Origin of the sequence: Sanguibacter gelidistatuariae, assembly GCF_900096585.1 — a bacterium.
Taxonomy (GTDB): Bacteria; Actinomycetota; Actinomycetes; order Actinomycetales; family Cellulomonadaceae; genus Sanguibacter; species Sanguibacter gelidistatuariae.
On the sequence record NZ_FMYH01000012.1, the window covers coordinates 1 to 47,276 of the forward strand.

Here is a 47,276-nt window from a genome sequence, read left to right on the forward strand (position 1 = left end):
CGAGCACGCGAACTCACTGCCAGCGATGATGCGCACCTCGTTGACCTGGGACCAAGGCTCAGAGATGGCCCAGCACGCGGCGTTGACGCTGGCCACGACCATGCCGGTCTACTTCGCCCACCCCAGGTCACCCTGGGAGCGCGGCAGCAACGAGAACACGAACGGGCTCATCCGGGAGTACCTGCCCAAGGGCACCATCATCACGAGCCACCAGCCCTACCTCGACGCCATCGCCAACGAGCTCAACGACCGGCCCCGAGCCGCCCTCGGTTTCTACACACCGCGAGAGATGTTCGACAAGCTCCTCAACGACAACGTTGTCTCCACGCCTTGACACCAAGCACGTCGACTCATGAGAAGACGGTCGGTACTGCTGATCCCTCCGATCACGCAATACGGCTCGTCAGGGTTGCGGTGGGAGGAGGAGGAGGCCGCCGGCGACCAGGAGCATGCGCAATCGGTAGTGGGTGCGGTTGCGGTAGTTGACCACCCAAACGGATGACGGCAACCACATGGACCCCGTCCAGGTCGACGATCGTATCCGAACGCGAACAGTACGAACCGGGCGTGGTGCAACAGGTCACAGTAGGCTTGGTTATCGTCGAGGTCCTCGTGGAGCAGTGGCTTAGATGCTCCTATGTCCCGTCAAGTCCTCGCCCGCACTCGGTTGCCTCGTGGCCGGTCTCAGGTGATTGCTGGTCGTAGGGCGTGGAAGGCCTCGCGGGCGACTGCGCGTTTGAGGCAGCGGATGATGTCCTTCTTGCCCAGGCCCTGCTGAGTGCGGCGCTGCACGTAAGTTCGGGTGCGTTCGTCGCAGTGCATCCGGACCAGCACGACGATGTGGAGCGCCCGGTTTGCCTGCCGGTTCCCGCTGCGGCTGAGCTGGTGGCGGTCGGTGCGTCCTGAGGATGCCGGGATGGGCGCGACGCCGGCCAGCCACGCGAAGGCGGCTTCCGAGCGAAGGCGTTCGGGGTTGTCGCCGACGGTGATCAGGAGCTGGGCGACGGTGTCGATGCCGAAGCCCGGACGCTCCAGAAGCGCGGGAGCGGCCTGCCTGGTCAGGTCGGTCAGGTGCCCCTCGAGCGTTGCGATTTCGGTGTTGAGGTCGTGGCATTGGCGGGCCAGCGACCTCACAGTGATCCTCACCGCGACCTCTGGGTCACTGGCACCTGATCCTGGCCTCAGGTGAGCCATCGTGGCAATCAGGGACTTACGGCTCAGTCCGCGACTTTGCTCGCGCAGACGGACCGGTCCAGAGACCAGGAGACCCCTGATCTGGTTGATCGCCTGGGTCCGCGCCTTGATCGCCGACCGGCGCGCCACGTGCAGGCAACAAATGGACTCGACAAGACCGTCCTTGCCCTTGGGCACCCCGGTGGCGCGACCAGCAGCCACGGCCCTGGCCGCGGAGTAGGCGTCGAGTGGATCGGACTTGCCTTGCAGGCGGCGGCTCTTACGGTCGGGGCGGTCGACCTCCACGACGGTCATTCCGACGCCGCGAAGATGACAGGTCAGCGCAGCCCCGTAGGACGATGTCCCCTCCACACCCGCCACCGCCACCACCCCGAACTGCTGGCACCAGGCCGACAGGGTCCGATACCCCGTCGGGGTCGTGGGAAAGCCGTGGTCCCCCAAGCCGCGGCCCAACTCGTCGACGACGGCGACATGGTGAACATCCGCATGGGTGTCGACCCCAACATAGACTCTGGTTCCTTCGACAATGACGGTCATGGCGTGTTCCGTTCTGACGCTTGGACGAGTGAAGCCGCCAAGGCCGGTGCCGGACAAGACGCCGGTGCCGGACAAGACAGTGACGAGTCGTGAAGCTAGCTGAAGCGCCCCAGGTTTGATGCCGCTCCTGTTTGAGTCCAGGAGAATGAGTTCATGCCCAAGAAGATCGATTCGGAGCTGAAGGCTCGTGCCGTGAGGTTGGTCAACGACCACCTCGGGGAGTATCAGAACGTGACTGCGGCCTCGGTCGCGGTGGCCAAGCAGTTGGGGGTGAGCCGGGAGTCGGTGCGCCGCTGGGTCGCCCAAGCCGAGGTTGATGCCGGTGGCCGTCCCGGGGTGACCAGTGAGGACCTGGCGGAGATCAAGACGCTCAAGGCCAGGGTCCGCCGCCTGGAAGAGGACAACGCGATCTTGAAGGCGGCGACGGTTTTCTTCGTCGGGGAACTCGACCCCCGCAACCGATGATCATGGGATTCATCGACTCCCTCCGAGCCCAGGGCCATGCGGTCGAGTCGGTCTGCAGGGTCCTGCGCGAGCAGGGCTGCCAGATCGCCGCACGAACCTACCGGGCCTGGCGCAGCGCCCGTCCTGCCGCTCGCACGATCAGCGATGCCCTGGTGGTCGAGGCGATCCGTCAGGTCGCTTGGATGACCACGACCGACGCCCAGGGTCACCGGCGCCGGGTGATGACCCCGGAGGGTCTCTACGGGCGCCGCAAGATGACCGCGCACCTGCGCCGCCAGAGCCTGGTCCCGGCGACGCCTGGGGCCGTGGATCGGGGCATGCGCCTGCTGGGGCTCTCGGGGGTGCGCCGGGACAAAGGCGTGCGCACGACCATCCCGGCCAAGGACGGGATCCGGGCCGGGGACCTGCTGAACAGGGACTTCACCGCCACGGCACCCAACTGCGTCTGGGTCACGGACTTCACGTATGTCAGGACCTGGGCGGGGTGGACGTATGTCGCGTTCATCATCGACGTGTTCTCACAACGGATCGTGGCCTGGCACGCCGCGACCTCGAAGGAGACCGACCTGGTCATGATCCCGCTGCGCATGGCCTTGTGGCAACGCGACCGCGAGGGCCATCCGCCCGCGCCCGGGCAGCTCATCCATCACTCCGATGCCGGTTCCCAATACACCTCGATCAAGCTCACCGAGCACCTGGCACTGGAGGACATCCGCCCCTCGATCGGGTCCGTGGGCGATGCCTATGACAATGCCTTGGCGGAGACGATCAACGGGCTCTACAAGGCCGAGTGCATCCGCACCACGATCTTCCATACCGGCCCCTAAAAGACCATCGCTGACGTCGAGTACGCCACAGCCGGGTGGGTCGACTGGTACAACAACCGGCGCCTGCACGGCACCTTGGGCAACGTCCCGCCCGTCGAGTACGAGCACGCCCACTACGCTTCACTCACAGAGCAGTTTCAACCCGCATAGAAGCGGCAGGAAACCTGGGGCGCTTCAAGCTCCTATGAGGTCACGCCGCCAGCTACCGGCGAGGACGACATATCTAAGCCCAGGCAGCCTCCGCAGGGACGCCAGTCACCAACTTGGGTCAGGCCCCGTCGGAAGCGCTGCCCCCATTCTCACTGTCACTACTGATCCTCCAGGGTCTCGACCTATGTCACCACGGACCCTGTGCGCACCGGCGCACCACGTTCCTCCCACCCAACTCTGAAGAGCCCGTTGGGTGGTGCCGCAGGTTAGGCTGTACTGGCTCAGCCGGCCCCTAGGCTGGAGTGCGCCGTAGATCTCTGGAGCCAACCAAATGACCTTGTACGACACCACCGTAGACACCGCAGTAGCCAACTCGAGCCATACGCAGGTGGTGAGGCTGGTCGGGGCGGGAAAGAAGGTGCTAGACGTCGGCTGTTCGACCGGATACGTGGCCCGCGCGCTGGTCGACAATGGATGCACAGTCAGCGGAATCGAGTACAACGAGGCCGCTGGTGAGGTAGCCAGGCCCTCGCTCGAACGCCTGGTGATCGCGGACCTCAACGAAGTCAAGCTCGAAGATGCGTTCGCCGGTGAGAGGTTTGACTCGATCGTGTTCGCGGACGTCCTGGAACACCTTGCCTCTCCAGCCGACGTCCTTCGTAGTTCAGGTTCGCTCCTCGCTGCGGAGGGGTCGATCGTCATCTCCATCCCCCACGTCGGCCATGGCTCGCTGCGCCTCGCCCTGCTGCAGGGCCGTTGGCGCTACCGGGATACGGGGCTGCTGGACCGGACCCACATTCACTTCTACACACTTGATGGGCTTCACGAGCTCCTCAGTGAGGCCGGACTGGTCGCGACGGATATCCGCGCGGTCGTTCTCGACCCGCTGGGGGTCGAGGTCGAGGTAGCGACCGAAGACCTCCCCGACGGTGTCGTCGACTGGGTCCGCGCCCAGCCTGACGCCTACACCTATCAATACGTCGTGTCGGCGAAGCTGGGACTCAAGTCGGACGATGATCCGTCACCGGTTCCGGTTCCGGCCGAGCCGATCCCAGGTGTGGAGAAGTATGCCGCGGTTGTCGAGCGCCGGGCCCGTGTGGAAGCACGGGACCGGGAGCTCGCTGACGAGTCTCAAGACTTGCGGCACAAGGTGCTCGTGGCCCGGGACAATGCTATTGGCCTTGAGGGCGCCGCTGCTCGGGCCCGACTCGAGGCCGAGCGGCTGCGTGCCGAGGTGAAGGGCCTCCATCTGCAGCTCGGCGATGCCCGGGCAGAGATCATCGAAACCCATGAGCGGCTTCGCGCCCTAACGGAGTCAATCGGCGAACTCAAAGCCACGACGACGTGGCGGTTGGGGAGCCTTGTGCTTTCGCCGACACGGATCTTGCGTGGTGGTCGGAAGTGACTGACGCCCCAGTCTTCTCCGTCGTTACTCCTGTCTATGAACCTCCTCTCGACGCTCTTCGAGACATGATTGACTCCGTCCGCGCCCAGTCGTTCGGTGATTGGGAACTCATTCTTGTCGACGACTTCTCACCGAGCGAGGACGTCCGACGCGAGCTTCACAGACAGGCCGCGATGGACCCTCGCATCCACGTGATCGAGCGTTCCAAAAACGGGCGGATCGTCGCTGCCTCCAATGACGGCCTGCGGGCGGCCCGGGGCGAGTTCGTCGTCCTCGTCGACCACGACGACCTTGTGACACCCGATGCCCTCGCAAATATGCACGAAGTGCTCGCCGCCGACCCGGAGATTGACTACGCCTACTCAGATGAGGACAAGGTCGATCCGGATGGGATGCACTACGACCTCTTCGAGAAGCCGGACTGGTCGCCCGAGCGACTTCGGGCGCAGATGTACACCTCGCATCTGAGTGTCCTCCGCACGTCGATCGTCCGTGAGGTCGGGGGATTCCACGAGGGATATGACGGGTCTCAGGACCACGATCTCGTACTTCGGGTGACTGAGAAAGGAAGAAAAGTCGCTCACGTACCGGAGGTGCTCTATCACTGGCGTGTCGTGCCGGGGTCGGCCGCCGGCGATGTTGACGCGAAACCCTACGCTTGGACCGCTGGACGACGTGCGGTCCAGGCGCACATGGATCGGCTGGGCCTGCGCTCAGAGGTAACTTTCGGGGTGACCCAGGGGACTTTTGCGATCCGGAGATTCTTGGATCCCGGGGTCTTCGTCAGTGTCGTGGTCCCGACCCGTGGTTCATGCGGGTACATCTGGGGGGAGCGGCGCTGCTTCGTTGTCGAGCTTGTCCGCTCGCTTCTAGAGCACACGAACCACGAGCTCCTGGAGGTCGTCGTCGTCTATGACACCGCGACCCCCCCAGAGGTTCTGGTCGAGCTGCGCGAGGTTGCGGGGGACAAACTCGTCCTGACCGAGTACGCCGCAGAGTTCAACTTCTCGGACAAGTGCAACACGGGCTACCTGGCCTCCCGCGGCGACGTCGTGGTGATGCTTAACGACGACATGCATATCGCGTCTGACGAGTTCATCGAGCAACTCGTGGCGCCGCTCGAAGAGCCTGACGTCGGCATGACGGGCGCACGCCTGCTCTTCCCCGATAGCACGATCCAGCACGCCGGTCACGCGTACTACGACTCGCACCTTCGGCATGCCTTCCTGGGCACACCGACCGAGGACGTTGGATACCTCGGTGTCCTGGGGGTCAACCGCGAGGTGAGCGGGCTGACCGCCGCTTGTGTGGCCCTGCGGCGAGAGGTTTTCGAGGAGGTCGGGGGGTTCTGCGAAATGCTTCCTGTCAACTTCAACGACGTCGACCTCTCGCTGAAGGTTCGAGCAGCGGGATACCGGAACGTGTGGCTTGCTGCCGTCACGGCTTTTCACTTCGAGTCGCGCACTCGGATTCCCGTCGTCCATGCCTGGGAGGCGGAGAGGATCTACGACCGATGGGACGTCGCCGGACAGGATCCCTTCTTGCCCGAGTTTGCCGAGTGAGCCGGACGTCCCAGACCTTGATGACCCCCTCGCCTCCCGAACCCTCACTCGGGCGTGGTGGCCGACTGGTGGCGAACGTCCATAGCTGGGTCGTACGCGCTCTGTCGAGCAAGGTGTTCCTCGCCCTCGTACTGCTGGGGTGCGGGTTGCAGTATGCGTGGGTCGCAGTCTCGGCGAGGCTCTCGATCTACGACGAGCCCTACCATGTCGCGGCGATCGATGCGTTCAGTCACCGGTGGCTCCCGTTCATCGATCAGACGGTAGCTGACGGCCCACTCGGGGATGCGGAGAGGTACGGATCCTACCTCTACCACTACCTTTTGAGCTTTCCTTGGCGCGCTGCTCGGGGGCTCGGAATGGCAGTTGACGACCGGATCGTCCTGCTGCGCCTGCTCACAGTCGGAATCGTGGTGCTGGCGCTGCTGGTCTATCGCCAGGTTTTCGTGGAGATGGGCGCGAGCCGCGCGGTGGCACACGTGACCGTCGGACTCGTCGGATCGCTCCCGCTATTGGTCTTCCTTGCGGGGACGGTAAACTACGACAACCTCATGTTCTTGGCCACGGCACTCCTCTTCCTCTACGGCCTTCGGGTCTACCGCGCCACGGAGTTCTTGTGGGCGAACTGGCTCGTCCTTCTATCCGTCGCTTGCCTGGGGGCGGTCACCAAGTACACGTTCCTGGTGCTATTGCCGGTCGTGGTGATTGCTGTCCTCGTGCGGCAGTGGTCGAACGTCGTTTCGGGCCTGCGTACGGGGACTGTCCGATTCTTCAGGCCAGGGAATCTCCGAGCGCTCACTGCGAACTACGCGCTGCTGCTCATCACAGTCGTGGCGGTGTCGCTCTTCGCCGAACGGTACGTAGGCAACCTGCTCCAGTATGGGTCTCTCATGCCGTCGTGCCTGTCTGTCCACGAGCTTGCCGTCTGCGAGATGCATGCACCGTGGGCTCGCAACGCAGCACTTGATGCGGCCTACCCCGACCAGCCGATGACGCTCCCGAACGCGGTCGCGTACTTGAGCAATGAGTGGCTCCCCTTGATGTTCAGATACTCGGGGTACATGGGCGTGACGACCACCGAGGGGACGGGCGTGACCACAGTCGGCCCAGCCGTGGGCGGGTGGCTGTGGCTGCTCCTCGCCCCTGCAGGGCTCGCCGTGCTGGTACTGAGTGCAGGAGTGCTCCGCAGAATCCGCGGTGTCGCCATGATGCTCGGGGCCTCTGCCCTCTATCTGGCGGTGCTGTTCGTTCAGAACCTCTCGGACTACCTCACGCTTGGCGAACCCGTCGGTATTGCCGGGCGATATGCGCTCGTCGTGCTTCCCGTGCTCATCGGGCTTACCGTCATTGGCGCTTGCAGGGTCCTGACGGTCACGAACGCGGACGCGGGCCGAGGCGCAAAGTTGGCTCTTCTGGTGGGAGCCGCACTTGTGCTGACCCAAGGCGGTGGGATCACGAGCTACCTATGGTCACTGGATGGGAGCTGGCTCAGGTCGGACGACAACCTCGTCGCCCGCTCGACACTTCGCGCGGGGGACCTCGTCCAGCACATCATTTTATCGGATGAGATCGTCTCCGACCCGAGGCTCTAGCGAGCGGCCAGGCCCCGGTACTTGGGCGGCGGGACCACGCCGGGGCTGTTCGGATGTAGGCATGCCTACGGCCGGCCAGGCATAGGGTGAGAGCCGGGCGGGCAGAGCCCACCCGGCAGGCGGATCAGACGGCGTTCGCGTCGAGCACAGAGAAGCGCGGGTCCAGGCGGATGAATCCGCGTGCCCGGCCGTCCCCGTCGACCGAGAACTGCCCGGCCTCGGGTACACGGTGCAACTCGGTTCCGTCGGCGAGGGTGAGCCCGACCTGCACGGAGTAGTCCCCCTCGCCCAGGTGCTGCTTCGGGACGAACACGTTGTACTTGTTGACCGAACCCAGCGGTGGGACCTGCGCCTCGAGCATCTTGGTGTTGGTCGCGTAGACCACGACGCCGAGCGGGTTGGCGATGCCGATCTCGATGATGCAGTCCGGCAGTGTCCGTTCGGACTCGATCTGCATGGCGATGAACAGTCCCTCACCCCCGGTCAGGACCGGGTGCCCAGTCTGCCCGGACTCCGAGGCGAGTGCGATACCGGTGAACTGGGCCCGGGGGAGTGCGCGCCCGGGGTCGATGACCTCGAGGGCACGCTCGCGCTCCTCTTGGCGGGCTTCTTCGAAGTCGGCCCGCAGCAAGCGCAGGGCGGTACGTGGGCTGCCGTCCGTGACGATGTGGCCCTTCTCGAGGACCACGGCCCGGTCGCAGAACTCGGCCACCTGATCGAGCCCGTGGGTGACGAGGACGATCGTGCGGCCTTCGGACTGGAACTGACGGATGCGCTCGAGGCACTTTCGCTGGAACGGTTCGTCTCCGACGGCGAGGACCTCGTCGACGAGGAGGATGTCTGGGTCGACGTGCACCGCGACCGAGAAGGCCAGCCGGACGTACATGCCCGAGGAATAGAACTTCACCTGGGTGTCGATGAACTTCTCGATCCCGGAGAAGTCGACGATCGCGTCGAAGTACTTGTCGATCTGGACGCGGCTGAGGCCGAGGATCGAGGCGTTGAGATAGACGTTCTCCCGGCCGGTGAGGTCGGGGTGGAAACCCGCGCCGAGCTCGAGGAGCGCGGCGAGCCTGCCCCGGATCTTCACACTTCCGGTGTCCGGCTGGAGGATCCCACCGATCATCTTGAGCAGCGTCGACTTGCCGGAACCGTTGGGGCCGATCAGGCCGACGGTCGTGCCGGACGAGATCTCTAGGTTGATGTCCCGAAGCGCCCAGAACTCCTCTTTGTGGAGTTTGGAGCGGCTGAAGTTGACGACGCGTTCCTTGAGCGACTTCTCCTTGCGGATGACGAAGTGCTTCGAGAGGTCCTCGATCTGTACGACGGTGGTCATCACAGCTCCTGAGCGAAGTTGGCTTGCAGGCGGGCGAAGACACGCTGGCACAGCCAGAGCAGGACGATACCGATGAGGATCGCGATCCCCATGCGGAAGTACAGGTGATCAGGGACCGGCTTGGCGTCGCCCGCGGTCCAGAAGGTCCTCTGGAACCCGAGCACCGCGAGCGTGATCGGGTTCGCGAGGTAGACCTCCTGGATGAGCGTGCTCTTCACATTGTCGATGAACATCGCCCAGGGGTACACGATCGGGGAGACCCAGAAGAAGATCATGACGAAGATCTCGACAAGGTACTGGATGTCGCGCAGGTAGACGTTCCAAGCACTCAGCAGCAGTGCCATCGCCGTCCCGTAGAGCACGAGGATGAGCGTTGCACCGATGAAGTATCCCCAGCGGGATCCCGTGGGGAAAGAGCCCATGGCCACCGTCGCCAGGACGAGGATCACCAGCTGGATGGCAAAGTTGAACAGCGCCGAGCCGATCGCACTCAGGGGGAAGATCTCGCGAGGGAGATAGACCTTCTTGACAAGCCCGGAGTTCGCGACGACGGACCCGGTTCCGGCACTGAGCGCCTCCGAGTAGAAGCCCCAAGCCGTCAGACCGGCATAGATGAAGATGGCAAACTCGGGAGTTTGCCGGGCCGCGCCCATGAACTTGCCGAGCGCGACGTAGTAGATGAGCAGCATCGCGAGCGGGCGGATGAGTGTCCAGACGAAGCCGAGCGCGCTGTCCTTGTACCGCGCCTTGAGCTCGCGCCTGATGAGCATGTCCAGCAGCTCACGCTGGTCGAAAATGTCCTTGATCGAGGACCACGTCCCGGACGCGAACCCGAGTCGGGGACCGGCGGTCCGCAACGGCTGTTCTGCGAGCGCTACCGCGCGGTCCTGCTGAGTGCTTGTCATGGTGTCCTTCGCTCTCGGTGCTGCGCTCGAACGTGCAGAGACAGCGAGAGTCACAATACAGAATGGGGCGGACCCAGGTGGGCCCCAGTTAGGATCAATAGTCTGCCTGCAGACTACGCCGACCAGATCGGTCCCCCTAACCTCGTGGAGGAAGTGTGTCTTCGAACCCGATGGCCATCGCTGTACCCAAGGCGGGAGTCCAACCGGGAGTCGTCTCCGTCGTTCTCGTCAACTACAAGGGCGCCGAGGACACGATCACGTGCCTGAGGTACTTCGACGAGATCGATTGGCCGCGTGAGCGGTTCGAGTTGATCGTCATAGACAACGACTCCCAGGACGGCAGCGTGGACAAGATCCGCGCTGCTGTGCCGGGCGCGATCGTCGTCGACGCAGGGTCGAACACGGGGTTCGCCGGAGGCTGCAACCTCGGTGTCGCTCACGCCAAGGGCGAGTACGTCGCGTTCATCAACAACGATGCGCGGCCCGACGCGGGCTGGATCCGCGCGGCCGTCGATGCCTTCGAGTCCGACGCGACGATCGGCGCGGTCGCGAGCAAGGTCCTCGACTGGTCGGGCAACCTCATCGACTACGCCGACGGGTCGCTCACCTGGTACGGCATGGGCTACAAGCGTGAGGCCGAGAAGCCCGACTCCGAGGAGTTCAACACTCCCAAGGACGTGCTCTTCGGAACCGGGGCGGCGATGTTCGTGCGCGCGGATCTCTATCGCGAGGTCGGCGGATTCGACGAGCGCTTCTTCATGTTCTACGAGGACGTCGACCTCGGCTGGCGCCTGAACATCCTCGGCTGGCGGATGCGCTACGTCCCGACGTCGCTCGCCTTCCACAAGCACCACGTCACGATGAAGAAGTTCGGCAACTTCCGCGAGACCTACCTGCTCGAGCGCAACGCGCTCATGTCGATGTACAAGAACCTCGACGACGAGTCGCTCGCCAAGGCGCTGCCCGCCGCGATGGCGCTCGCCGTGCGGCGCTCCTTGGCGCGCACCGAGACCGACGCGACCGCCCTCGACCTGCAGCGCTCTCCCGGCGGCGACGATGTCGGCACCCTCGAGATCCAGAAGATGGCCCTCACCGGTCCCTACGCGATCGACTACTTCACCGACAACCTCGACACCCTCATCGAGTCGCGGGCGTACCTGCAGAAGATCCGCCGCCGCGCCGACCGTGAGGTCTTCCCGCTGTTCCGGCACGCGATCGAGGCTGCCTACGCGATCGAGGGCTACAACAGTGCCCACGACGTCCTCATCAAGGCATTTGGCATCGCCGAGCACTTCACGTCCAAGAGCCGCGTACTCGTCGTCACCGGCGAGCCGCTCCTCGAGCGGATGGCTGGCCCCGCGATCCGCGCCTGGGAGATCGCCACGGCGCTCTCCGCGGAGCACGACGTCAAGCTGCTCTCGACCGCTGGTGTCAAGGTGACGAGCAAGGACTTCGAGGTCCTCTATCAGGTCGGGCCGAAGCTCGAGGCCGAGACGGACTGGGCGGACGTCATCATCTTCCAGGGCTTCCTCCTCGAGGGAGCTCCCTGGCTCAAGGAGTCCAGCAAGATCCTCGTCGCCGACGTCTACGACCCCATGCACCTCGAGCAGCTCGAGCAGGCCCGCGACCTCGGCGAGGAAGGGCGTGCCCGCTCCATCCGCGAGACCAGCCGGATCCTCAACGAGCAGCTCAAGCGCGCGGACTTCGTGCTGTGCGCCTCGGAGAAGCAGCGAGACTTCTGGCTCGGTCAGATGGCCGGACAGGGGCGGGTCAACGCCCTCGTGTACGACGAGGACAACTCCCTGGACTCCCTCATCTCGGTTGTGCCCTTCGGCATAGCCGACGAGGACCCGGTCCAGGTCAAGCACGCGATCAAGGGGACCGTCCCGGGGATTGGCGTCGACGACAAGGTCATCATCTGGGGCGGCGGCGTCTACAACTGGTTCGACCCGTTGACCCTCATCAAGGCCGTCGACCGGCTCGCGGTGCGCCACCCCGAGATCAAGCTCTACTTCATGGGGCTCAAGCACCCCAACCCCGGGGTGCCGGACATGAAGATCGCGTGGGAGACCCAGCAGCTCTCCGAGAAGCTCGGGCTCACAGGCAAGCACGTGTTCTTCAACACCGGCTGGGTTCCCTACAACGAGCGCGCCGACTACCTCCTAGACGCCGACCTGGGCGTGTCGACGCACTTCCACCACATCGAGACGGCGTTCAGCTTCCGGACCCGGATCCTCGACTACCTGTGGTCCGGGCTGCCGATCGTGGCCACCGGTGGTGACACCTTCGGCACGCTGATCGCCGCGAACAACCTGGGCCGGGTGGTCCAGCCGGAGGACGTCGACGGACTGGAGGCCGCGCTCGAGGAGATGCTCTTCGACGACGCAGCCATCGCCGACGTCAAGGTCGCGGTCAAGGAGTTCGCCCAGGGCTACCGATGGAACAGCGTGCTCCAGCCGCTCATCGAGTTCTGCCGGTTCCCGCGCCGTGCACCCGACCTGGCCGTCCGGCTCGGTCGGTCCGACCAGGTCGCGCACCCGCACAGCAAGCCGCCGTGGAGCATCCGCCAGGACCTCTCCCTGCTCAAGGGTTACCTGGCTGCGGGTGGACCCAAGGAGCTCGTGCGACGCGTCACCGGACGTCTCAAGCGTCTTGTTCGGGGCACCCCGGGCTGATCCGGGTCAGACCACTCCGGCGCGATACACGCTGCGCCGCTGCGCCGCACGACCTGCCCAGGTCGTGCGGCGTAGTCGTCGGGTCTGGGGGGCGCGCCGCAGGACCGCCAGCAGCGCGGAGCGCCGCGCACGGAGGAGGTCGCGGGGCTCGCCGCGGGTGACCGAATAGCGCACGAGCGCAGCCACCTGCCGCAGGAAGGAGCGCGCGACGACCGAGGCGGGTGCGTGCCTGCCGAAGACGAGCAGCGAGTTCCGGGTGTTGTAGAACCGGAACAGCGGGCTCGTCGCATCCGAGCTCGCTGCGTGCTGGTGATGGGCGACCGCGCCGGCGACGTAGTGGATGTCCCAGCCAGCGGCGCGCATCCGCCAGGACAGGTCGGTGTCCTCGTAGTACAGGAACAGTGAGCCGTCGAAGAGACCGATCTCGTTCAGGGTGGTCGCCCGCAGCGCCGCCGCTCCGCCGCAGAACCCGAACACCTCGGTCGAGGTCTGTTCCGTCCCGGCGATCGCCAGCCAGTCGCGGTCGTTCGCGGCTCCCGCAGCGGTCAAGACGTTTCCAGTCGAGTTGACGAGCGTCCGCCCGTCCGCGTCCGGCTCAGTGAGCAGGATCTGCGCCGTCGCCGCCCCGACACGCTCGTTCTCGGGGGACTCGAGGCGCTCGACGAGCAGCCGGACTGCCTCGGGCTCGAAGGTCGCGTCGTTGTTGAGCAGGACGGCATAGGTCGCAGCGAGATCGGTCAGGCCGACGTTCACGCCTCCCGCGAACCCGAGGTTGGTCTCTGTGACGCGGATGTCAACCATCGGATACGCCTCGGCGAGAAAGGCCGCGGTTCCATCGGTCGAGGCGTTGTCGACGACGACGATCTCAAGCGAACCTGGCGGTAGGTCCTGGGCCAGGAGAGAGTCGAGGCACGGGCGGAGCAGGTGTGCTCCGTTCCAGCTGACGACGACGGCACGCACCGTGGCCGCCTGCACGGCGGTCACAGCTGGTTCCGGGAGATCGGCCAGGCCGCTGCCGCTTCGTGGTAGGCAGTGACATGTTTCTCGGCGCTCGCCTCCCAGGTGTACCGCGCGGCGTTCGGCCGCGCGGCAGCGCTCAGCCGGTCGTGCGCGGGTCCGGCAGCCTCGACGAGGGCCTGTGCCATCGAGTCGACATCGAGCGGGTCGACAAGGATCGCGGCGTCCCCACTCACTTCCTCCATCGAGGTACCGCGCGACGTGACGACCGGGATGCCATGGTTCATGGCCTCAAGGATGGGCATGCCGAATCCCTCCCACAACGACGGGAAACAGAACACTCGAGCCCCCGCGTAGGCGAGCTGCAGGTCGTCGTCGTCGAGTCTGCCGAGGGTGTGGACGCGGTCCGCCGGCAGTGCCTGGACGAGGCGTCGCACGTCGTCGGAGGTGCCACCCCATCCGGAGGGACCGACAAGAACGAGGTCGAGGTCTGCCCCGGAGGTGAGGGCCGCGTCGAAGGAAGCGAGGAGCGTCGGGAGGTTCTTGCGTGGCTCGAGCGTGCCGCACCACAGCACGTACTCCCGCTCGAGCCTGTGCCGTCGTCGGAACTGGGCGACATCGTCGCTCGACACAGCCACACCGGTGGTCCCATGGTGGATCACCTGCAGTCGGTCTTCGCGGATGCCCGCCTCGAGGCAGTCGAGCCGTGTGGTCTCAGAGGGCACGATCACGATGTCGGCCTCGGTGCGGGCGATGTCGAGTGCCCGCTGGAAGAACGAGACCCCGCGAGGGGTGAAGTGCTCCGGTGAGCGCAGGAAGGCGACGTCGTGGATGGTGACAACAAGTGGTGCGCTCCGTGGTGGGATAGCCCATGTCGTCGCATGGACGACGTCGTAGCCGCGACCGGCGTGGCGGAGCGCCGGGGTGCGGGGGACCGAGGGGCGCCGCAACTTGTTCCATGCCTCATAGAGCGCACGCCGAGGGAGGTGGGACGCGACGACGTCGACCTGCAGGGGTGACGGATCATCGTCGCCGCGTCGCGAGGGGCGTGCTCGCACTCCGGTGACCGCCAGTTCGTCGCGCACGGAGAGGGCGGCCGTGAGAGCGCGTATGTAGGTCCCGGAGCCACCCGGGACGGGCTGCCAGAGCTGCTCGACAGTGAGGGCGACGGAAATGGTCCCAGGGTGTGCGGTCACCGGGTCAGCCTACCGACACGGGTCGGGGTCGACGGCGGTACCCGACCGAGCACCGGATAGCATGGGAGCACTTCCCCTGACATGAGAGTCCCATGAAACTGTTCGTTCAAGTGCCCTGCCTCAATGAAGAAGACACGTTGTTGTCGGTCCTCGAGACGATTCCGACCCAGATTGATGGGATCGACAAGATCGAGATCCTCATCATCGATGACGGTTCGACGGACCGCACGGTCGAGGTCGCTCGGGCGTTCGGTGTGACGCACTTCGTGTTCCACACCCGGAACATGGGGCTCGCGCGGTCCTTCCGCGACGGCGTCGACTATGCGATCCGCAACGGTGCGGACATCGTCGTCAACACCGACGGAGACAACCAGTACCCCCAGCAGAGCATCGCCGAGCTGGTCCAACCTCTGCTCCGGGGCGAGGCGGACATCGCTATCGGCGATCGGCAGACCGCGACGATCGCGCACTTCTCCCCGTTCAAGAAGCTTATGCAGCGGGTCGGCAGCGGAGTGGTGAACAAGGCCGCGGAGACCAAGCTCCCAGACGCGGCAAGCGGGTTCCGTGCCTACTCCCGAGCCTCGTTGTTGCGCCTCAACGTTGTCACGCAGTTCAGCTACTGCATGGAGACGATCATCCAGGCGGGCAACAAGCGCCTGCGCATCGCGAGCGTCCCGATCACGACGAACCCCAAGACGCGCGAGTCCCGCCTGTTCAAGAACATCGGCCACCACATGATGAAGTCGGCCTCGGCGATCAGCCGCAGCTACATCATGTTCAAGCCGCACATGGTCTTCATCACGCTCGGCGTCGTGTTTGGTGTCCTTGCAGTCATCCCGTTCGCACGCTTCCTCATCTACTGGTTCCAGGGCGACACGAACGGTCACGTCCAGTCGCTCATCTTCGGCACGGGGATGCTCGTCGGATCGTTGCTGTCCTTCGCGCTGCTCATCATCGCAGACCTACAACGGACCAACCGGGTGTTGATCGAGGACACCCTTGAGCGCATCAAGGAGATCCAGTACGGGCGCGCTGAGACCGCAGTCAGGCTGCAGGTTTCCGAACCGGCCGATGGCGCAGCTGCGGGGTCGGTTCCCTCTGCTGAACCAACGTGGTTGTACGAGGACATCAAATCGGTATCTGACCGCCCGGCAACGTGATCCGAGGCATAGGGGCAGGATCGCACGGGACCGGTGATTCTTAGCCCATGCTGGGCATTCTGAAGCGAGCACCGACATCGGCATTGGTCGCGGCGACACCGACGGCGAGAGGAGTCGTCGCTCGGCGATCGAGTTCCGGGAGGACCACGGAGCGCAACCTGAGATCGCGGGCCTGCTGCTGGGAGTGCGGCGATGCTGCGAGGACCACGGGGACCTGACGCCTGACGATCCGGTTCATCTCGCCTAGGAGTGCTGCTACTGACACGGACCGTCCGGACGCGAGGATCTTGGTGACAGTTCCTGTGTCGACCGGGCGGGACGCCACAGAGTCGAAGAAATCGATCACCAGGCGTGCCGCATCCTCGGCGTAGAGGTAGTCGCGGAGGGTGTCCAGCGATACGTAGACGTTGATCGGCGCACCGGTGTGGTGCGCTCTGCTGAGCTGAGAGATCAGACCTTGTTGCTTGGACAGGTTCTGTCCTGGCCCGTAAAGGTTCGCCAGCCGTCCCACGGCAACGCGGACTCCAGCCTCGGAGAGGTGGCCGAAGGAACGCTCGCCGATCAGCTTGGCGTGGCCGTAAGCGGCGAGGGGGCGCGGCTCGGTAAGTTCGGAAAACGGGGGCTCGACCGATCCGGCATAGACGCCTCCGGCCGAGGATGCGTAGAATACCGCACCTTGAGCGCGGGCATTCGCTGATAGCGACGTAATCGTCGTGATGAGCACGTTCTGTGCGCGTGACTCGGCCGCAAGGTCTGCTTGAGCCGTCGAAGTGACACCCGCTCCTGCTGCCCAGACGATGCGCCACGGCTCGTCTCCAGACGCGCTCAGTAGCTCGGCGACAGCGGTTCTGAGATCCTCCGCGACTCGGTCGAGGTGGCTCCACTCGATCTTTGCTGCCCTGACCGTCGTTCCGCGTCTGGTGTATTCACGGAACAGCGACCTGCCGAGGAGGCCGTTCGCTCCGATGACGAGCACGCGGGGGGTGGCATTCGGGATCGCCATGCTCTCAGCGACTGTCCGCGCCGCGGTCGGTTGTGCCATCATGCAACTTTCGGGTTCTGCCCAGAGGACCGTACTGAGGGTCACTGACGATGAGGTACGGGGGTTTCCCGATTGCCGCGTTGACGGCGACCCCGATATATTCGGCCACCACGCCCATCGAGAAGAGGATGAGACCGGAGGTCAGGAGGATCACTACCATCGTCGATGTCCATCCTGTGGGTACAGTCCCGCCTGTGAGCCGACTGGCAGCGAGGATGATCGCGAACGCAATGCCAGTGACGGCTGTCAGCGCGCCGAGTATCGAGACCAGTCGTAGGCCCCGAGTGCCCGAGGACAGGACCATCCGCCAGAAGTGCGAGAGAAGCCTGCGGGGGGAGTACCCAGACGTGCGCTCACCCTCCGAACGGAGCGTGACAGGTGCCGTCGTGACGTCGCCAGCGACCCAGCCCAGCGCGACGTCGAGATAGACGCCGGCTCCGGCGTATGCGGCGGCCGACCGGCCGACCTCTCCGAGCATGAGGCGAAAGCTCTGGTAGCGAGTCGCGCTCGCGTCTCCCATCATCGCCTTGACGATCCACTTCGCGACTTTGGACGTTGCGTTGCGGAAGAGCCCGTGGGGTGCGGCGTTCGTAGCCTCCGCGTATACGAGGCTTGCTTGATCGACGAGGGCGGCGTCAAGGAGAGAACCAATGTCGGACGGATTGTGCTGGCCATCCTCGTCCATCGTGACGATCCAGTCCCCCCCTGAGGACGCCATGCCAGCGATCGTCGCTGCATGCTGTCCGAAGTTTCGACTCAGCCACACGGGACGCACGTAGTCGAGTTCCTCGGCGAGACCACGGATCGTGTCACCGGAGCCGTCTGGCCCATGGTCATCGACGAGCAGCACCTCAGACACGACGGCCTGATGCCCCAGCGCGGTCTGGAACGGTTGGGTGAATGCGTCGATCTCGGCGAGCAGCGGGCGGAGCGTTTGGGCGCCCTGATACACGGGAATAATGATGGAGAGCTTGTGCACTGGGGCAATGCTGTCGTCGGGGGTCACGCCTGTAGTCTAGGCACTGTGGGCGCTTGTCCCTTGTGCGCGCAAGTGAGGATGGAGCATTCGGTGGCCGAGGCTGGACCTGTAGAGCGTGGGCCGCTGTTCCGTATTGTCCGCGACCAACGTGTGGCTTTTGTCATCGTCGGCGGTTTCAACACGATGCTCGGTACGGCGCTGTTCGTCCTATTTCAGCTGGTGTTCGAGCGGCTCGAAGTCGGCCGGTTCGACTACGTCCTCAGCCTCGTCTGTGCCCACGCGGGCTCGGTGATGTGCTCCTTCGGTATGCAGCGCACGCTCGTCTTCCGCGTACGCGGGCACTTCTGGCGGGATTTCGTCAGGTTCACCGGCGTGAGCATGGGAGCACTAGGGCTGAATCTAGTGCTGCTCACCATCTTGGTCGAGGGTGCACATTTACCCAAAATTCCTGCACAACTGATTGTCACGCTCGTGATTGCTGTCGGGACGTACTTCCTCCACAGGGACTTCTCGTTCCGACGAGGTGATCGACGCTCTCGCAAGCCTGACACGACCGACCCGGAGAAGCCCGAACGAGCTGGCGCAACCGTCCTGAATGTCGAGGCACGGATCGACGGCCCAACCCAGAGGAGGGTCCAGTGACTCCGCGAGTGTCCGTCGTCGTGCCTAGCTACAACAACGTCGATTTCATAGCCGAGACGATGCGGTCGATCCTCGCTCAGACGTTCACCGAGTTCGAACTCGTAGTTGCCGACCACTCCTCCACCGACGGCACGTGGGAGGCACTCGAGGAGTTTCGGGGTGACTCAAGGGTGCGGTTGGTCCGCACTCCTGCTGGGGGTGGCGCACCAGCAAACTGGAATCGCGTGAGCCGTCTCGCCACCGGCGACTTCGTCAAACTTGTCTGCGGTGACGATCTTATCCACCCCACGATGCTCGAGCGTCAGCTCGCCGCAGTGGAAGCGTTGGGGGAACGGGGCGCGGACATCGTCCTCGTGGCCTCGCAGCGCGACCTCGTCGATGCGAGGGGCAAAGTCTTCGTCCGTGGTCGTGGCCTGGGCCGACTGTCTGGTGTCGTCGACGGGCAGAAGGCTCTGCGCGCCACTGTGCGGTCGGGTGGGAACCTGTTCGGTGAGCCTGCCTGCGTGCTCATCCGCCGGTCAGCGCTCGAGGCTGTGGGGTGGTGGCAGGATCTCGGCTACTACCTCGACGTCGGCAGCTACGCCCGAGTCATCGTCCACGGTGACATCATCGCGCTGCGAGAGCCCCTGGCGTCGTTCCGGGTGAGTGCGCAGCAGTGGTCGGTGAGGCTCTTGCGCCAGCAGGCCCGCGAGGCTGCGGACTTTCATGCCTCGGCTCGCGATCTGGCACCATCAGCGATCTCGGGTGCAGACGTCCGGCTTGGTAACGTCAGGGCAAAGATTCTCGCGCTGCAACGCCGAGTCGCGTACGCACTACTGGGCGACCGGATGCGGCCAGCCTCGTCCACCTGAGGTCGTGAGTAGGCAGCCCTTGATACAGGCTGTCAGCGGTCCGGCGGGACCGAGTGGATCTCGATGCTCGGCCCGACGAGCCCACCACCAGCCAGGGACAGCAGATAGCTCAATGAGCGAGCAGTGTTGACCGCCTCGATCGCCGACCCATCACCTCGGGGGGTCGGGTCCCAGGTCTGCACCGTCGGGAACTGCTCGTCGAGGAGTTCGTAGATTCTCTGCTGCTCCACGTACTTGGGTTCGGCCATGAACCGTGCAGACATACCCGTGCTGGTCACGACGAACTTCGCATCGCTGGGAGTGGACATCGCGGACAGGCGGAGCCTGCCGTCGATGACAGCGAAGGCATCGAAGAATACCTTCGCAGCACCGGGGGACAACGGCGTGTAGCCCTCGTAGATCGAGTTGTCCGCCGTGATCGAGTGCTCATGCGTATAGCCGAGCGAGGCCGTCCGTGTGTCAGTCGCCAGGAACGACGCCGTCGTGGCGGCGGAACCTGCCAGCAGGTTGACCCCTATGACGGCGGCCGCAACGGCGAGGACCGCGGTCGGCCACCGCGAATCGGGCCGGTTCTCGCGAACCCACACGACGGTGTAGTAGAGACCGATGGGCGCCACCAGGAGCGGCGTCACGTACATCGGCAGTCCCCACCGGTCCCAATGCAGCTCGAGGCGGCTCAAGCCGACCCACATCACCAGCCCGAGCATGAGGGGCACAGCCTGCACGAGGCGCAAGCGGACGGCCCAGAAGATTCCAAGAGCGACGCACAGGACGAGGAGCGCTCCAGCCGAGACAGCGAAATCACGTGCGTAGAACGCCATGTTGCCGGACCAGTCCAGTCCGTCCGCACCCAGGTGACCAGTCGAGTTCTGGCCGGTCACCTGTTCGCGCACAGCCGCCAGATTGGTGAAGAGCACCGGGGAGAGCAAGAACAGGAAAGCAAAGACTGCGCCAATGGCCCCGGCGCCGTGGGAGAAGAAACGAAGCCATGCCCTGTCGCGGACCACCCCGATGATGACGACGACTGCGATGACCACGGCGGCGAGGGCGCCTGGGTACTTGATGGTCACGGCGAGCGAGACTCCCAAGCAGGCCAGAAGCAGGTCACGCCATGTCGCGGACTCGAGATAGCGCATGCTGGCGAGGACGACCAGCATGCAGGCGCAGGCGAGCGGGACGTCTGGCGTCGCAAAGTGGGAGTTCTCGATGAACGGGGGAAAGAAGGCTACTGCCATCGCGCTGAGCAGACCCACGGGACGGGCGAAACGCTTGCCGATGAGGTAGGCCAAGACGATCATCGCGATGCCGAAGACGGCCGTGATGAGTCGCGAGATGAGGTAGAAGGATGCCTGGTCCTGGGCGAACCAGACCTCTGGGCTCATTCCGTGTAGAAGATGGGAGTAGGCCTGGTAAGCGAGATAGCTCAACTGCATCTCAAGGTGGTCCGGCCGGAAGAAGTACCCGGGCTCGAATGAGTTTCGCGCCGACATGTCGATGGCACCGTTGACTACGACCCACTCGTCTGCGTGGAGTGTGAGAGGTAGTCCCCAGGCCAGTCCGCCGAGGCGAAATACTGACCCGAGTGCGAGGGTCGTGACGAACAGCCAGCGTGTCACGTCCCACCCGCTCCTGAAGGAACGTGGGGGAGCGGTTGTGTCGTGCGCAGCGCGGTGTCTTGCGGACGAGGGATGGGCCGTGGTGGCTTCGGTCGACACGCAGGAACTCCTAGGGTGCAGTGCAGGGCGGGACCGCGTGTGCGCGGGGCCGTGACAAGTCTATGGGTCTGTGGAGGTGCTAGCCGAGCGTGGTCGGCCGGTCCGTCAGCTCGACGCGACCCCGCTTATGGTGTCGTTCGAGGGCGATCCCGACGCCGGCGAGGGTGAGGTCGACAACGGTCAACAGAGCCCGGCTCGCCAGGACGACCATGAGGACTGCCCCTGACCCGAGAGATCCGCCGAGGACGAGGAGAAGCACGGCCTCGCGAGCGCCGGCCCCTGCGGGGACGAAGACGACCAGGAATCCGACCACCCAGGCCAAGGCATAACCGCCGACCGCCAGAGCGAGCGTCTGACCGGACATCGGCAAACCTAGCCCGGTCGCCAGCAGCCAGACCTGGAGGCCGGCCACGAGCCACGACGCGACCGCCCAGCCGACCGACGCGGTCAGGCCGCGAGCGGTGAGGGGATGCTCGAGTGGCTCGCGCCGCGTGAGACGGAAAATCCACGCGATGACACGGTTCATCACAGCCGGGACTAGGAGCACCATGAGCAACGGAGCGCCCCAAAGGGCCCACCGCCACACTCCCAACACCTCGGCAGGGGCCAGGGCGAAGGCCACGCAGCCAACTGCTGCGCCCGAGGCGATCGACACCAATACGGCGACGGTCATCGCCGTGACAGATCGGCGCCGGGGGATCTGGCGGTCGGCACCGAGCTCGGCTGCGGCGACGATGTTCCAGACGCCTCCCGGTATGTACTTCCCGATCTGGCTGACACCGAAGAGCGAAGTTGCAGCCCCCAACGGAAGGTGAGACCCGAGATCGGTGAGGATCCGTCGCCACGACAGGAGTGTGAGCCAGACGTAGACGAAGGACGCGACAGTCGCCCCGGCGATCGTCAGTGGTGACAGTTCCTCCGCAGCCAGAACCAGGTCGGCCCAGTTCGCCCAGACGGCGTAGACCGCGATGGCCAGTGCGACACCCAGAAATACCCAGCGGGTGACAGGCGAGCGGAGCGCCCCCACTATCCGCTTCATGCTTGGCGTCGGGGTTCGAGGCGGAGCACGGTGAGCAGTGGCAGGACAACTTGTGTCGCTGAGAACTGCTCGGCGGCCGCACGGGACCGGGCGCGCAGCTCGTTGACCGCCGCGGGATGCTCCGCGAGCCGTGTGATCTCGCGGGCTAGTGCCTGCGGGTCTGCCGCCGGTACCAGGGCGACGATGTCGCCCACGGTCCGGCGTTGGGGTGCGGTGTCACTCGTGATGACCGCGCACCCTGCAGCGATGCCCTCGTAGACCTTGTTGGGGACGACACGCATAGCCTTCGGGGTGTCAGCGAAGATCCCAAGGCACAGATCGTGTGCAGCGACGATCGACGGCAGCTCGTGGGGATCGACCCACGAGTGCCAGGTGACCGCAGCGAACCTGTCGAGCCTGCGGTGGACCTCGGCAGAGTCTTGGCCTGAACCGATCATCGTCACGTGGAGCTGGGCGGCGGACTGGAGGACGACCTCGAGCGCTTCCGCGATGATCGCGGCACCCTGCAACGGGGTGAACATTCCGAAGAACACGATGCTCAGGCCGTCGTCCGTGCTGGCCTCTGTTGCGGCGTCGAACCACTCGGCGCGTGCGCCAACGGGGACGACGACCCCCCGAGTGCCCTGGGGAAGCATCTGCAGGTGCTCTTCAGTGTCGACCAGCGCGATGCTCGCGCAACGCAGCGCGGTCCGATCGAGGGCGGAGAGCACGAAGGCTTTGAGTCCGCCGGTACCGCGGTCGCGTGCGGTGTCGCCGGCGAACAGCAGGTGGTCCAGCACGATCGGTACGCCGCGGAACAGGACCCGTGCGAGAAGAACGTCGAAGTGCCCCATGTAGCCCACGACCACGGCGGACGGCCGCAGCCCGCGTCGCTTCAAGGCCCGCACGTCACGACCGAGAAGAGACCACGACTTGAGCAGGCGCCAGGCAAGCACGGGGAGCCGCCATGGCTCCTTGAGCATCCGGACGCGCTCGGCAGTCGAGATACCGAGAGGGTGGTTCAGCTCGGCGACGTCGTACCCATGCACGCGAAGTCCGTCGATGAGGATCCCGATGCGCGGATGACGAGCAGCCTCATAGGTGCCGAAGGCAAAAATCATCGTTGCAGCAACCCTTCGAGCCTGCGATCCGCTGCGAGATCCCGCAAGGTCGCGGCGGCCGCGAGCAGTGAGATTCGACAGCGCTGGTGCATGACTTGTTCGCTCCGCTCGATGTGGGGACAGGATTGGTCGACGCGGGAATGGAACCTCTCGCTGTCGGCCCTCAGTCTAGTCGGGCGCAATTTGCCTTCAGTTGACAGTGACCGTCCGAGATTCGATGATCGGGTTCCCAGAACCGGCTGGCCATCCGATCGCGTAGACGCGCACCGTGTGGGTGCCGGGCTGCGCCGGGATCGACGTGGCGAATCCGTGCTGTCGACCGGTCCCGAAGGTGTTGTCGATGTCCGGGCGGTCTCCGTTCGCCAGGAGACTGGCCACATGCGCCCCGTCGAGGTAGACATGGACCGCGACGGGAGACGTCGTGTCGAGATCGTGCGCCCAGCCTCGGACGTTGATCGTGCCGCTGGACGCCGATGCTTCGTCGATCACGCCGTTCGCCGCCGTATTGGGGACGACGACCGTCTTGCAGCCCAGGTTGACCCGTTCCTTTGTGGTGGGGTCGGTGGCGCGGATGCACACTTCGTGGCTACCGGGTACGGCTGGAGCCGTCAACGAGAACCCCACGTCTGTGCGAGATATGCCGCCTACGTCGGTGCGTCGTACCGATGCAGTGCCCGACGCGATGACGGCCTGGTCGAGGAGGAGTTCGACGAAGACAGGCGCGTCGGAGTCGAGGTCCCAGGCCCACCCTGTTGCGGTGACGGAGGCGCTGGTGGATGGTTTTCCACCGCCGCCAGCCGTCGCTAGGTTCCCGGACACCTGGTCGACGGAACCGCTCGTGACGGAGTTCTCGACTGTGACCGTCCGGCAGCCGAGGTTCGGATTGGAGCCGCCTGAGGAGTCGATCGCGTAGACGCACACCGTATGGGCTCCGGCGATCGTGGCCAGCGAGGTGTCGAATCCGTGTGTCTCGCTGACCGCGTGAACGCGGGCGACGTCGGGTCGGGATGTGTTCGCGGTGACGCCTTTGGCGACCTTTCCGTCGACGTAGACGTGGACGCTGATGGGGTCCGTCGTGTCCCGGTCGAAGGCCCATCCTCGGACCTGCATGGTTCCTGGTCCGGTAGACACGAGCGAGTCGAACGAACCGGTCGGCGCGACGTTGATGACCGTCACGACCCGGCAACCCACCAGCGGGTTCGATCCGCCGCTGGCATCGATCGCGTAGACGCAGACGGTGTGGCTGCCGTTGCTCACGGGGACGAGGGTGTCGAAGCCATGGTTGTCACCCAGCCCGAAGGCACGGCCGATGTCGGCCCGCGGCGAGTCAGAGACGGTCGCTCGCGACATCTTGCCATCGACATAGATGTGGACCGAGATGGGTGCGGTGGTGTCGGGGTCGAGAGCCCAGCCTCGAACCTGGACGGCCCCAGGCGTGGGTGTGGCGTTGTCGAAGGTCCCCCGCGGCGCCTGGTTGGTCACCGTGACCGTCGAGCACCCCAGATAGGTGTTGGCGCCCTTCGACGAGTCGATCGCATAGACACAGACAGAATGCGTCCCTCCCGAAGACGGGATGTTTACGTCGAAGCCGTGCGCTGCCCCGTTGCCATAGACGCTCGCTACATCGGGTCGGCTGCCATCAGCGAGGGACGCCGTGGCGACCTTCCCGTCGACGTAGACATGGACGTTGATCGATGCGCTGGTGTCAGGATCCAATGCCCAACCGCGGACTCTGATGCTCCCCACTCCCGACGCGGAGGACACCGAGTCGACCACGCCGAATGGCGTGCGCTGGACGGATGATCCGAACCACTCGGTGAAGTAGAGGTGGAAGTTCCGGTTGCCATACGAGGAGCATGAGTCGCCGGTGCCGTATCCCGCTGCCAGAGCCGCCGCGTTGGGCCGGTAGGGGGTGTAGTTGTAGAGGCTCGCGGTCGCCTGGTTCTGGATGTACACCTGCGACGAGCCACAGGTCGTGTTGGGGTGCCACAGGACGGTGTTCGTCCGGCCCGCGCGGTAGGAGTAGCTCGTCGGGTTGGCTGCATAGCGCTTGAGCTGCTTGGCCGCCGAGTAGACCTGGTTTGCGAAGCCGGCGTAGCTGGGGTCGCACGCGCCGCCAGCGTTGTCCGGGCATCCGAAGCCGAGCGCACGCGAGTAGGTCGCCGCGGTCTTGCCAGCGGTTGCGGTGACCAGTCCCTGCTCCTTCTGGAGCGTCACGAGGAGCACCTGGGGATTGATCCCACACGCGCCGGATACCTTCGCGATGATCGCGGCGGCACTCTCGTTGGCGGTTCCCACGTAGGCGCCGGTGCACAGAGCGTCCGCGGCTCTGGTCGGTGTGGTCTCCACGTAGTGCTTGATACACGTGTATCCGGCGCCTGCCGAGCAGCTGGCGCCTTTGGTGTTGAGAAAGGACTGGATGTCCCCGGCAGACATGGTCGACGATTCATTCATGACCGCGTCGCTGATAATGAGCCCGGGGTCGAAGCCCGTGACTGGTGCGGCAACCGCCGTGCTTGCGGTTGTGACGACCTGGAATCCGACGAGGACCGACAGCAGCATTGCGACGATGAGGGGAACGGCGATATGTGTTCGCGTGATCACGGGACGGTCACCTCGATGGGGTCGGACTGGCCAGAGGATCGCTCCGACACATAGGTCACGATGGCGCTCCAGGTACCTGTTGACAGATCGGAGCCGGGAATGAGGAATCCGCCGCAGCTCATCGTGGAGACGTCCGAGAGTGCATCGAGGGTCTGCGACCTCACGGTCGTTCCCTTGGTCAGCGTCAGCGTGCACTGACCGGTGTTCTCGACGACGGCTGCGTAGGCTCCGACTTCCACGGACGAGGTCTCCGTGGCCCACGAGGCGTAGGTGATGACGACCGTCGCGACGGCGCGGCTCGGCGCGGGATCTGCTATGGCGGGCGGCGACGTGACGGTCGGCTCCGGTGAGGGGGTCGAGGACGCACCGGGCGTCGCCTCAGCAGGTGTCGTACTCGGCGCAGAGTCGCCCGGGACGGGTGCTGCTGACGGCGTCGGTGCGGCCGTGGTCGTCACGGTCGGCTCCGGCGAGTCGCGGTCAGAAGCGAACGGGCCCCAGAAGAAGGCCCAGGCTGCAGCCGCAGCGACCAGCGGGAGCGTGATGGCGATGACACGTCGTGTAGGGGAGTGCATGATCCTCGAGAATCTGGTTACGGCGTTTGCCTGGCGATACTAGTTCTGGCTGTCGCGGTGGCGGTGGTGCGACGCGCTCTCCGTGCTGATCTCTTTCCGGCCGACTACCCATTCCATCGGCACCTCTGGGGGTGTTTGAAGGAGACTCGACGTGTTCATGCGGACATCCCGGAACCGGCGCCGCCTGCGGGATCGACGGCTCCCGATTCGATAGTCTGTCGAAATGTCCACGAAGATCCTCTCCTCACGGCCGCAGTTCAGAGCCGCTGTCATCGCAGTCGTCGCTCTGACGTTGTGCGCCAGCGCTGCGCAGACAGGTGCCGTGGCAGAGGTCCGGTTGGCTGCTGTTGCCTCGAGCCTCTCAGCCGATGTCGACCCCGCTGAGCCCGCCGTCGTCGAACTCGACCTCACGGGGATCGATGACGGCGCGAAGGACGAGCTGGAGACCATCGCACAGGCCCAACCAGACCAAGCGCCTGTCACAGACCCGGAGTCTTCTCCAGCGCTGACGACAGAGGACCCACTGGGTGTGCTCTCCGACGATTCGAACCCGGACGTCCTGACCGAGCGGCTCGGTGTGGAGCCCTTCAGCGTCATGGGGGTGACCTGGGACCTCGATCCGTCGCTCGAGGGGGTGGTGGTCCAGTACCGCGTCTTCCAGGCAGGCGGATGGTCACAGTGGGCCTGGGGCGCTCCGAGTGAGGAGTACGTCGAGGTCAACGGCAGTGCCCCGACCCGTGGCGCCACTGACGCAATCTTCGTGCCGGACTCGACCGGGGTCCAGGTCCTCGTCTCCTCGACGAATGGCGCGGCCACCGGCGTCAAGATCGTCCTGATCGACCCCGGGACAGGTCCAGACGGGACCGGGGCGAGCACAGGATCAGGAGAACCGACGGACGCGGTCGCTGCGCCGGGATCGACGAGCTCCGCACCAGCCCCTGCACCGACCGAGGAGCCGGGGACACAAACGCCCGAGCCGTCGCCCTCCGCAACTCCCGCCCCGGCCGACGAACCCGAGGCTGTCACGCCGACTGTCCCTCCGACTCCGACTCCGACAGCCACTCCGACACCGACGGAACAGGAGACGACGTCCTCCGCCCCCGAGGGATCCGTCGGCACCGCCGCTACGGTCTCCAGCACGGTCACGACCGTCTCTAGCCCGTCGACGGCTGTCGCCTCGCCGCTGCGGATGGCGGCTACCGCCAAGCCGGGGATCGTCACCCGCGCTGTGTGGGGCGCGAGTCAGCCTGTCTGCACGGCCGACCACGCAAGCTCGACCTTGGCCGCCGCGGTTCACCACACCGCCTCGACGAACAGCTACACCGCCGCGCAGGTGCCTGCGCTGCTCCGCGGGTTTGCTGCATATCACATGCTTCCGGAGGCACAGGGGGGCCGAGGCTGGTGCGACATCGGCTACAACTTCCTCGTTGACAAGTTCGGCACGATCTACGAGGGGCGCGCCGCGAGCATCGACGAACCCATCGTCGGCGTGCACACAGGCGGATTCAACTCGCGGACGATCGGGGTCGCCGCGATCGGGAACTACCAGGATGCCGTCCCCTCGGCGGCGCTGGCAGAATCGATCAGTCAGATCATCGCGTGGAAGTTCGCGCAGAACGGAATCCTGGCGAACACCTCGGTGACGATGATCTCCGGCGGAGGTGCGTCGAAGTACCCCGAGGGCGCCGCTGTGACGTTCAGCACGATCTACGGGCACCGCGACGCTCAGTACACCTCGTGCCCGGGGCAATACCTCTATGCGGCCCTCGGAGACATCCGCAACAGGGTTGCGGCCCTATCGAACCAGACCGTGTCGGAGTCGCCGCGCGGTTCCTGGGACAGCGTCCAGGGTGGCGGGAACAGTCTTCGTGTGACGGGCTGGGCCCTGGATCCCGACGCCGGTTCACCGGTCCAGGTCCAGGTGATCGTCGACGGTTCGGTCGCGACGACTACCACGGCAAATCACACCCGTAGCGACGTCGGCGCCCGGGGCTATGACGCCACCGTCCCGGCGAGCGTCGGCCCGCACACAGTCTGCCTGCGACTGCTCAACCAAGGCGGAGGCTCGGATGTGCACCTGGGGTGCCGGAGCGCGACATCGACCGCTTCCAGCCCGACTGGTGTCATCGACGCTGTCGAGGCCACGGCCTCCTCGATCCGGGTCCGAGGCTGGGCCAGAGACCCGGACTCAACCAGTCCGATCTCCGTCCACATCTATGTCGACGGACGCGCCGTCGCGGCCGTCGCCGCCGATCTCGCGCGACCTGACGTGCAAGCGGCGGCGCCTGGGGTAGCCGGCCCCGCTCACGGTTTCGACCGGACGGTCACCGCTGCCACCGGTCGCCACACCGTGTGCATCTACGGCATCAACGTCGGTGGGGGATCGAACTCGCTCATCGGCTGCCGCGACGCCGTGGTGCAGAACAAGCTGCCGATCGGGAGCCTGGATCTGGTGGCTGCGGTCAGCGCGAACAGCATCAAGGTGCGGGGCTGGGTCCTCGACCCCGACACGACCTCGTCGATCACGACCCACATCTACGTCGACGGGCGGCTCGCCACCGGACTGCTCGCCTCCGGTGACCGTCCCGACGTCGCGCGCGTGCACGGACGGGGAGCCGCGCACGGATTTACCACCGACGTCGTCGTAGCCGCCGGCAAGCACGAGGTGTGCATCTACGCGATCGACTCCGCACAGGGGCCAAACCCGCGTATCGGCTGCGCCAGCGTGACCGTCACCAACCAGCCCCCGAAGGGCGTGGTCGACGCAGTCTCGGGTGGGGTCGGCTCGGTCGCAGTTCGAGGGTGGGCTTTCGACCCCGACACATCGGCACCGATCGCGGTGCACGTCTATGTCAATGGTCGCCTCGCAGGGGCAGTGCTCGCCCAGGGCGCGCGCCCCGATGTCGCCCGAGTCTTCGGTACGGGAGGTGCGCACGGATTCACTTCTTCGTTCGCAGTCCCAGCGGGCAGCTCTACCGTCTGCGTCTATGCGATCAATGCACCGGGCGGGAGCAATCCCCGGATTGGCTGTTCACAAGTCAGCGTGCAGTGACATCGGATGGTGCGAATCAACCCAATGGAGCGGGTTCTCGAAGAGACACGCTGGTCAGTCGCCACAAGACCGTCGTCCCGACGGCGACTCCGACTAGTGGTCCTACGAGCGCTCCGACGACGGTCGACCCCACCACGCTCAGTGGGCTGAGGAGCAGCCAGATGGCCGTCGAACCGGCCGCTGATGCCCAGACGATCCCCATCCATCTGTAGTTGCCGAATGCGATGAGGGCAGCGGACATGAGCTGAAGGAGCGCAAGGATGCACGCGGAGAAAATCAGACCGGCTATCGCTGCGGATGCGACGACGTACTGGGCGCCGAAGGCGATCCGCACTGCCCACGGACCGACGAACCAGGCACCTGCTGCTCCGATGGTGGCGATCGCAACGGTTGCGCAGGCTCCGCGAATGATCCATTGCCGGGCGTTGAGGCCAGGCGCGTCGTCGAGCCGCCAACGAACGATCGCGGGGACGGCAAGTGCCTGAAGAGGGGCGACGAAGAGGAGGGGGACTCGGGAGGCCGTCAGGGCAGCGAACACTGTGCCGCCCTCTGGTCCGAGTGGTCCTCCTGAGAATGCGGCGACCATCGTCGGGTAGCCGGTGATAATGCAGGCGGTGAGGGCGGCCGCGAACATGAGCGACCCAGCCCTGCGAAAGGGAGCACGCCACAATTGCGGCCCACGATGGGGCGGGGGCGGGGTTGACGTATTCCTGCGGGCGTTGCGTGCCCAGCCGAGCCATGCATATGCCCCGACTGCCACGGCGGCAGCTGCGGTCCCGAGGGTGACCCCGACCGTGAGCCAGATGGCAAGGAGAGCCACGAGTCGGACTGAGGCTTCAGTGATCACCAGCGCGCCGTAGCTGCGGATCTTTCCACTCCCGACTAGCAGCCCTCGGACCATGAACTGCATCGAGAAGCCGAGCACTGCGAGAAGCACGAGAAATCCGAGCTTGCTGTGGCTGTCCCCATAGAGACGACCCGCCACCGGAGGTATCAGAGTGACTGCCGCAGCCAAGACTGCGATGATCGAGGCAGCAACCGCAACCTTGCCTATCGGAGCACTGCCACGGATATCGCCTTCTGCAGACTGCCGAGCGGCTTCCTGCTCGATCGTGGAGAGCGAGCTGGCCAGTCCGAACAGAACGCCCCAGTAGGAGACGAATAGGCCAAAGTCGTTCGGGGTGAGCAGTCGGCCGATGATCGCCAGGAGGGCGTATCCGACGATGCTTGAGATTCCGACGGCCACCCCGACGGTGAAGACTTGTGAGCCTCGACGAGCAGACATCATGAGGTGGCGTCGCGTCGTGACCGGAACTTCGCCCGTGCGGCAAGGGCATACCCGCGCAGGACTCCCGAACCGAAGAGGATTGCGAAGGCCGGCGTCATGGCAGCGGCGGCACCGACCTCGCGTCGTGTTCCGCCCGAAGCGCTGACCGCGACGGGGATCGCAGCCCATGCCGCAAGCAGGCAAGGTATGCCGACTGAGGGCTTCGCCACGGTGAAGGCGATAAGCGCAACACCTCCGACCGATGCCCCGACGAGAGCAGGTCCCAGTACGCGGGACTGGCCGAGGTAGCTGTCGACGAAGGTAGTGCCGCGAAAGTATGCCTGCTTTCGAAGGCCCCCGACGCCTGTCTTGCCGTGATAATCGAAGGAGAACTGCGGAGAGAGCCAGATGCGCCGTTCGCCAGCGGCCTGACGCAGCAGCCGTGTGTCGTCGCTCGAGAGCCGCTGCTGGTCGAACAGAGACTCGAAGGCCCCGGCCAGTTCCAGAAAGTAGTCGCGTTCGAGCAGCAACGCGGTGGTGCCTTTGGGGAACTGGTCAAAGTCGTCCGCGCCGAAGGACACGACCCGCGGATTGCTCATGTAGCGCCGCCAACCGACCTTGGTCAACCCGGACCAGAACGCGGCGACCGGGTTGCCTCGCGTCTCGATGTCGACATGACCGCACCACACGCTGGCGTCCGGGTACGTGTCCCAGCTGTCGGCCATCCATCGGAGCGAGTCGGTGCCGACGATGACGCGCGCGTCGAGGAGGAGCAGGTGAGAACGGATGGCCGTCTGCGCGCCTGTCACTCTGGCGGCCATTCGGCCCGCGTTGGTCTGGCTCACGCGCCGCACCCTCGGGTCGATGGCGAGCTCGTCGATCACCTGAGCTGTGGAGTCAGTGCTTCCGTCATCGACGACAACGATGTCGAGGTCGATCCCTGCGGTCTCTCCAGCAGCAAGTACCGCGGCGACAGAACGCCGAATCCACGCCTCCTCGTTGTAGACCGGGATGACGACGCTGAGCGCGGTGAGGCCACGGCGCAGGTCTGCGGTGGGCTCGGGTGGGGTCTTCACCCCAACAGGGTAGCCGTCGAAGGCGAGACGAAGGCGTGCCGGAAGGCCCAGAAGGCGTGTGATGTACCTGTAGGCTAGCCCGGAATCTGGGAGGACTCGCACGCATGATCGCCTTCATCGTCGGCACGACGGCCGAACTCATCAAGATTGCCCCTGTCTACCACGAACTAGTTGCGCGTGGACGCTCTGCGGAGATCTGGTACACGGGGCAGCATGTCAATGAACTCCCTGGCGTGCTCGGTGACCTAGACCTCCCCGCTCCCGCGATCTGGCTCGTTCCTGAGCGGGGTGCCAAGAACCTCGCGCGGACCGCCCAGGTGCCAGGTTGGGTGCTGCGACTCTTCCGAACGGTTCTGTCCCAGAGATCCGAGCTGCGCGCTCGGCTCAGGTCAGATAGCGGGACTCCGATCGTTCTTGTCCATGGGGACACGTTCACGACGCTCTTTGGGTCGATCATCGGAAGAATTCTCCGAGCCAAGGTCGGGCACATCGAAGCGGGGCTGCGTAGTGGCCACCTTCTCCACCCCTTCCCTGAAGAGATCAACCGCAAGGTCACGGCGCGGCTCGCCTATATGCACTTTGCGCCTGGCGAGATCGAGGCGCGGAACCTCTCCCGTCGACGGCGGGTCGTGGTGACCGGTGGAAATACGGTCATCGACTCAGTGCGTCTCGCGCTGAGCAAGCGCGCGGAGAACCCTGTAGCCGGTCTTCCGGACCAGTACGGTGTGGCCACGCTCCATCGATTCGAACTCGTCCGTGACAAGCAGATGTATGAGTCCGCGCTCAGAGTTCTCAAGGATGCATCGAAACGGATGCCGATCGTCTACTTCGCCGGCGAGTCTGAGAAGGCTCGGCTGGCCGAGTACGGACTCGAATCGATCTTCGACGAGCAGTTTCTGTTGCGCGACAAGTTGCGCTACGTGGAGTTCCTCCCTGTTCTTTCAGGAGCGCGTTTTGTCGTGACAGATAGCGGTGGGGTTCAGGAAGAATGCGCACACCTGGGGATCCCGTGCGCTGTGCACAGGGTCAAGACCGAACGGCATCAAGGGATCGGTCACAACGTCATGCTCACGGGCATGGACACTGACCGCCTGGCCAATTTCCTCGAGAATGTTGACGATTACAGGTCGCGCGACACCGCTGATGCTGCCCGCCCGAGCGCTGTCATAGTCGACGTGCTGGAGAAACTCGCGTGAGGAGGAGCCTGGCACACGCGATCGTGGCAGCCTGCTGGCTCGAGGAAGGCTGGAGCTGTGGCTGACGGCTCTTCTCCCCCCAAAGTCCTAGTGATCCTGCCCGCATGGAACGAGCAGGAGGCGCTTCCGAGCGTGCTTGATGACCTCATGCTGACCCTGCCGTCGGTGGATGTTCTTGTCGTGAACGATGGCTCGACCGATGCCACGAGCAAGGTCGCCAGGCGCGGCCGGGCGATGGTGCTGGACCTTCCCCTTAACCTCGGCGTCGGTGGGGCGATGCGAGCCGGCTACAAGTTCGCTCGGGCGAAGGGCTACGACATCGCTGTGCAGTTGGATGCTGATGGTCAGCATGACCCCCGCGAGGTGCCCGTTCTTATCGCATCCATGCGCAACGAGGATGCAGATGTGGTCATCGGAGCTCGATTCACGGGTGAGGGGAAGTATTCTGTCCGCGGACCGCGACGATGGGCCATGCACGTGCTCTCGGTCGTCCTCTCGAGAGTCGCGGGGACCAAACTCACCGACACGACATCCGGATTCAAGGCGTCCAACCGTCGCGCCATCGAGTTGTTCGCTCGAGAGTACCCAGCCGAATACCTGGGTGACACGGTCGAGTCGCTTGTCATTTCCGCACGCTCTGGCCTGAAGATCCGTCAGGTCGGGGTGTCTATGCGTCCCCGTGCAGGCGGCACGCCATCTCACAACCCCGTCAAGGCGGGGTTCTTCCTGGCTCGGGCTGTGCTTGCGTTGCTTATTGCCCTGACCCGTCCCGTCGTTACTCGGACCGAGGAATTATGACGCTCAACTTCTTGGCGCTGGCGACGTGTGTTGTCGTGGTCGCGTTCCTCGTCATGCTGTTGCGCACCCGGCGCATCAAGGAAAAGTACGCTGCGGCATGGTTGCTGTTGGCCACCGCCGTCTGTGTCGTGGCAGCCTTCCCACGGGCCCTCGCATGGCTCGCGAGTATCACAGGTGTCAGCACACCATCCAACCTGCTCTTCGCGGCAGCACTCGCGGTGCTGTTCGGAGTGTGCATCCAACTGAGCGTAGAGCTGTCGACTGCGGAAGAGGAGACCCGGACGCTCGCGGAGGAGATCGCGATGCTGCGGCTCGACTTCGAGCGGCTCGGAGCGGATCCGTCATGGCCAGAAATGGGACACATCCCTGAGAAAGAAGACTGATCCATGGACATGGACAAGGCCAGCTCGGGGCACAACCGATTGATCGGTGGAGACGCCTCAGATATCCGAATAGCACACGCCCATCGCAAGTCTCGTCGAGGTCTACCACGACCGTCCTGGCGGGAGGTGCTTGCCCTCGGGTTCTTTGTGGTGTTCCTGGCTGCATGGGCGGTCGCCTCACCGGTCGCCTCCAGCCCGGACGAGGACTTCCACCTGGCAAGCATCTGGTGCGCCCAGGGTGATCGCGACCTGGCTTGCAAAGTCTCCGACGACGGCGCGGTGTACGAGATTCCTCCGGCGGTGCGGCATGCGCCCTGTTTCGCTTTCCATCCTGAGATTCCGGGGTCGTGCCAGGTGACGACGAACGTTCGGGAGGATGACGTCTTCGTGGCCACCGACCGTGGGAACTTTGGCGCTCACGCCGGCGAGTACCCCGGTGAGTTCTACTCGATGATGAGCCTCTTCGTCGGACCCGACGTCGCACGCTCGGTCATCGTCATGCGGCTCGTCAACGTCCTCATCATGGCTTCGATGGTTGCAGTCACGTACGCGGCGTCTTCGCTGCGCGCCCGCCGGGCACTGGTCGCCACCGTGGGCACGACCTTGATCCCGTTGGGCGCCTTCATCGTCCCTTCGATCAACCCGAGCAGTTGGGCAGTCATCTCGGCGGCGACCCTCCTATTCGCTGTTTCTGGATTCATGGTCGCGCGTGAACGGGGTCGCATGATCACTTTGGGGACCGTAGCTGTGATTGCACTTGGCCTTGGCGCGGGAGCCCGCGCGGATGCGGCCGCTTACGCAATCATCGCGATCGGTGCTGCGACGGTGACGGCTATGTCGACCATGGCGTCGCCATGGAACCGCCGGACGTTGGGTCGGTTGGTCCTTCCTGTCTGCCTGGCCGTAGTCGCAGGGGTCAGCTACCTCACCGCTGGTCAGGCCTCGGCCGCGGGACAGTCAGCCGGGCGTGGGCCGTCAGAGTTCTTGTTCGTGTCGTTGGACACGTTGAGCCTTTGGGTGGGGTCGTTCGGCCTTAGCCCGCTCGGATGGTTCGATACGCCGCTCCCCTCAGTCGTCTGGGTGCCCGTAGCCGCTGTCTTCTTTGCCGTCATCTTTGTTGCCATGTCGGCCGTAGGTCGGTGGCGCGGCGCCATGGTTGCTTTCGTTGCTCTGAGTGCGTTTGTTCTCCCGACCTATATCCAGGCGAGTGCCGTAGAGCCGATCGGCAGCGTCCAGCCGCGCTACATCTATCCCTTGTTGATCGTGCTCATGGCGGTGGCCACCCTGAGCACCGAGCAGCGGGAGTTTGTCCTGAGTCCTGTTCAACGGTGGATCATCGTTGGGGTGCTCAGTGCGGCCAACAGCGTTGCGCTCTACGAGACGCTCAGGCGTTTTGTGACAGGCACGAGCGTGAGGCAGCTCCGATTGGCCCCGGGCGACTGGTGGTGGTCGAGCGTCCCCTTCTCGTCCGAGATGGTCTGGGCTGCAGGGTCCACCGGGTTCTTCGTTGCACTTGCCCTTGCGTCGCGTGTGCTAGTCCGTCGGGTCAGTGCGGAAGATCCCATGGCTGGTGTGGAGACAGAGACCGCTTCGCGAACTGAGTCTGATCGGAGTTCTTTTGCGTGTCCTGCTTGATGCCACGGCAGTTCCCGCGGACCGTGGCGGCGTGGGGCGATACGTCGACGAGATTGCTCCTGAGATCGCCCTAACTGGTGTTCATCTCGCGATGGTTGTCCAGAGTCGAGATGTTGACCACTACACGCGGCTTGTGCCTGAGGCGACGATCATCGCTGCGCCTGCCTGGGTTGTAAAACGGCCACTGAGGATGGTGTGGGAACAGATCGGACTGCCCGCTCTGATTCGGCGAGTCAGGCCGGACGTCCTGCACAGCCCGCACTACACCCTTCCACTGTTCGCGGGTGTACCCGTTGTCGTCACCCTGCATGATGCGACGTTCTTCACTACACCTGAGCTGCACCTGAGCTCGAAGGCGGTGTTCTTCCGCACAGCTATCCGGGTCGCGAGCCGCCGCGCGGCAGGTCTGGTCACCCCGTCCAAGGCGACCCGTGACGAGGTCGTCCGGCTGGTCGGGGCGAAGCCGGAGAAGTTCGCCGTGGCCTATCACGGCGTCGATCACGCGATGTTCCATCCGGCGAGCCAGGCCGAACAGGACCGGGTCCGGGCCACGCTGGACATCACCGAGACGACATACGTCGGATTCCTGGGAACGCTCGAACCGCGCAAGAACGTCCCCGCGCTCATCCGCGCGTGGGTGCGTGCCTGCGCGGGCCGCACCGAGCCTCCCGCGCTGGTGCTGGCCGGGGGGAGAGGGTGGGACGCCGCGATCGACGACGCCGTCGCCGCTGTCCCCGCTGGGCTCACCGTCCGAGTTCCCGGCTACCTCCCGTTGGCGGATCTCCCGGCGTTCCTCGGCGGATCGATCGTGCTCGCGTACCCGAGTCTGGGCGAGGGGTTCGGCCTGCCGGTCTTGGAGGCCATGGCCTGCGGCACGGCCGTGCTTACCACCCGTGAGCTTTCGCTGCCGGAGGTGGGCGGCGATGCCGTCGCCTACTGCGGGACCGATGAGGCGTCGATCGCATCGGAGCTCGCGGCCCTGCTCGAGGACCCCGTTCGTCGAGCCTATCTGGCGGAAGTGGCGGTCGAACGCGCAGCCACGTTCACCTGGGCCCAGGCGGCGCGCGACCATGTCGCGGCCTACGAGGCAGCCCTGCGGGCAGGCTGACAGCCTGCCCGCAGGTGTGCGCCCTTCACCCGTGCGCGAGCGTGATCAGCGTGCGGAGGCGCGCAGCGCCTCGAGGCGCGCGGTGACCTGCTCGAGCGTCGGCAGCAGACCGGTAGCGGCCGCCTCGCTCAGGCTGGGGGCCGCGAGGTCCTTCTCGGAGAGCAGGGGCGTGAGGGCCGAGCCGTCGCGGGCCGTCGTCGGCCAGTCGATGGCGACCTCGGGGTCGAGGGGGTGGATGCCGTGCTCGCGCCCGGGGGAGTAGCCCGTCGAGCACAGGTACATCACGGTCGAGTCGTCCTCGAGCGAGAGGAAGGCGTGCCCGAGGCCTTCGCCGAGGTAGATGGCGCGGCGGTCGGTGTCGTCGAGGACCACGGAGTCCCACGCGCCGAAGGTCGGCGAGCCAACCCGGATGTCGACCACGACGTCGAGTACTGCGCCCTTGGGGCAGGTGACGTACTTGGCCTGGCCGGGAGGGGTGTCGGCGAAGTGGATCCCCCGAAGCACACCGGCCGCGGAGACCGACATGTTCGCCTGCTGCAGGTCGAGCGGGTGCCCGAGCGACTCCTCGAACTTTCCGGCCTTGAACCACTCGAGAAAGACGCCACGGGGATCTCCGAACTGCTTCGGGGTGATCTCCCAGGCTCCAGGCACAGACAGTTCGCGATACTCCATAGGACGTCTCCTTCTTGCGACAGGTGGCGAACTGACATCCGCCGTGACCAAGGACCGAGTCTAGTGGCGTCCACTAAGATCTACCGTGGCGAGGGCATACATTCGCCTTCCCAGTCGACAGGTAGAGGGAGACTCGTGCGCTGGTTGGTCGTTGGTGCGAATGGAATGCTCGGTCAGGATCTTGTCTCCATGCTCAAGGAGCGTGGTCAAGACGTCGACGCAGCCGACCGCGCGGAGCTGGACATCACGGATGCGGCGAGTGCTGCTTCGGGTGTTGTGGGATACGACGTCGTGGTGAACTGCGCTGCATGGACTGCGGTGGATGATGCCGAGACCCAGGAAGGGTCCGCCTTCACGGTGAACGCCGTCGGGCCGGCGAACCTCGCCTCCGCCGCTCGCGCCGCGGGTGCTCGCTTGGTCCAGATCTCCACGGACTATGTCTTCGCCGGCGATGCATCGACCCCATACGCAGAGGATGCACCGTTCGCGCCGAAGTCCGCCTACGGCCGGACCAAGGGCGCTGGTGAGTGGGCGGTCCGCGCCAACACCGACGACTACCTCATCGTCCGGACCGCGTGGCTGTACGGCGCGAAGGGGAACTGCTTCCCCAAGACCATGGTCAAGCTCCTCGCCGACCGCGACTCGCTCACCGTCGTCGACGACCAGGTCGGCCAGCCCACCTGGACGGTCGACCTCGCGGACCTCGTGGTTCGCTTGGTCGAGGCCGAGGCGCCGTCCGGGACCTACCACGGCACGTCGTCAGGTCAGACCTCCTGGTTCGGCTTCGCGCGCGCTTGCGTGACTGCAGCTGGATTCGACCCAGAGAGGATCGCGCCGACGACGAGCGAAGCATTCGTCCGCCCGGCGCCGCGACCGGCCTACTCTGTCCTGGCCCACGACTCGCTCACGGCCATCGGCGTCGTGCCGATCGGCGACTGGGAGGAGCGCTGGGCTTCCTCGGCACCAAGCGTGCTCTCGGTGCCCTGACCTGAGTCTCGCTCCATCAGTCCCGGGTTCAAGAAACGTGTGGACACCAGCGGCACCACGATGCCCGGGTACCAATACCTACGCACCTGATCTGTAGGATGGCAGAAAATCCGAGGGCAATTCAGGGGAGCATTCGTGAGGTCAAGTGGCGGAGAAGCCAACGATTGGACGCAACTGGCCGACGAAGGTGATCTCACTACGTCGCACGTCACGCCAGTCCGGTCGAAGGGTCGTCGGACACCAGACGGGTGCCTGCTCCTGCGGGATGCACATTCGACCTACAGTGACGGTGTAGAGGATCGGCTCTACGACCTCCTGATGGAGCAGGACGACCTGCGGTCGACCAACTCGCATCTTGCGACGCTCGCCGACGGGATGGTCGAGGAATATCACCTCGATCCTGCGCGTGCCAACATCGTCCGAGGTCTCGACATCCCGGCGGATGCACGTGTGCTGGAGATCGGTGCGGGCCTCGGAGCCGTGACGCGCTATCTGGGCGAGCGGGCTGCGGTCGTCGATGCGATCGAGCCGTCCTTCGCTCGTGCTCGTGTCGCACGGGCTCGCACCCGCGACCTTCCAGGCGTCGAGATCCTCGTCGGCGAGCACTCTGATGTGCCCGACGAACCGGTCTACGACGTGATCGTTGTCGTCGGCGTGCTCGAGTACACCGGTGCTGGAACGTCCAGCCCCGAGCCCTACGTGGACTTTCTTGCCAAACTGGGCCGATGCCTGCGCCCAGGGGGGACCCTCGCAGTCGCCATCGAGAACAAGATCGGGGTGAAGTACCTGGTCGGTGCGCCCGAGGACCACACCGACGTGCTCTTCGACTCGATCGAAGACTACCCGGCCGGGTCGCGGGCAAGGACATTCGCGCGGCGCGAACTGGAACAGCTCTTTGTGGCGGCTGGACTCATCCCCGAGGTGAGGATCGCCTTCCCCGACTACAAGATCACCCGCGCCGTCATGGATGCGGACGCGCTGACTGGCGAGGCGCCGGAGCTTCTGTGCTCGCTCCCGACGTTCCCGAGCCGGGATATGTACACGCAGCGGCCGCCCCTCGCCGACGAGGGACGCGTCTGGCGCACACTGGTCCAGGCGGGACTCGGCGCGGAGACGGGGAACTCCTTCCTCGTGCTGGCGGGCAAGGGAGGGCCACAGACCCTGTGGCCCGACGATCTTGCCGCCGTGTACTACTCCCAAGGGCGACGCGAGGCCTACTCCTTCGAGAAGAAGGTGCTCCGCGACGAAGACGGGTTGAAGATCGTGCGTGCTCGGATCGGTGACGCCGACGAGTCCATGGTCTTTCAGTTCACTGAGGCGACCGAACGCCTCATCCCGGGCTCCACGGTCCAGGATGCTGCTGTCGGTGCGACGGGGGTCGAGACCGTAGCCCTCCTTCAGGCGTGGCGCACTGCGTTGACCACTCGGTTCGGTGGCCTCTCGGTGCTGCCGGTCGACCTCATCCCGGGGAACTTCATCGTTCGCGCGGACGGCAGCCTCGAATCCTTTGATCAGGAGTGGAACGCACAGGGCTGGGAGCTTGAGCGGGTGGTGCGCCGTGGTGTTTTCTGGTTCGCCGCAAAGCTGGTCCGAGCGACACCTCGGAGCCGGTGGGCGTCCTGCACGACGGTTCGTGACGTCATGGTCAGCCTTGGGCTAGCTGCGGACCTGGATCCGGCAGGCGAATGGATCGACTCCGCTGTTGCCGAGGAAGCAGAATTCCTAGCCGAGGTGCGACAGCTCGGCGACGGCGAGTCCATCACTGACGCCGCCGACCGCATCGCCGCCGATCTGCGGTCGCTGGTAGCGGATCAGCTCGAATCCCTGGCATTCGGTGAGCGTCTCACGGACATCCTCGACAAGGTGCGCGGCTACCTCGCGGTCTCCGAGGAGAGCGTTGCCTATCTGCTCACTGAGAAGGAACGTCTCTCCGCAGAGAAGGACCACCTCTCCGAGTTTGCCGCCCGTGAAGAGAGCGCGAAGGACGCAGCTGTGGCATCAACGGTCCAGACCGCAGAGAAGCTCCGGTCCTCGGAGGCGCTCAAAGCGCACTTCCATGCCCAGCTCGTGGCGACCGACAGACTCGCGCAGAGCGAGCGAGCCAGGGCAGAGGCTGCTGCGTCCGAGTTGGCGGGTGTGCGGGGTTCACGTGTATACCGCGCCGTTCAGCTCTACTTCAGGGCGGTAGAGAAGGCAGCGCCAGCAGGCACTTTGCGTCGGAGGCTCTACTCAAAGTCGGGCAACGCTGCAGGGCTTGGCCTGCGGAAGCTACGACCGACCCCCATGCCAGTCGTCGCACCGATCGTGATTCCGCTCGACGCCGCGCCGCGCGTGTCCATCATCGTCCCTGTCCACGGAAAGTGGGACTACACAGAGCGGTGCCTGCGTGCGATCGCGGCGACTGCCGGCGACATCGCCTTCGAGGTGATCGTTGTAGACGATGCATCCCCGGACGAGACTGCCGAGCGACTGTCAGCCATACAAGGTGTGCACGTCGTAACGATGCCGGAGAACGTCGGATTCGTCGGAGCCTGCAACGCCGGAATCGCCGAGGCGCGCGGTGAGTTCGTAGTACTGCTCAACAACGACACCCGGGTGAACCCGTTGTGGCTCATCCCGCTCGTCGAGACACTTGAGGAGCCGGGGGTCGGCCTTGTCGGTTCCCGTCTCGTCTACCCGGACGGCCGACTCCAGGAGGCGGGTGGGATCGTCTTCTCGGACGGCTCAGGATGGAACTATGGAAAGTTCTGCGACCCCGAGGACCCTGCCTTCACCTACCGACGTGATGTCGACTATTGCTCGGGCGCGAGCATCATCATCCGCAAGTCCACGCTCGACGCGGTGGGGAATCTCGACACTCGTTTCGCTCCCGCCTACTACGATGACACCGATCTCGCCTTCTCCGTGCGCGAGTTGGGCCTTCGGGTCGTGTACGAGCCCCGATCGCTAGTGGTGCACGACGAGGGCATCTCCAACGGGACCGACGAGACCAGCGGGATCAAGGCCTACCAGGCCATCAACAAGGAGAAATTCGTCGACAAGTGGCGCCACCGCCTCGTTGATCATTGTGCACCCGATGCGGCAAACGTCCCGTTCGCAGTCCGGCGACGCAACGGCGAGCGTATCGTCGTCGTGATCGATCACTATGTCCCTCGCCCGGATGAGGACTCCGGGTCGGTCCGGATGATGGGGATCCTGCGTACGTTGCGCCAACTCGGCTACTCCGTGATCTTCGTCCCGGATAACAAGTTCCGCACCGAGCCTTGGACGGGCATCCTCGGACGGATGGGTGTTGAGGTGTTCTACGGTCACGGCGACTTCCCCGGCCTGCTCCGGGACCTCGCGGAGCACATCGAGACGGTGATGGTCTCCCGGGTCACTGTCGCCTGGAACTACGCGTTCATGCTTCGCACGGTGCTTCCTGACGTGCCGATGGTCTTCGACACTGTCGACCTGCACTACCTGCGTGAGGAACGTGCTGCTGAGCTTGCCGGACAGGACACGCTATCGCCCCGGGCACTGACGCTGAAGTCACTCGAACTGGCGATCGCCGAGAGCGCTGACACCACCGTCGTGGTGTCAACGTTCGAGCAGGAGCTACTTGGACAGGTTCAGCCGGGCAGCGTAGTCAAGGTGCTCCCGAATGTTCACGTGCGTGAGGTCTTTTCACCGACAGTCGACGGGCGGGCGGGGCTCCTGTTCGTGGGAAGCTTCGCCCACCATCCGAACGCCGACGGTCTCCGGTGGTTGTTCAGCGAGATTTTGCCGCTGGTCGAGAAGCGTGTTCCGGGTGTTCCCGTCAAGATCGTCGGGCGCTCTCCGGACGCGGATCTTGTAGCCTCCGCCCCGACCAATGTCGAGTTCCTCGGGTGGGTCGAAGACCTGACGCCACTGTACGACAGTGCCAGAGTGGCGCTGGCCCCGCTGCGTTACGGCGCAGGGGTCAAGGGCAAGATTGGCGAGGCGATGGTCCACGGTGTCCCCGTCGTGATGACTCCCGTCGGTGCCGAGGGTATGCAGATCAGCCATCTTCGGGACGCCTGGGTGGCGCAGGATGCACCGACGTTCGCCGCCGGGATCGTCGAGCTTCTCACCGATGACGAGATGTGGTCCTCGCTGTCAAAGATCGGCGCCGAGCACATCAACGACATCTTCGGTCCGGAGAAGTTCGCCGAGATGCTGCGCGACATCGTTTCGCGAGGCTGATTGCTGAAGGACGATGGGGCTGCCATCCGATGCGGATGGCAGCCCCATCGTCCTGACGATCGGTGCTCTCAGGGAATGGATCAGCTGTTCTCGAGCAGCCCGAGCAGGTACGTCCCGTACCCGGACTTGATGAGCTTGTCAGCCCGCTCACGCAGCTCGTTGTCGCTCAGGAAGCCCTGGCGCCAAGCGAGTTCCTCCGGCGCGCCGACCTTGAGGCCTTGGCGGTGCTCGATCGTCCTGACGTAGTCCGACGCCTCGATGAGGGAGTCGAAGGTCCCGGTGTCCAGCCAGGCCGTCCCGCGGGGGAGGACCTCTACCTGCAGGCGACCCTGTTCGAGGTAGATCCGGTTCACGTCGGTGATCTCGTACTCCCCGCGCGCCGAAGGCTCGAGGTCGCGGGCGATGTGCACCACGTCGTTGTCATAGAAGTACAGCCCGGGAACTGCGAAGTTGCTCTTGGGGTTGGCAGGCTTCTCCTCGAGGGAGAGCGCGATGCCGTTCTTGTCGAACTCCACGACCCCGTAGGAGGTCGGGTCCGCGACGCGGTAGGCGAAGACGGCGCCGCCCTCGATGTCCTTGAAGCGGGCCAGGCGCGAGCCGAGACCGGGGCCGTAGAAGATGTTGTCGCCCAGCACGAGCGCAACCTTCTCGTCACCGATGAAGTCGGCGCCGAGCACGAACGCCTGCGCGAGCCCGTTGGGCTCGGCCTGGACGGTGTACTCGATCGAGATGCCGAACTGGCTGCCGTCGCCTAGGAGGCGGTGGAACTGCTCGGCGTCGTGCGGGGTCGTGATGATGAGGACCTCGCGGATACCTGCCGCGATGAGGGTTGACAAGGGGTAGTAGATCATCGGCTTGTCATAGACCGGGACGAGCTGCTTGCTCACGCCGAGGGTGATCGGGTGGAGACGAGTGCCGGAGCCGCCGGCCAGGATTATTCCGCGCATAGGTCAACAGTGTGCCCTATGCGCCTGACCGGGACCTAAGTCAGTGTGGGCTGGCGTGCGCACAGGAACGGCTAGCGCCGCGCCCCGCGCACCTCGACCGTCTCGCGCGCCCACAGCCCCGCGCTGATGGCTGCGCGGAGCGGAGCCTGGTACCAGCGTGAGTACCGCCGGTGCAGGTACTGCTCGGCGCTCGCGTGGTGGGCCCGGATCATCAGCTCGGGCTTGGACTTCCAGGACACCCCCTGCACATGCGTGACGCGCGCCGCCGGCACGTAGAGGTTGAGCCAGCCCGCGTCCCGCAGGCGCTCACCGAGGTCGAGGTCCTCGAAGAACATGAAATAGCTCTCGTCGAAGCCGCCCATCTCCTCGAGCGCCGTGCGGCGCAGCACGAGGCACGCGCCGGAGAGCCAGCCGGCTGGGCGCTCCTGGGTGCTTGCGTGCTCGTGCTCGCGGCGATACTCACGCGACCACGGGTTATTCGCCCAGACGCGGCCGAACAGGGCATGCCCCACGCCCTGTCGCAGCGACGGGATCGCGCGCGCGGAGGGGTAGACGGTGCCGTCGGTGTTGAGCAGGGCTGGGCCGAGCGACCCGGCTCGGGGCTCGGCCTCGCCCGCCTCGAGGAGGACGTCGAGCGAACCCGGCTCCCACACCAGGTCGGGGTTGGCGACGACGGCCCACTCGGACGCGCTCGTCGCGAGCCCGACGTTCGCGCCGCCGCCGTACCCGAGGTTCCCGCCACTTGGCAGCACCCGTCCGCCGAGAGAGGCCGCCACTTCGTTGGCCACCGCTGAGGGGCCGCCGTTATTGACGAAGACGAGGTCGATCGGTCGGCGCGACGCGGTGGCCAGCGAACGGCCGAAGTCGCGCAGCTCGTCACCGGGGTTGAAGACCACGCACACCACGAGGACGGGGTGCTCGGGTGCGGAGGGCGGGTGCGGAGGTGTTGTCATGGTGGAACAAGGTTATCCACTGGTACCTGAGAGCGATGTCGTTTCGCGGTCGCCGCGATGTGGCGCGGGACATACCGGGGACCTATGGCACACGAGATCTGCTCAACATTGGGTAGGTTGTGGCGGAGTCGGATCGAACGAAGGAACGTACAGTGCAGCTCTCAGTCATCGGTTGTGGTTACCTCGGCGCGGTGCACGCCGCCTGCATGGTCTCCCTCGGGCACGAGGTCGTCGGGATCGATGTGGACCCCGACAAGATCAAGGCGCTCGCCAACGGCGACGCCCCGTTCTTCGAACCTGGCCTGCCCGAGCTGCTGCGCACAGCCATGGGCACGGGGCGACTGTCCTTCTCGACCGACATCGCCGACGCCCACGGAGCGCAGGTCCACTTCGTGTGCGTGGGGACGCCGCAGAAGGCCGGCAGCAACGCCGCAGACCTCACCTACGTCGATGCGTCCGTGACCTCGTTGATCCCGCACCTGCGCGCCGGCGACCTCGTGGTCGGCAAGTCGACCGTCCCCGTAGGGACCGCCGCGCGACTCGCCGCGCAGATCGCGGCTGAGACGCCCGGTGCGATGCTCGCCTGGAACCCAGAGTTCTTGCGGGAGGGATACGCAGTCCAGGACACCCTGACGCCGGACCGCTTCGTCTACGGCGTCCCCGAGGACGGCTCGGCCGCAACGGCGCTGCTCGACACGGTGTACGCGCAGGCGCTCGCGGCGGGCACCCCGCGCATCGTCACCGACTACGCGACCGCCGAGCTTGTCAAGGTCGCTGCCAACTCCTTCCTCGCGACGAAGATCTCCTTCATCAATGCCATGGCCGAGCTGTGCGAGGTGACCGGGGCAGACGTCACCGAACTTGCCGACGCGATCGGCCTTGACGAGCGGATCGGGCGCAGGTTCCTCAATGCGGGTCTGGGCTTCGGGGGCGGGTGCTTGCCCAAGGACATCCGGGCATTCATGGCTCGTGCGGACGAGCTCGGAGCCGACCAGGCCGTAGGGTTCTTGCGCGAGGTCGACGCAATCAATACTCGGCGCCGGGTCAGGATGGTCGACCTCGCTCGCGAGGTGAACGGCGGGAGCGTCGAGGGCAAGCGCATCGCGGTGCTGGGCGTCACCTTCAAGCCGAACAGTGACGACGTCCGAGACTCGCCGGCCCTGGACGTGGCAGCTCAGCTTGCGCGGCTCGGTGCACACGTAATGATCACGGACCCTGAGGGGATTGACAACGCCCGACGCCGTCACCCACACCTCACATATGTCTCGACCGTCGCGGAGGCGACTGCTGGTGCTGACGCCGTCCTGCTCCTCACCGAGTGGCGAGAGTACCGCGACCTGGATCCCGCGGTCCTGACGAAGTTTGTAAGTTCGCGGACGATCTTGGATGGGCGGAACGCTCTTGACCCGGCCGTTTGGCGCGCAGCGGGCTGGTCCTATCGCGCGCTAGGGCGCCAATAGCGACCGAGACCAATAGTTTGACGTCAGCCCTCGCGATCTGGGCAGGCGGCCGGGATGGTCGTGGCGAGCGTCACGCCACTTGCTAGGCGAGCCCGCTCTGAGGAGGGCATAGATGAAGTTGTAGATCGCTTCATGGTTGGCCGTGGCGCGCCAGGGGCAGGGGAATAACGCTCCGTGTCACCAGGGGGGTGCTCGCCTCGACAAGCAACCAGACTGCGATCTGAAGCGGCATCCGTGACTTGCTTTGGCCCGCCAGCACTCGAGCCGGCAGTTCCTCGACTCCGGCGACCATCCCACCTGTCGGCGGACATGGTTACGCCCGGCCAAAAGGCCCGCTGCGACCAACCAACACCCGGCGTCTTCGTCGAATTGTGCGGGGCTTCACAACCGACCAGCGCCTCCGGGTCGAAATGAGTCGCGATCGCGCAACGATCCCCCAGGCTTTGAGGCCAGGGACCTCCACCCGCTCAGAGATCGTCAGTATTCTGCGTTTCACGCTCGAGCCCTTCGCCGACCAGCGCTGCCACCACGCGAGGGACTGGCCCTCAGTTCGGGTGCCCATCGTCACTTGGTAGGTCAGGCAGGTGTGTCTATGGGTCGAATAGTCCCGCCCCTCGTCGGGAGCGCTCCTGCTTGAACGCTTCTTGGCCTCACCCAACCCTGACACGTAGGGAGACGACGTGCCCGTGCCCCGAGGTAGTGGGTGAAGGACGATCCGCAGCAGCGTTGACCTCAACATCCGTGCTGAGGTGCCGATGGACAAGTGACGGACGTCGTTTCGGATGTGCGGTAGTGAACAACGGAGAGGCAGTAGCAATGCGAAAGTACGCAGTTGTAGCAGGGGCGGTCGGAAGTGCGATGCTCATCGGAGCAAGCGTGCCGGCCTTCGCATTTGAGATTCCCGCGAGTGCCGTCCATGCAGTGGCCTCGGCCGTGATCGTTGAGCCGACGGTTGTCAAGAACACGCCGTTGAGCACGCGCTTCAGCGAGAAGAGCTTCACTGAGGAGTCTGGTTCGAAGGGGCACCACGAGTA

34 protein-coding genes and 1 pseudogene are annotated in these 47,276 nt (G+C 65.2%); 18 read left to right on the forward strand and 17 right to left on the reverse strand.

The annotated features are described in order from the left end of the window. Positions 1 to 334 (forward strand): IS30 family transposase (locus BLQ50_RS17780; RefSeq protein WP_139185812.1); only part of this gene is annotated, 334 nt, incomplete at its 5' end. A gap of 350 nt (positions 335 to 684) precedes the next feature. On the opposite strand, the gene BLQ50_RS17785 is transcribed toward BLQ50_RS17780, so the two are convergent. Continuing rightward, a complete protein-coding gene (locus BLQ50_RS17785) occupies positions 685 to 1,806 on the reverse strand; it encodes an IS110 family RNA-guided transposase (RefSeq protein WP_245701356.1) in 1,122 nt (373 codons plus the stop codon). Between the two features lie 78 nt (positions 1,807 to 1,884). On the opposite strand from BLQ50_RS17785, the pseudogene BLQ50_RS17790 reads away from it, so the two are divergent. From BLQ50_RS17790 to BLQ50_RS17805, 4 genes and pseudogenes are all read left to right on the forward strand, one after another. Continuing rightward, positions 1,885 to 3,173 (forward strand): annotated as a pseudogene (locus BLQ50_RS17790) (IS3 family transposase). A 331-nt stretch (positions 3,174 to 3,504) separates the two neighbouring features. Continuing rightward, positions 3,505 to 4,578, forward strand: coding sequence for a class I SAM-dependent methyltransferase (locus tag BLQ50_RS17795; RefSeq protein WP_093186753.1), 1,074 nt, complete (start codon positions 3,505 to 3,507; stop codon positions 4,576 to 4,578). After that, positions 4,575 to 6,140 carry a glycosyltransferase family 2 protein gene (locus BLQ50_RS17800; protein ID WP_245701357.1) on the forward strand — a complete coding sequence of 522 codons (1,566 nt, stop codon included), beginning with the start codon at positions 4,575 to 4,577 and terminating at the stop codon, positions 6,138 to 6,140. Before BLQ50_RS17795 ends, BLQ50_RS17800 begins: the two co-directional genes overlap by 4 nt. A 113-nt stretch (positions 6,141 to 6,253) precedes the next feature. Continuing rightward, positions 6,254 to 7,729, forward strand: coding sequence for a glycosyltransferase family protein (locus tag BLQ50_RS17805; protein ID WP_093186757.1), 1,476 nt, complete (start codon positions 6,254 to 6,256; stop codon positions 7,727 to 7,729). Positions 7,730 to 7,853: 124 nt separating this feature from the next. Here the strand turns inward: BLQ50_RS17805 and BLQ50_RS17810 are convergent, their stop codons facing one another. Together BLQ50_RS17810 and BLQ50_RS17815 are read right to left on the reverse strand one after the other, a co-directional pair. Continuing rightward, positions 7,854 to 9,065, reverse strand: a complete 1,212-nt coding sequence (locus tag BLQ50_RS17810) for an ABC transporter ATP-binding protein (RefSeq protein WP_093186759.1) — start codon at positions 9,063 to 9,065, stop codon at positions 7,854 to 7,856. Next, positions 9,065 to 9,970, reverse strand: a complete 906-nt coding sequence (locus BLQ50_RS17815) for an ABC transporter permease (RefSeq protein WP_093186762.1) — start codon at positions 9,968 to 9,970, stop codon at positions 9,065 to 9,067. Before BLQ50_RS17815 ends, BLQ50_RS17810 begins: the two co-directional genes overlap by 1 nt. 155 nt (positions 9,971 to 10,125) lie before the next feature. Between BLQ50_RS17815 and BLQ50_RS17820 the strand changes: the two genes are divergently transcribed. Continuing rightward, the gene (locus BLQ50_RS17820) at positions 10,126 to 12,645 is read left to right on the forward strand and encodes a glycosyltransferase (RefSeq protein WP_245701358.1); all 2,520 of its coding nucleotides are present in this window, start codon (positions 10,126 to 10,128) and stop codon (positions 12,643 to 12,645) included. 6 nt (positions 12,646 to 12,651) lie between these two features. On the opposite strand, the gene BLQ50_RS17825 is transcribed toward BLQ50_RS17820, so the two are convergent. Continuing rightward, positions 12,652 to 13,629 (reverse strand): glycosyltransferase family 2 protein, encoded by a 978-nt coding sequence (locus BLQ50_RS17825; RefSeq protein ID WP_175559190.1) that lies wholly within the window; start codon positions 13,627 to 13,629, stop codon positions 12,652 to 12,654. Further along, positions 13,626 to 14,798: a glycosyltransferase family 4 protein gene (locus tag BLQ50_RS17830; protein ID WP_093186773.1), complete on the reverse strand. Its 1,173-nt coding sequence runs from the start codon at positions 14,796 to 14,798 to the stop codon at positions 13,626 to 13,628. The genes BLQ50_RS17825 and BLQ50_RS17830 overlap by 4 nt, the downstream gene beginning before the upstream one ends. Positions 14,799 to 14,890: 92 nt before the next feature. Between BLQ50_RS17830 and BLQ50_RS17835 the strand changes: the two genes are divergently transcribed. Next, on the forward strand, positions 14,891 to 15,958 hold the full coding sequence (locus BLQ50_RS17835) for a glycosyltransferase family 2 protein (RefSeq protein WP_093186776.1): 1,068 nt from the start codon (positions 14,891 to 14,893) through the stop codon (positions 15,956 to 15,958). 40 nt (positions 15,959 to 15,998) lie between these two features. On the opposite strand, the gene BLQ50_RS17840 is transcribed toward BLQ50_RS17835, so the two are convergent. Next, on the reverse strand, positions 15,999 to 16,961 hold the full coding sequence (locus BLQ50_RS17840) for an NAD-dependent epimerase/dehydratase family protein (protein WP_175559191.1): 963 nt from the start codon (positions 16,959 to 16,961) through the stop codon (positions 15,999 to 16,001). A gap of 4 nt (positions 16,962 to 16,965) precedes the next feature. Continuing rightward, positions 16,966 to 18,006 carry a glycosyltransferase gene (locus BLQ50_RS17845; protein WP_217629209.1) on the reverse strand — a complete coding sequence of 347 codons (1,041 nt, stop codon included), beginning with the start codon at positions 18,004 to 18,006 and terminating at the stop codon, positions 16,966 to 16,968. Positions 18,007 to 18,069: 63 nt separating this feature from the next. Here BLQ50_RS17845 and BLQ50_RS17850 point away from each other — a divergent pair, with 63 nt between their 5' ends. Together BLQ50_RS17850 and BLQ50_RS17855 are read left to right on the forward strand one after the other, a co-directional pair. After that, positions 18,070 to 18,621 (forward strand): GtrA family protein, encoded by a 552-nt coding sequence (locus BLQ50_RS17850; RefSeq protein WP_217629210.1) that lies wholly within the window; start codon positions 18,070 to 18,072, stop codon positions 18,619 to 18,621. Further along, entirely contained in the window at positions 18,618 to 19,472 is an 855-nt protein-coding gene (locus BLQ50_RS17855) for a glycosyltransferase family 2 protein (RefSeq protein WP_093186781.1), read from the forward strand. The genes BLQ50_RS17850 and BLQ50_RS17855 overlap by 4 nt, the downstream gene beginning before the upstream one ends. A gap of 32 nt (positions 19,473 to 19,504) precedes the next feature. Here the strand turns inward: BLQ50_RS17855 and BLQ50_RS17860 are convergent, their stop codons facing one another. From BLQ50_RS17860 to BLQ50_RS17880, 5 genes are all read right to left on the reverse strand, one after another. Then, on the reverse strand, positions 19,505 to 20,962 hold the full coding sequence (locus BLQ50_RS17860; RefSeq protein WP_245701361.1) for an ArnT family glycosyltransferase: 1,458 nt from the start codon (positions 20,960 to 20,962) through the stop codon (positions 19,505 to 19,507). A gap of 304 nt (positions 20,963 to 21,266) precedes the next feature. After that, positions 21,267 to 22,226: a lysylphosphatidylglycerol synthase domain-containing protein gene (locus BLQ50_RS17865; RefSeq protein ID WP_093186786.1), complete on the reverse strand. Its 960-nt coding sequence runs from the start codon at positions 22,224 to 22,226 to the stop codon at positions 21,267 to 21,269. Then, positions 22,223 to 23,326 carry a glycosyltransferase gene (locus BLQ50_RS17870; RefSeq protein WP_093186789.1) on the reverse strand — a complete coding sequence of 368 codons (1,104 nt, stop codon included), beginning with the start codon at positions 23,324 to 23,326 and terminating at the stop codon, positions 22,223 to 22,225. The genes BLQ50_RS17865 and BLQ50_RS17870 overlap by 4 nt, the downstream gene beginning before the upstream one ends. A 189-nt stretch (positions 23,327 to 23,515) precedes the next feature. Further along, on the reverse strand, positions 23,516 to 25,930 hold the full coding sequence (locus BLQ50_RS17875) for a hypothetical protein (RefSeq protein ID WP_093186791.1): 2,415 nt from the start codon (positions 25,928 to 25,930) through the stop codon (positions 23,516 to 23,518). Then, positions 25,927 to 26,502 (reverse strand): hypothetical protein, encoded by a 576-nt coding sequence (locus BLQ50_RS17880; RefSeq protein WP_093186794.1) that lies wholly within the window; start codon positions 26,500 to 26,502, stop codon positions 25,927 to 25,929. Before BLQ50_RS17880 ends, BLQ50_RS17875 begins: the two co-directional genes overlap by 4 nt. A gap of 223 nt (positions 26,503 to 26,725) precedes the next feature. On the opposite strand from BLQ50_RS17880, the gene BLQ50_RS17885 reads away from it, so the two are divergent. Further along, positions 26,726 to 29,554: a peptidoglycan recognition protein family protein gene (locus tag BLQ50_RS17885; RefSeq protein WP_093186796.1), complete on the forward strand. Its 2,829-nt coding sequence runs from the start codon at positions 26,726 to 26,728 to the stop codon at positions 29,552 to 29,554. Between the two features lie 16 nt (positions 29,555 to 29,570). On the opposite strand, the gene BLQ50_RS17890 is transcribed toward BLQ50_RS17885, so the two are convergent. Then, complete coding sequence (locus tag BLQ50_RS17890) at positions 29,571 to 30,800, reverse strand: lipopolysaccharide biosynthesis protein (RefSeq protein WP_139185872.1); 1,230 nt, start codon at positions 30,798 to 30,800, stop codon at positions 29,571 to 29,573. 38 nt (positions 30,801 to 30,838) lie between these two features. Beyond that, positions 30,839 to 31,897, reverse strand: a complete 1,059-nt coding sequence (locus tag BLQ50_RS17895; protein WP_175559192.1) for a glycosyltransferase family 2 protein — start codon at positions 31,895 to 31,897, stop codon at positions 30,839 to 30,841. 104 nt (positions 31,898 to 32,001) lie between these two features. Here BLQ50_RS17895 and BLQ50_RS17900 point away from each other — a divergent pair, with 104 nt between their 5' ends. The 5 genes from BLQ50_RS17900 to BLQ50_RS17920 are packed head-to-tail and all read left to right on the forward strand — an operon-like array spanning position 32,002 to position 37,017. Then, complete coding sequence (locus BLQ50_RS17900; RefSeq protein WP_093186804.1) at positions 32,002 to 33,093, forward strand: UDP-N-acetylglucosamine 2-epimerase; 1,092 nt, start codon at positions 32,002 to 32,004, stop codon at positions 33,091 to 33,093. Positions 33,094 to 33,150: 57 nt separating this feature from the next. Next, positions 33,151 to 33,891 carry a glycosyltransferase family 2 protein gene (locus BLQ50_RS17905; protein WP_093186806.1) on the forward strand — a complete coding sequence of 247 codons (741 nt, stop codon included), beginning with the start codon at positions 33,151 to 33,153 and terminating at the stop codon, positions 33,889 to 33,891. After that, a complete protein-coding gene (locus BLQ50_RS17910; RefSeq protein WP_093186809.1) occupies positions 33,888 to 34,274 on the forward strand; it encodes a DUF2304 domain-containing protein in 387 nt (128 codons plus the stop codon). Before BLQ50_RS17905 ends, BLQ50_RS17910 begins: the two co-directional genes overlap by 4 nt. 3 nt (positions 34,275 to 34,277) lie before the next feature. Then, entirely contained in the window at positions 34,278 to 35,909 is a 1,632-nt protein-coding gene (locus tag BLQ50_RS17915; protein ID WP_093186811.1) for a DUF2142 domain-containing protein, read from the forward strand. 31 nt (positions 35,910 to 35,940) lie between these two features. Beyond that, positions 35,941 to 37,017 carry a glycosyltransferase family 4 protein gene (locus BLQ50_RS17920; protein WP_245701359.1) on the forward strand — a complete coding sequence of 359 codons (1,077 nt, stop codon included), beginning with the start codon at positions 35,941 to 35,943 and terminating at the stop codon, positions 37,015 to 37,017. Between the two features lie 45 nt (positions 37,018 to 37,062). Here the strand turns inward: BLQ50_RS17920 and BLQ50_RS17925 are convergent, their stop codons facing one another. Next, positions 37,063 to 37,689: a dTDP-4-dehydrorhamnose 3,5-epimerase family protein gene (locus BLQ50_RS17925; RefSeq protein WP_093186817.1), complete on the reverse strand. Its 627-nt coding sequence runs from the start codon at positions 37,687 to 37,689 to the stop codon at positions 37,063 to 37,065. Between the two features lie 135 nt (positions 37,690 to 37,824). Between BLQ50_RS17925 and rfbD the strand changes: the two genes are divergently transcribed. Both rfbD and BLQ50_RS17935 read left to right on the forward strand, forming a co-directional pair. Next, positions 37,825 to 38,676 carry a dTDP-4-dehydrorhamnose reductase gene (gene rfbD, locus BLQ50_RS17930; protein ID WP_093186819.1) on the forward strand — a complete coding sequence of 284 codons (852 nt, stop codon included), beginning with the start codon at positions 37,825 to 37,827 and terminating at the stop codon, positions 38,674 to 38,676. A gap of 135 nt (positions 38,677 to 38,811) precedes the next feature. Continuing rightward, the gene (locus BLQ50_RS17935; protein ID WP_139185873.1) at positions 38,812 to 42,882 is read left to right on the forward strand and encodes a glycosyltransferase; all 4,071 of its coding nucleotides are present in this window, start codon (positions 38,812 to 38,814) and stop codon (positions 42,880 to 42,882) included. Positions 42,883 to 42,962: 80 nt separating this feature from the next. Here BLQ50_RS17935 and rfbA read toward each other — a convergent pair whose 3' ends face one another. Next, on the reverse strand, positions 42,963 to 43,829 hold the full coding sequence (gene rfbA / locus BLQ50_RS17940) for a glucose-1-phosphate thymidylyltransferase RfbA (protein ID WP_093186826.1): 867 nt from the start codon (positions 43,827 to 43,829) through the stop codon (positions 42,963 to 42,965). A 71-nt stretch (positions 43,830 to 43,900) separates the two neighbouring features. After that, on the reverse strand, positions 43,901 to 44,782 hold the full coding sequence (locus tag BLQ50_RS17945) for a glycosyltransferase (RefSeq protein ID WP_093186829.1): 882 nt from the start codon (positions 44,780 to 44,782) through the stop codon (positions 43,901 to 43,903). Positions 44,783 to 44,934: 152 nt separating this feature from the next. Here BLQ50_RS17945 and BLQ50_RS17950 point away from each other — a divergent pair, with 152 nt between their 5' ends. Next, positions 44,935 to 46,242, forward strand: a complete 1,308-nt coding sequence (locus tag BLQ50_RS17950; protein ID WP_093186831.1) for a UDP-glucose dehydrogenase family protein — start codon at positions 44,935 to 44,937, stop codon at positions 46,240 to 46,242. The last annotated feature ends 1,034 nt before the right edge of the window (positions 46,243 to 47,276 follow it).

Bases quoted from the DNA above. Each gene is read 5' to 3' on its own strand.
- BLQ50_RS17795 (WP_093186753.1), top strand. From the start codon at position 3,505: ATGACCTTGTACGACACCACCGTAGACACCGCAGTAGCCAACTCGAGC.
- BLQ50_RS17810 (WP_093186759.1), bottom strand. From the start codon at position 9,065: ATGACCACCGTCGTACAGATCGAGGACCTCTCGAAGCACTTCGTCATC.
- BLQ50_RS17815 (WP_093186762.1), bottom strand. From the start codon at position 9,970: ATGACAAGCACTCAGCAGGACCGCGCGGTAGCGCTCGCAGAACAGCCG.
- BLQ50_RS17835 (WP_093186776.1), top strand. From the start codon at position 14,891: ATGAAACTGTTCGTTCAAGTGCCCTGCCTCAATGAAGAAGACACGTTG.
- BLQ50_RS17840 (WP_175559191.1), bottom strand. From the start codon at position 16,961: ATGGCGATCCCGAATGCCACCCCCCGCGTGCTCGTCATCGGAGCGAAC.
- BLQ50_RS17860 (WP_245701361.1), bottom strand. From the start codon at position 20,962: ATGTCGGCGCGAAACTCATTCGAGCCCGGGTACTTCTTCCGGCCGGAC.
- BLQ50_RS17865 (WP_093186786.1), bottom strand. From the start codon at position 22,226: ATGAAGCGGATAGTGGGGGCGCTCCGCTCGCCTGTCACCCGCTGGGTA.
- BLQ50_RS17870 (WP_093186789.1), bottom strand. From the start codon at position 23,326: ATGATTTTTGCCTTCGGCACCTATGAGGCTGCTCGTCATCCGCGCATC.
- BLQ50_RS17880 (WP_093186794.1), bottom strand. From the start codon at position 26,502: ATGCACTCCCCTACACGACGTGTCATCGCCATCACGCTCCCGCTGGTC.
- BLQ50_RS17885 (WP_093186796.1), top strand. From the start codon at position 26,726: ATGTCCACGAAGATCCTCTCCTCACGGCCGCAGTTCAGAGCCGCTGTC.
- BLQ50_RS17900 (WP_093186804.1), top strand. From the start codon at position 32,002: ATGATCGCCTTCATCGTCGGCACGACGGCCGAACTCATCAAGATTGCC.
- BLQ50_RS17910 (WP_093186809.1), top strand. From the start codon at position 33,888: ATGACGCTCAACTTCTTGGCGCTGGCGACGTGTGTTGTCGTGGTCGCG.
- BLQ50_RS17915 (WP_093186811.1), top strand. From the start codon at position 34,278: ATGGACATGGACAAGGCCAGCTCGGGGCACAACCGATTGATCGGTGGA.
- BLQ50_RS17925 (WP_093186817.1), bottom strand. From the start codon at position 37,689: ATGGAGTATCGCGAACTGTCTGTGCCTGGAGCCTGGGAGATCACCCCG.
- rfbA (WP_093186826.1), bottom strand. From the start codon at position 43,829: ATGCGCGGAATAATCCTGGCCGGCGGCTCCGGCACTCGTCTCCACCCG.
- BLQ50_RS17945 (WP_093186829.1), bottom strand. From the start codon at position 44,782: ATGACAACACCTCCGCACCCGCCCTCCGCACCCGAGCACCCCGTCCTC.